At 43.7% G+C, this 57,671-nt stretch carries 54 protein-coding genes (1 of these 54 only partly in view); 21 read left to right on the forward strand and 33 right to left on the reverse strand.

The features are described from left to right. The 5 genes from FM019_RS00255 to FM019_RS00275 all read right to left on the reverse strand — a co-directional run. A protein-coding gene (locus FM019_RS00255) for a twin-arginine translocation signal domain-containing protein (protein WP_143833886.1) crosses the window boundary here: on the reverse strand, positions 1 to 960 show its 5' portion. Its footprint begins 126 nt before the window's first position; only the first 960 of its 1,086 coding nucleotides appear in the window; the start codon lies at positions 958 to 960; its stop codon lies off the left edge, out of view. Between the two features lie 100 nt (positions 961 to 1,060). Then, a complete protein-coding gene (locus FM019_RS00260; RefSeq protein WP_143833887.1) occupies positions 1,061 to 1,873 on the reverse strand; it encodes a LytTR family DNA-binding domain-containing protein in 813 nt (270 codons plus the stop codon). A 178-nt stretch (positions 1,874 to 2,051) separates the two neighbouring features. Further along, positions 2,052 to 3,779, reverse strand: a complete 1,728-nt coding sequence (locus FM019_RS00265; RefSeq protein ID WP_143833888.1) for a polysaccharide lyase family 7 protein — start codon at positions 3,777 to 3,779, stop codon at positions 2,052 to 2,054. A 697-nt stretch (positions 3,780 to 4,476) separates the two neighbouring features. Next, positions 4,477 to 4,755, reverse strand: a complete 279-nt coding sequence (locus FM019_RS00270) for a hypothetical protein (RefSeq protein WP_143833889.1) — start codon at positions 4,753 to 4,755, stop codon at positions 4,477 to 4,479. A gap of 50 nt (positions 4,756 to 4,805) precedes the next feature. Next, positions 4,806 to 7,670: a TonB-dependent receptor domain-containing protein gene (locus tag FM019_RS00275; protein WP_143833890.1), complete on the reverse strand. Its 2,865-nt coding sequence runs from the start codon at positions 7,668 to 7,670 to the stop codon at positions 4,806 to 4,808. Positions 7,671 to 8,176: 506 nt separating this feature from the next. On the opposite strand from FM019_RS00275, the gene FM019_RS00280 reads away from it, so the two are divergent. Next, on the forward strand, positions 8,177 to 9,133 hold the full coding sequence (locus FM019_RS00280) for a sensor histidine kinase (protein ID WP_185969125.1): 957 nt from the start codon (positions 8,177 to 8,179) through the stop codon (positions 9,131 to 9,133). Positions 9,134 to 9,135: 2 nt separating this feature from the next. Beyond that, positions 9,136 to 9,891, forward strand: coding sequence for a LytR/AlgR family response regulator transcription factor (locus FM019_RS00285; protein WP_143833892.1), 756 nt, complete (start codon positions 9,136 to 9,138; stop codon positions 9,889 to 9,891). 422 nt (positions 9,892 to 10,313) lie between these two features. Here the strand turns inward: FM019_RS00285 and FM019_RS00290 are convergent, their stop codons facing one another. From FM019_RS00290 to FM019_RS00315, 6 genes are all read right to left on the reverse strand, one after another. After that, positions 10,314 to 12,422: a TonB-dependent siderophore receptor gene (locus FM019_RS00290; protein WP_409553276.1), complete on the reverse strand. Its 2,109-nt coding sequence runs from the start codon at positions 12,420 to 12,422 to the stop codon at positions 10,314 to 10,316. A 24-nt stretch (positions 12,423 to 12,446) separates the two neighbouring features. Beyond that, the gene (locus FM019_RS00295; RefSeq protein ID WP_143833894.1) at positions 12,447 to 13,712 is read right to left on the reverse strand and encodes a DUF3526 domain-containing protein; all 1,266 of its coding nucleotides are present in this window, start codon (positions 13,710 to 13,712) and stop codon (positions 12,447 to 12,449) included. Then, the gene (locus FM019_RS00300) at positions 13,709 to 15,166 is read right to left on the reverse strand and encodes an ABC transporter permease (protein WP_143833895.1); all 1,458 of its coding nucleotides are present in this window, start codon (positions 15,164 to 15,166) and stop codon (positions 13,709 to 13,711) included. The genes FM019_RS00295 and FM019_RS00300 overlap by 4 nt, the downstream gene beginning before the upstream one ends. Next, positions 15,163 to 15,900, reverse strand: coding sequence for an ABC transporter ATP-binding protein (locus FM019_RS00305; RefSeq protein ID WP_143833896.1), 738 nt, complete (start codon positions 15,898 to 15,900; stop codon positions 15,163 to 15,165). Before FM019_RS00305 ends, FM019_RS00300 begins: the two co-directional genes overlap by 4 nt. A 213-nt stretch (positions 15,901 to 16,113) precedes the next feature. Continuing rightward, the gene (locus FM019_RS00310; protein WP_143833897.1) at positions 16,114 to 17,346 is read right to left on the reverse strand and encodes an ABC transporter permease; all 1,233 of its coding nucleotides are present in this window, start codon (positions 17,344 to 17,346) and stop codon (positions 16,114 to 16,116) included. Further along, on the reverse strand, positions 17,340 to 18,041 hold the full coding sequence (locus FM019_RS00315) for an ABC transporter ATP-binding protein (protein WP_143833898.1): 702 nt from the start codon (positions 18,039 to 18,041) through the stop codon (positions 17,340 to 17,342). The genes FM019_RS00310 and FM019_RS00315 overlap by 7 nt, the downstream gene beginning before the upstream one ends. Positions 18,042 to 18,139: 98 nt before the next feature. Here FM019_RS00315 and FM019_RS00320 point away from each other — a divergent pair, with 98 nt between their 5' ends. The 3 genes from FM019_RS00320 to FM019_RS00330 are packed head-to-tail and all read left to right on the forward strand — an operon-like array spanning position 18,140 to position 19,865. Beyond that, on the forward strand, positions 18,140 to 18,718 hold the full coding sequence (locus FM019_RS00320; protein WP_143833899.1) for a DUF3299 domain-containing protein: 579 nt from the start codon (positions 18,140 to 18,142) through the stop codon (positions 18,716 to 18,718). A gap of 10 nt (positions 18,719 to 18,728) precedes the next feature. Then, positions 18,729 to 19,175 carry a hypothetical protein gene (locus FM019_RS00325; protein WP_143833900.1) on the forward strand — a complete coding sequence of 149 codons (447 nt, stop codon included), beginning with the start codon at positions 18,729 to 18,731 and terminating at the stop codon, positions 19,173 to 19,175. A gap of 30 nt (positions 19,176 to 19,205) precedes the next feature. Beyond that, positions 19,206 to 19,865 (forward strand): DUF3299 domain-containing protein, encoded by a 660-nt coding sequence (locus FM019_RS00330; protein WP_143833901.1) that lies wholly within the window; start codon positions 19,206 to 19,208, stop codon positions 19,863 to 19,865. A gap of 82 nt (positions 19,866 to 19,947) precedes the next feature. On the opposite strand, the gene FM019_RS00335 is transcribed toward FM019_RS00330, so the two are convergent. The 3 genes from FM019_RS00335 to FM019_RS00345 are packed head-to-tail and all read right to left on the reverse strand — an operon-like array spanning position 19,948 to position 21,414. Next, positions 19,948 to 20,340, reverse strand: a complete 393-nt coding sequence (locus FM019_RS00335; RefSeq protein WP_143833902.1) for a MerC domain-containing protein — start codon at positions 20,338 to 20,340, stop codon at positions 19,948 to 19,950. Beyond that, positions 20,333 to 20,824 carry a Fur family transcriptional regulator gene (locus FM019_RS00340; protein WP_143833903.1) on the reverse strand — a complete coding sequence of 164 codons (492 nt, stop codon included), beginning with the start codon at positions 20,822 to 20,824 and terminating at the stop codon, positions 20,333 to 20,335. Before FM019_RS00340 ends, FM019_RS00335 begins: the two co-directional genes overlap by 8 nt. Further along, positions 20,824 to 21,414 (reverse strand): DUF2796 domain-containing protein, encoded by a 591-nt coding sequence (locus FM019_RS00345; RefSeq protein WP_185969126.1) that lies wholly within the window; start codon positions 21,412 to 21,414, stop codon positions 20,824 to 20,826. The genes FM019_RS00340 and FM019_RS00345 overlap by 1 nt, the downstream gene beginning before the upstream one ends. A gap of 110 nt (positions 21,415 to 21,524) precedes the next feature. Here FM019_RS00345 and FM019_RS00350 point away from each other — a divergent pair, with 110 nt between their 5' ends. Genes FM019_RS00350 through FM019_RS00365 form a run of 4 tightly spaced genes read left to right on the forward strand, consistent with a single transcriptional unit; the run spans position 21,525 to position 28,072 of the window. Beyond that, positions 21,525 to 24,020, forward strand: coding sequence for a TonB-dependent receptor (locus FM019_RS00350; RefSeq protein WP_143833905.1), 2,496 nt, complete (start codon positions 21,525 to 21,527; stop codon positions 24,018 to 24,020). 31 nt (positions 24,021 to 24,051) lie between these two features. After that, positions 24,052 to 25,710 carry an HAD family acid phosphatase gene (locus FM019_RS00355; protein ID WP_143833906.1) on the forward strand — a complete coding sequence of 553 codons (1,659 nt, stop codon included), beginning with the start codon at positions 24,052 to 24,054 and terminating at the stop codon, positions 25,708 to 25,710. A 24-nt stretch (positions 25,711 to 25,734) separates the two neighbouring features. Continuing rightward, positions 25,735 to 27,075: an alkaline phosphatase PhoX gene (locus tag FM019_RS00360; protein WP_143833907.1), complete on the forward strand. Its 1,341-nt coding sequence runs from the start codon at positions 25,735 to 25,737 to the stop codon at positions 27,073 to 27,075. Next, on the forward strand, positions 27,068 to 28,072 hold the full coding sequence (locus FM019_RS00365; RefSeq protein ID WP_143833908.1) for a CobW family GTP-binding protein: 1,005 nt from the start codon (positions 27,068 to 27,070) through the stop codon (positions 28,070 to 28,072). Before FM019_RS00360 ends, FM019_RS00365 begins: the two co-directional genes overlap by 8 nt. A gap of 604 nt (positions 28,073 to 28,676) precedes the next feature. Here FM019_RS00365 and FM019_RS00370 read toward each other — a convergent pair. From FM019_RS00370 to FM019_RS00375, 3 genes are all read right to left on the reverse strand, one after another. Then, the gene (locus FM019_RS00370) at positions 28,677 to 29,243 is read right to left on the reverse strand and encodes an exopolysaccharide biosynthesis protein (RefSeq protein ID WP_143833909.1); all 567 of its coding nucleotides are present in this window, start codon (positions 29,241 to 29,243) and stop codon (positions 28,677 to 28,679) included. Between the two features lie 75 nt (positions 29,244 to 29,318). Further along, complete coding sequence (locus tag FM019_RS20760) at positions 29,319 to 29,495, reverse strand: hypothetical protein (RefSeq protein WP_185969127.1); 177 nt, start codon at positions 29,493 to 29,495, stop codon at positions 29,319 to 29,321. Between the two features lie 335 nt (positions 29,496 to 29,830). After that, positions 29,831 to 31,087 carry a serine hydrolase domain-containing protein gene (locus tag FM019_RS00375; RefSeq protein ID WP_185969128.1) on the reverse strand — a complete coding sequence of 419 codons (1,257 nt, stop codon included), beginning with the start codon at positions 31,085 to 31,087 and terminating at the stop codon, positions 29,831 to 29,833. A gap of 232 nt (positions 31,088 to 31,319) precedes the next feature. Between FM019_RS00375 and FM019_RS00380 the strand changes: the two genes are divergently transcribed. Continuing rightward, positions 31,320 to 33,602 (forward strand): winged helix-turn-helix domain-containing protein, encoded by a 2,283-nt coding sequence (locus FM019_RS00380; RefSeq protein ID WP_143833911.1) that lies wholly within the window; start codon positions 31,320 to 31,322, stop codon positions 33,600 to 33,602. 514 nt (positions 33,603 to 34,116) lie between these two features. Here FM019_RS00380 and FM019_RS00385 read toward each other — a convergent pair. From FM019_RS00385 to FM019_RS00405, 5 genes are all read right to left on the reverse strand, one after another. Further along, positions 34,117 to 34,530, reverse strand: coding sequence for a hypothetical protein (locus tag FM019_RS00385; RefSeq protein WP_143833912.1), 414 nt, complete (start codon positions 34,528 to 34,530; stop codon positions 34,117 to 34,119). After that, positions 34,523 to 35,491 carry a diguanylate cyclase gene (locus FM019_RS00390; RefSeq protein WP_143833913.1) on the reverse strand — a complete coding sequence of 323 codons (969 nt, stop codon included), beginning with the start codon at positions 35,489 to 35,491 and terminating at the stop codon, positions 34,523 to 34,525. The genes FM019_RS00385 and FM019_RS00390 overlap by 8 nt, the downstream gene beginning before the upstream one ends. A 270-nt stretch (positions 35,492 to 35,761) precedes the next feature. Continuing rightward, the gene (locus FM019_RS00395; RefSeq protein ID WP_143833914.1) at positions 35,762 to 36,310 is read right to left on the reverse strand and encodes a BON domain-containing protein; all 549 of its coding nucleotides are present in this window, start codon (positions 36,308 to 36,310) and stop codon (positions 35,762 to 35,764) included. Between the two features lie 669 nt (positions 36,311 to 36,979). Continuing rightward, positions 36,980 to 37,642: a TVP38/TMEM64 family protein gene (locus FM019_RS00400; protein WP_143833915.1), complete on the reverse strand. Its 663-nt coding sequence runs from the start codon at positions 37,640 to 37,642 to the stop codon at positions 36,980 to 36,982. After that, a complete protein-coding gene (locus FM019_RS00405) occupies positions 37,626 to 38,399 on the reverse strand; it encodes a gamma-glutamyl-gamma-aminobutyrate hydrolase family protein (RefSeq protein ID WP_260681487.1) in 774 nt (257 codons plus the stop codon). The genes FM019_RS00400 and FM019_RS00405 overlap by 17 nt, the downstream gene beginning before the upstream one ends. A 473-nt stretch (positions 38,400 to 38,872) precedes the next feature. Between FM019_RS00405 and FM019_RS00410 the strand changes: the two genes are divergently transcribed. From FM019_RS00410 to FM019_RS00435, 6 genes are all read left to right on the forward strand, one after another. After that, positions 38,873 to 39,418 carry a GbsR/MarR family transcriptional regulator gene (locus FM019_RS00410; protein ID WP_143834248.1) on the forward strand — a complete coding sequence of 182 codons (546 nt, stop codon included), beginning with the start codon at positions 38,873 to 38,875 and terminating at the stop codon, positions 39,416 to 39,418. A gap of 123 nt (positions 39,419 to 39,541) precedes the next feature. Next, positions 39,542 to 40,903 (forward strand): cytochrome ubiquinol oxidase subunit I, encoded by a 1,362-nt coding sequence (locus FM019_RS00415; protein ID WP_143833916.1) that lies wholly within the window; start codon positions 39,542 to 39,544, stop codon positions 40,901 to 40,903. Continuing rightward, a complete protein-coding gene (gene cydB / locus FM019_RS00420; RefSeq protein WP_143833917.1) occupies positions 40,900 to 41,898 on the forward strand; it encodes a cytochrome d ubiquinol oxidase subunit II in 999 nt (332 codons plus the stop codon). The genes FM019_RS00415 and cydB overlap by 4 nt, the downstream gene beginning before the upstream one ends. 126 nt (positions 41,899 to 42,024) lie before the next feature. Next, entirely contained in the window at positions 42,025 to 42,996 is a 972-nt protein-coding gene (locus FM019_RS00425) for an aldo/keto reductase family oxidoreductase (RefSeq protein WP_185969130.1), read from the forward strand. A gap of 13 nt (positions 42,997 to 43,009) precedes the next feature. Continuing rightward, positions 43,010 to 45,115 (forward strand): alpha-amylase family glycosyl hydrolase, encoded by a 2,106-nt coding sequence (locus FM019_RS00430; protein WP_143834250.1) that lies wholly within the window; start codon positions 43,010 to 43,012, stop codon positions 45,113 to 45,115. 23 nt (positions 45,116 to 45,138) lie between these two features. Next, positions 45,139 to 45,528, forward strand: a complete 390-nt coding sequence (locus tag FM019_RS00435) for a VOC family protein (RefSeq protein ID WP_143833918.1) — start codon at positions 45,139 to 45,141, stop codon at positions 45,526 to 45,528. Between the two features lie 580 nt (positions 45,529 to 46,108). Here FM019_RS00435 and FM019_RS00440 read toward each other — a convergent pair. Beyond that, a complete protein-coding gene (locus FM019_RS00440; RefSeq protein ID WP_143833919.1) occupies positions 46,109 to 46,537 on the reverse strand; it encodes a VOC family protein in 429 nt (142 codons plus the stop codon). An 11-nt stretch (positions 46,538 to 46,548) separates the two neighbouring features. Then, positions 46,549 to 46,692, reverse strand: coding sequence for a hypothetical protein (locus tag FM019_RS20765; RefSeq protein ID WP_185969131.1), 144 nt, complete (start codon positions 46,690 to 46,692; stop codon positions 46,549 to 46,551). Positions 46,693 to 46,799: 107 nt separating this feature from the next. Between FM019_RS20765 and soxR the strand changes: the two genes are divergently transcribed. Next, a complete protein-coding gene (gene soxR / locus FM019_RS00445; protein WP_143833920.1) occupies positions 46,800 to 47,240 on the forward strand; it encodes a redox-sensitive transcriptional activator SoxR in 441 nt (146 codons plus the stop codon). 186 nt (positions 47,241 to 47,426) lie between these two features. Beyond that, the gene (locus FM019_RS00450; protein ID WP_143833921.1) at positions 47,427 to 48,719 is read left to right on the forward strand and encodes an NAD(P)/FAD-dependent oxidoreductase; all 1,293 of its coding nucleotides are present in this window, start codon (positions 47,427 to 47,429) and stop codon (positions 48,717 to 48,719) included. 17 nt (positions 48,720 to 48,736) lie between these two features. Here the strand turns inward: FM019_RS00450 and FM019_RS00455 are convergent, their stop codons facing one another. From FM019_RS00455 to FM019_RS00465, 3 genes are all read right to left on the reverse strand, one after another. Next, positions 48,737 to 49,717, reverse strand: a complete 981-nt coding sequence (locus FM019_RS00455; protein ID WP_260681489.1) for an MBL fold metallo-hydrolase — start codon at positions 49,715 to 49,717, stop codon at positions 48,737 to 48,739. Beyond that, positions 49,708 to 50,028 (reverse strand): hypothetical protein, encoded by a 321-nt coding sequence (locus FM019_RS00460; protein WP_143833922.1) that lies wholly within the window; start codon positions 50,026 to 50,028, stop codon positions 49,708 to 49,710. The genes FM019_RS00455 and FM019_RS00460 overlap by 10 nt, the downstream gene beginning before the upstream one ends. Positions 50,029 to 50,099: 71 nt before the next feature. After that, complete coding sequence (locus FM019_RS00465; RefSeq protein ID WP_143833923.1) at positions 50,100 to 50,759, reverse strand: LysE family translocator; 660 nt, start codon at positions 50,757 to 50,759, stop codon at positions 50,100 to 50,102. Between the two features lie 193 nt (positions 50,760 to 50,952). Here FM019_RS00465 and FM019_RS00470 point away from each other — a divergent pair, with 193 nt between their 5' ends. Beyond that, positions 50,953 to 51,141: a hypothetical protein gene (locus FM019_RS00470; RefSeq protein ID WP_143833924.1), complete on the forward strand. Its 189-nt coding sequence runs from the start codon at positions 50,953 to 50,955 to the stop codon at positions 51,139 to 51,141. 22 nt (positions 51,142 to 51,163) lie between these two features. Beyond that, complete coding sequence (locus FM019_RS00475) at positions 51,164 to 51,520, forward strand: hypothetical protein (RefSeq protein ID WP_143833925.1); 357 nt, start codon at positions 51,164 to 51,166, stop codon at positions 51,518 to 51,520. 26 nt (positions 51,521 to 51,546) lie between these two features. On the opposite strand, the gene FM019_RS00480 is transcribed toward FM019_RS00475, so the two are convergent. From FM019_RS00480 to folE, 3 genes are all read right to left on the reverse strand, one after another. Continuing rightward, the gene (locus FM019_RS00480) at positions 51,547 to 52,734 is read right to left on the reverse strand and encodes a hypothetical protein (RefSeq protein WP_143833926.1); all 1,188 of its coding nucleotides are present in this window, start codon (positions 52,732 to 52,734) and stop codon (positions 51,547 to 51,549) included. A gap of 94 nt (positions 52,735 to 52,828) precedes the next feature. Continuing rightward, complete coding sequence (locus FM019_RS00485) at positions 52,829 to 53,578, reverse strand: ferredoxin--NADP reductase (RefSeq protein ID WP_143833927.1); 750 nt, start codon at positions 53,576 to 53,578, stop codon at positions 52,829 to 52,831. Positions 53,579 to 53,648: 70 nt separating this feature from the next. Continuing rightward, complete coding sequence (gene folE, locus FM019_RS00490) at positions 53,649 to 54,326, reverse strand: GTP cyclohydrolase I FolE (protein ID WP_143833928.1); 678 nt, start codon at positions 54,324 to 54,326, stop codon at positions 53,649 to 53,651. A gap of 126 nt (positions 54,327 to 54,452) precedes the next feature. Between folE and folM the strand changes: the two genes are divergently transcribed. Continuing rightward, on the forward strand, positions 54,453 to 55,160 hold the full coding sequence (gene folM / locus FM019_RS00495) for a dihydromonapterin reductase (protein WP_143833929.1): 708 nt from the start codon (positions 54,453 to 54,455) through the stop codon (positions 55,158 to 55,160). Between the two features lie 2 nt (positions 55,161 to 55,162). Here the strand turns inward: folM and FM019_RS00500 are convergent, their stop codons facing one another. From FM019_RS00500 to FM019_RS00510, 3 genes are all read right to left on the reverse strand, one after another. Then, on the reverse strand, positions 55,163 to 55,762 hold the full coding sequence (locus tag FM019_RS00500; RefSeq protein ID WP_143833930.1) for a DUF3501 family protein: 600 nt from the start codon (positions 55,760 to 55,762) through the stop codon (positions 55,163 to 55,165). Between the two features lie 38 nt (positions 55,763 to 55,800). Further along, positions 55,801 to 57,144, reverse strand: coding sequence for a heterodisulfide reductase-related iron-sulfur binding cluster (locus FM019_RS00505; RefSeq protein ID WP_143833931.1), 1,344 nt, complete (start codon positions 57,142 to 57,144; stop codon positions 55,801 to 55,803). A 68-nt stretch (positions 57,145 to 57,212) separates the two neighbouring features. Beyond that, the gene (locus tag FM019_RS00510) at positions 57,213 to 57,632 is read right to left on the reverse strand and encodes a rubrerythrin family protein (protein WP_143833932.1); all 420 of its coding nucleotides are present in this window, start codon (positions 57,630 to 57,632) and stop codon (positions 57,213 to 57,215) included. Positions 57,633 to 57,671 lie beyond the last annotated feature (39 nt).

A 57,671-nucleotide genomic window follows, 5' to 3' on the forward strand; every position in this document is an offset into this window, starting at 1 on the left:
TTGATCGGCCAAAAGAACAGACTGTGAACGATTTGTCAGGCCCGACTGCATTGCTTTGTCGACTTTAAATCGATATCTTCCCGCAGGCCTTTCGCGCATCAATTTAACATCATTGGCAAGTAGAAAGGCTTGTGGGATCCAGTGTAATGTCACTTTGCTATTGGTTTGCTCAACAATGTTTTGGATGAAATCTCGAAACAAAATCGGCGGGTAACAGACATTAAACGGCCCCATAGTCTGGGTTTGTCCACAGGTGATCATAAAGCGCGCCAAGCTAACCATGTCTGTAATCTGATAATAATCTATATCACTTGGTAGCACTAGATCACCACCTCGCATCACCTTCACTTGCCAGTATGGCTCATGTCTGGGTGCAGTTGTGGGATAACCGCGCATGCCATGGGAACGGAAAAATGCACTGTTTTTTGGCAGTATCTCTTGCAATGCTTGTTCTGCAAAGGTTTTGCGTAGCGCATAGCGGTTTTCTGTAATAAGTGCTTCGACGTCAGCCGGAAGTGGGTTCAATGGTTCGGTTTCGGTTATCCCAATCTTGTCCCACTTGTCATAAACCGACACAGTTGAAACGTATTGATATTGAGCTGTGCGCTGGACTAATAAATGGGCTGTGTCTATCACGCACTTCGATGAGCCTTGCCAGGTGTCAACTACCCAGTCCCACTCCGTCTTTGATGCTTGGAGCGCTGACAACCCTCGGCCATCCAATGTCTCTCGATCACCTCTTATTTTGGTGAGCTCAGGAAACAAATGAGGATTGGTCTTTCCTCGATTGAAAAGCGTCACGTCGTACCCCTGCCGCAACAGCTCTTCAACCAGAACTGGACCAAAATATCGGGTTCCTCCCAGCACAAGTACTTTTCCCGGTTTCGGATGTGCAAAGCTCGGCACTGTGGCCATTGCCCCCAATACGCCACTGGTCTTTATAAATTGTCGTCTATCCATCGTGTTTCCACCGTTTACTTTTTTAACGACGATAGAAGGGAATACACTGAAGGGAAAAGTCGTTTGGGATAAACACTGTCAATTTTGGTACTAATACAGCTCACAAGATAAGTTGTTTTTTTATTGCCTGCCAATAAGTGCTTCCAATAGGAATAGTACTGCCGTTATTGAGGACGAGTTCCACCTTGCTCCTCGTCAACCTTTTGCTAGATGTAATGAAGCTTCGATTAACAATGTGTGACCGGCTGACCCTCAGAAATCCACGGGGGGCTAACTCTGAAAACACCGTTTTCAAGGCTCCCCGCGAAATAAGCTGCCCTTGCCTGGTGTGGTAACACAGATAATTACCCGCTGATTCAATGGAATAAATCTCATCGGTATTTACCCAGTAAGTCTTTTTACCATCGTTTATTTTCAGCTTGTCATTTGAACCAGCCGCTTTCACAGATTCATCTCTTGACGTGGATTTTAGGAAAAAGTGATTGAGCATCAACAACCAAAAAATGATAAAAATAAACAAATATTGCAACCAACGTTTACTGTAAAAATGTGCGAAGTCCTGCCAGAACGGTCTTGATGCTGTGCCCGCAATAAAATCTATACTAACAATCAATAAAGTTTGTAAAACACCGCTGCCTATTGCTATCAAAGCAACGACAACTAAACTTTTTGCTGAAAACTGCCTCAGCAATTTCTGCTTTCGAAAAAACATGTAAATGACGGCAAAAATCGCGAACCAAACCAGCCAATCACGAAAACTCCAGCGGACCGAATTCCACAATGACTGTTCAAAATAAAAATAGAAATGCACGGTTTGGCTCAAACTGAGAAGTAGCCAGCTCGTCAACACCAGAAAAAGTATTTTTCGAGATTCAGGTTGAATAGCAAGCCCATTAAAACGTTTAGTAATCAAAACAATTCGTCACAACGTGATGGATATAGTCAGCTTAAAATATAAATGCTCACTAAAAAATTGCTTTTCGATAGATTTAAAGGGTTTTGCGATGAGTGTATAAACAAAATAAGAGCTGCACGAGATCAAAATTCAAATGAATGACTTCGTGCAGCGATGTGGATATTACTCTGTAGAATTAATTACTGTGCGTCGCACTTAACTCAGTAAAGCGAACTTCAAAGTTGCCACCTGAATCTTTGTCAGCCTGAGCGTAATTCCCAGCTTTGAAGTAATAAACATGATTCAGCCAATCAGTGCTCATGCCGCCTTCGCCAAACCGAACAGAACGTGTTTCAGTCTGGTTGCCCAAGGTAACAGAGATGGTGACCGTATCATCCTCAAGTTCAATAATGTAGCTCCACTCATCCGTTCCAGGAATGAGCCCAAAATCTAAGCTGAAAGAGCCTCCACTGCTGGCGCTTTTATTGATGATCGCTCGCACGTCTTTGTTGGGGCCGTCCCACTGCAACTTCACTAGGGCATAAGAGGATTCTTTTGCATGGATCTGGCCCACCACAGTTTGCGGATCACTGGCTTCATAATCGGTCACTCTGAGGGTGCCCTTCAAAACGTGTTTCCCGCTTGGAGCCCAGTTTGCCATGCCATCTGATTCACAAGGACTCCAATTATAAAGCTCGCGTAGCTCGGAACGCACGTAGCTGGTGTTAGTTGTCACTGCACCACCAGTTAAAGGCGTTACAAACACCATTGCACCATCTGAGCCAGTATAAAAGTAATCGGAGTCTTCGAACCCCTCGTCTAGTCCATTGCCCGTATACAAGCTATTGGAGCATTGGTCCGGCTGAATTTCGGCTGCGGCTGAGCCGCCACTGCCAAAGTAGTCGTTTTTGCTGGTAGGTAAGGTGATTTTCCACTGGCTCAAATCGAAGTTGCCCGATGGCGGTAAGCTAGGGTCTAAGTTTCCGCCTCCAGCAGATTGGATATCAATCCAATTGATGTTTATTCTGCCGTCAACAACATAGAATCGTAATGTATGGCTCCCGGCACTCAAGTTCCCCAATGAAACAGTTTCGGTGTAATAGAGTTGCCAGTTTGTAGTGTTATCAACAGTGACATTTCCAGTCACATTATTGCCATCAACCAAGAGCGAAAAGCGTTTCCCTGAATCAGGTGTGGCTAAACGAACTTTAGCCTCGTAGTTACCTGCTGTCGCGACGTTGATGTCATATTCCAGCCATTCCCCTGCGGCGGTCCAGCCAACGTTGTAACCACAATTACTGTCTCCACACGGCTGAATATCAACGTCTTCGCTTGTTCTATAAACGCCTCCAACATTCCCGTTGCTTGTGTCGTAATAGCGGTCAAAGTCTTCGGCCTCTATGCGACCAGGAACTGCTACACCAGAGCTTCCGCCATAAATTTTCACTTCTGTAATGTTTGTCCATGAGGAACCCGCATCATTTTCGAATACCTTTATCCGCACTTGTTGCGCGTTGATGTCAGTGACATCATAGGTTTCGATATTATTGGTGTTTCCAGAACTCCAACCGCTGTAGATTTTGGTCCAGGTGCTATCAGTGCTATTTGGACGTGTCCGTATTTCAAATCGATGTGCCCTGCTGTCGCCAACTCCCCATGCAATACCAACCTCAGTAATAGCTTTAGCGCTACCTAGATCAGCAATCAAGTTCGAAGTACCATTGCTACTCAAACTATTGTTGGCCGCCCAACGCGACGACCAGGCTGTACTGCCATCAAAGGCTTTTGATGGTGGGAAACTGCTATGAGAATTCCCATAGTCACTCGAAGAAACAACATTGTACTCAATGGCATTGGCTGAAAACGCCGCCAGAAAACATGTACTGATACCGGCTAATGCGCTCCAATATTTGATATTTTTCATAAAATTCCTAACGTTCAATCTATGTGTGTGTGATTTCTATTTTTTGAATCGATACGCAAGTCAAAGACACTTTGAAACAACCTCACAGATCAAGAATTTTGGTTAACCAATTTAAACCCAAACATTTCCACCATTCGCTGATCCTTGAGTTACTCTCAAATCCAACACCTTTTTATGAGCGAAACAACTCAACTAAAGCCAATTATTTTTACCTAAATTAACAATCGGCTAAAACAATTTACACATTTTGGTAACATTTACAAATACTTTTTGGATTACCAAGCAAGTCAATTAGATTACTCGAACTTACTTTCTTGCAACCATTTTGGTTAACCAATTTAATGATTTGTAGGAGTAATGTGACGTGTGACGTGATTGGATTCACTTAAAATTTGAGATACTGTTGTAGCAGTTAGGTGGATATTTTTATTAACACATTACAAAAAAGAGAAGGTTTCTTCGATATGCACTTAAAGTTCAATCAGAATAAGTAAAATAATTTGTGAAAAGAGGCGAGCAAATTCTGTTATGCAAAAAATAGATATTGACTGCAGTGCTCGCACATTTGCCTTTTCGGTGAGGAGAGGAAAAATAAACTGCATGCAGGTCTAGTTGACAGAAACCAAGTCTGTGGCGTTCCATGATTAGCAGCTTCGTTTAGTACTTAAGAGGTATTTCCCGGAGGCAACCTGATGTTTTATTGCACTTCACGACCTTGTCCCTGCTGCTGCATTTTATCAACCATCTGCTTAGCAGCCTTTCGCGCCTCTTCTCGTTGGCTGGCTGTCGTGCATTGCTTAACGGGCAAACGCGATCCTGTCACGGTGATTGCTTTACACTGGTAGCCAGCACGTTTTTTCTCTTCATCTGACATACATTGCATTCCCTCACAAGAGTTTGATGCGGTGGTATCAGCATCTTGTGCAGCGCAACCTAAAAGCGTTGCACACAAGATCAGAATTAATTGAAGTTTCATCGTATTCTCTCAGGGTAATAGGAGCCACACGATGGTGGCTCCTGATTGTGTTAGAAGGAGAAGTTCACACCTGCAAAAATGTAGCGACCCATTGCATCATATGGCCCAGGGAAGGTATTACCGTTACCAATTCCAGAAGGCGTGTTAGGTACAATCGGAGGCTCTTTGTCCAACAGGTTATTGATACCAAACCGCATCCGTGTATTGTCAAACACTTGCCAAGAAGCGGTTAGATCCAGGTAACTCTGTGAAGACAATGTGGTTGGCCCATCGTTGAGCTCTTCTGCTTTTCCAAAGTAACGCCAAGTAGCAGTAACCTGTGCATCCCATGGCGTTTCCCAGGACAATCTGAGGTTTTGTCTGAGTTTGGGGGTCGGTGCGCCGCAGTTACTACGGTCCCAATAGCCCAGACAATCGATGATAGGCGCATCTGGCGTGCTTTTTTGGTCCCATTTGGTGAGGTAAGTACCAACAAGATTCACACTCAATGACCCAAACTCTTCCAGATTGAATTTATAGCTAGCATCAAAATCGACTCCAGAGGTCTCAAAAAAGCCTATGTTGATGTCTGTCGCCACAATGTTGTCGTTTCCAATCCACAGGGTTCCGCGGGTTGGGCTTCGATTAATCAGACTACAAAACTCTGCTGCACCAGTTTGCGCACATTGATCGAGGATAAAACGTTCTGGCACATTGGAGATGGCATCCTGCACGTCAATATTGAAGTAATCCAACGCCAAATCGAATCCTGGTAAGAATTCTGGTGCGAGAATAATACCAAAAGAGACCGTATCGGATTCCTCTGGACGCAAGTCAGGGTTACCCCCGGTAATGGAGTTATACTGACCGGCTGGGTTGTCGGCAATGTTTCCGTACTGGGCTTCTGTGACACCTGTGCGCGCACACTGCTCGAAAGTATAAAGTGGTGTGGCGCTGGCACAGGGATCTTCATTCATGTTAAACAAACCCAGCGATTGGGGTCTGAACAAATCGCGGATATTCCCCGCCCGTACTGCATGCTGGAAACTGGCCCGCATCCGCACCTGTTCATTGAGCATCCAGTCCGCTGCGTATTTATAAGTATTGGTTGTTTGCCCAGTCGAATAGTCAGAGTACCGGTAAGCCAATTCAAGATTAAGCTGTTCGGCAACACTTGAGCCCTCCAAAATAGGAATGCTCACTTCAGTAAATAGCTCATCAACATCGTATTCACCAAACACGGCAGCCGTAGGGCCACCTTGACCCGCGCCGTCGCCGGTTCTAAATGCCTGATCAGGATCAAACTCTAAGCGCTCTTCGCGATGCTCCAAACCCACGACCATACTTACACCAGTGCTGGTGCCTGGCATTATAATACCGGCAGAGGTTAAGTCGCCCGCCACATAGCCGGATATCTGTTTGGTTACTGTTTCCCCTTTAGATACCAGAGGTAAACTGATGTAGGACAAAGCTTGTTGCGTTACGCCACCGGTGGTGAAAATGTTGTAAGGTACACAATTTAAATCACTGCCATCCAATACTGATTGACACACAGGGTCGCCAGTATTGGGGTCGGTCACGACATTCAGCGCACGCGTAAGAGCGGTTGTCGATAGATCATTCTTAAACAGCTGATTAAAGGTAACCGAACCAAAATTGGCAAACACGTCAAACGACCAGTCATCATTGATGAAACCTTTTGCGCCAATCACGCCACGAAATGAGGTATGACGCAGGTCATCTTGACGATTGCCGCCCTCAACGTTCCGTTTCCCAACAAAAGCACTCACCGTATCGTCGATACCAAATCCACGTTGGGTACACAATGCATCTAGCTGTTGAGCAGATAGCAATGGGTTATTACAGTTCAATGTACTGGTGACAAAAAACGCGCCTGAAGGCGCAATACCCGAAACGCTGCGGTCATCCATAAAATTGACTTCAGCATAGACTTCAAGGTTGTCTGTTACATTGTAGTGTCCGATTGCCCCAAATGTTTTACGCTCGTCCGGGCGTTGATAATAACTTACCGCCCCAAAATTATAGGTTTCACCGTTTCGAGGTAAAAAATCCGTGCCCGAAACAATAAAGTCATAACTGGAGAAATCGGTCACCCGACCTTCGGCGATCGTACCTGAACCTGCACAGACATTGGGTACGTTGCGGATTGAACAGTGTGAATAGTCGCGATTTCCCTGAAGCACCTCGCCGATGTCACGAATCGTCGCATATAAGGTAATATTGCCTTTATTATCGGCACTATTGATCCCCATAAGTACGCTAAAATCATGGGATTTACCGTCTGTGGTAGACCCAGTTGGAGCGTTGAACCCTGCGTCTGTATTCAGTTGTTGCAACGCTGAGTTGTCATTGTCATGCTGATTAAACGAGTACTGATAGTCAAATTCTAAGCCTTCAAAATCGTCTTTTAGGATAAAGTTGACTACCCCAGCAATAGCGTCTGAACCATAGGTGGCCGATGCACCACCAGTTAGGATCTCCACTCGCTCAACTAGCGCTGCAGGAATTTGATTTACGTCTGCGCCAATTCCACCCGCTTGTGGCGAACCTGACGGTAGTCTGCGGCCATTCAATAACGTTAATGTGCGAGTTGACCCCAAATTGCGCAGATCAACAGTTGCCGTGCCGGTTGCGCCATTAGCTATTGCAGAGGTTTGCGCCGCAAATATTTGTGGCATATCGTTGAGTAGATCTTCTATGCGAGTCACCCCAGAGACGGCAATGTCTGCTGCGGTGATTTCGGTCACCGGACTACTACTCACCAGATTGGTCCGTTGAATTCGAGACCCAGTTACCGAAATTTTCTCCACGTCTTCTGCTGTTGCGGCGTCTTGGGCCGACACAACCCCGGCAAAGGGTGTTGTCAGCAGCGCAATACTGATCGCGCGACATAAACGAGTTTTGTTTTTAAACATGTATTTTCTCCGTAATCGAAATCCTCTTGGGATTTGCGGATTTTTTTATTGTGTTTGCGGGAAACTCCCTATTACGAAACTAAATCTGTCGCGGCCAACAAGCCATCTAGGATACGTGACGTGGCGGCCTAGCGGTGTTGATGGGAGAATTCAGGGATAAACTTGTGAGGCACAATGATAAGCAGTACAACCATGCTTATTTGTGACCAATTGGAGGCCAAAAGGGATGAATGGGCACTTGATATGATGACTGGGTAAATATGCGTGACAATTACGATTAAAAACGGCCCTCTTGGACCTGTCAACAAGGTGTGGTGAATTGATAAGACTTGGGGATTAACGCATAATCGTTTGACATAAACATGCCGTATTTATCTATGCAAAAGCTATCAAGAACGCTTCTCCCGAGTCCACGTAACATCGTTATTAGTCTAATAACTTTTACGGTGCTGTGCTCAATTTCTGCCTGGCAAAGTTACAATAAAGGCATCACAGCGGGCATAGACGTGAATTATTGGGACACGTGGCTCAGCTACATCCCTTGGTGGGGACATTGGATCTGGTTAGCACCTTTGCTGATTGCAAGAATACATAACTTGCCCTATTTGGGGTCAAAACGACTCGAGATGCTTTGGCAACACATCGTGATGTGCGTGGTGACTCTGGGGACATACTGGATCATGACCGTTGTGACGATTAGCCTCATTGAAGCCAATAATGTTAATTTCGGTACTTTGGTGTATGTCGCGGAGTTTATCGTTGGCGGCCCTTTTCATTTCGATGCAATGATTTATGTGTGCATCGTCTGCCTGGGTTTTGTGGGATTATTTGATAAATACGTGATGAGTGAACAGGCACGCAACAAGGCGCTATCAAATCAATTAGTCCAAACACAATTAGAAGCCTTACGTGCGCAACTCAACCCGCATTTCCTGTTTAACACCTTGAACAGCATATGTAGCCTGATTCGCCAACATGACGAACAAAGCTCGTTAAAAGCATTAAGTGAGCTGAGCATGATGCTTAGAAAGGTTTTGGAAAATCGTAGTAAGCACTTAGTCACCGTCGAGCAAGAACTTGCGTTTACCCACAGTTATCTGAATATCCAGAAAATGCGCTTTGGTGACAAACTCGACGAGAAAATTACCGTGTCGGAGGGATGCCATGATATGGAGATCCCATTCATGCTGTTGCAGCCACTGCTCGAAAATGCAGTCCAGCATAGCTCTCAACTTTCCACTTACAACAACCCCATCCATGTGACCATCAAATTTGAGGAGCCTTTTTTGGTCATCACTTTGGTGAATCGCCCGGCTAACGATAATAATCATCAAGGATTTGGTATTGGTATCGACAATTGCAGGCAGCGTTTGAAGCGCATTTATGGGAATGATTTTGTATTAAGCCTTGAACATCAGGGTGATGTGTTTATCACAATAATAAAGGTGCCCGCAGGAGACTAACCATGATGAAAGCCCTAGTTGTAGATGATGAAAAACTTGCCCGCCAAAACCTCACTATTTTGCTTTCTAAACGCGAAGATGTGCACCAAGTATTTGAAGCAAAGGACGGACTCGAGGCTATTGAGATGGCAAAACGTTATCAGCCCGATTTGATCTACCTAGATATCGAAATGCCGATTAAAAATGGTATAGAGGTAGCCGAGGAGCTCATGGGTCTTGCGGCTATCATATTTGTCACTGCTTATGATAATTATGCAATACAAGCGTTTCAGCTAAATGCTATTGATTATTTGTTGAAGCCCTATGACGATGAGAGGTTCACTAAAGCTACTGACAAGGCCGTCAGGCATATTGGTCGGCCTAACCATTCTGATATCGGTGCGCTGACAGAATTACTGAAAACGATGAAAGATGAACGACTTTCCCGATATAAATCAAGACTAGTTGTAAAAGATCCAGGGAAAATTCGCTTGTTGCCGGTGAATGATGTGGAATATGTAATGGGATCAGGTAATTACGTTGAAATACACATGCAAGATGGCACACATTTTTTGCATCGGGAAACCATGTTTAGCATCGAAAATCAGCTTGATCCTATGGTATTTATTCGCGTCCATCGCTCATCCATCGTGAACGTATCATTCATTAGTGAGCTATTGCACAATGAACGGGGTGACTATCGGGTAAAAATGAAAAGTGGAAAAGAAATTCCAGTATCGCGGGCCAACAAGAATCGTTTGCTGCAATTTACTGATTAAACGGTATGTTTGTAAAAATACGAAGGTAGTATCATAAAAAAATGATGAGAATGCTTAAAAAAGGCGTTCATTTCCATTTAATAGCACTTATATCTGTAGCGTACTGAAAATTTGTTTTGCATGATCAATATATCCGGTGTGATTCCAAAGGTGTTTCAAATAATGGTCATGAGCGCTCCGACTATTTTATTTTGGGCTACAACTCGATGGACAAGCGCTATGAAATGATTGGTTTAACGAGCAGTTACCCGCGACAAAACTTATACATTATTGAACCCTCTAAGGATGTTTACAGGCTTGAACTGTCCAATCACTGCCAAAGCATTGCAGTAGTAGAAAACAGCCCTGAGTGTAAAAGAAAATAGATGCCTCCAAACGCTCAATACAACAAAGCGTATTGAGCATTGGAACATTGCCTAGCCCTAAAAATTATAGGTTGCCGAGATTCTAAAATTACGAGGGGTCCCAGGCTGGATCCATACATCTGCGAATGAATTTACGTAATAGGTCTCGTCAAAGAGGTTATCTATTTCAGCTCTAATTGATATTGAATCATTAATTTCGTAGTTTACGAATGCACGGGCAATTGTGTAACTAGGCAACTCAAAGTCGGTCCCGAAAAATCCATTTCTTTCACTCACATATAGCACACCGCCACCATATTCGAGCAAGTTGCCAGAGACTTCGGCTGATTTTACCAACTGTAGATTCAATTGGTGCTCAGGTATATTTAGAAGCGCGCTTCCAGCTTCTACAGTAAACCCAAAGTTAGCGTCAAAGAAGGCGTTTTCGGTTTGAGCATCTACGTAAGTGTAAGATGCCCAAAGCTCAAATCCATCGGCTAGTTCACCGGCAAGGTCAAACTCAATTCCTTGACTCTTGGCTTCACCAATAGCAGCACTGGTAAAGGCTTCAGGATCGTCTACAACAAGAATATTTTCTTGCTCTACTCTGAAAACAGCGATGGTCCCGAATAACCCTCCATCATTAAGAGTAAACTTGACGCCTGCCTCCATGGAAGTGGATTGGTTAGGTTCAAAGCCATTACCATCGGCATCACTTCCTGACAAAGGGCGGAAGTTTTCGCCATACGCAGCGTAGAGCGATAGGCGTTCTGATGTCTCGTACACAATACCAAACTGAGGGCTCACTCTGCTTTCTGTTTGCGTAGCAACGGTATCTGAACGGCGATTATTAAGTTCTTGATCGTAGTCGTCGTATCTGGCTCCAATGCGTATATCTAGTTTATCGGTCAAACTGATTTGGTCTTGGATAAAGATCCCAACTGATTCTTGTGTTTCTACGCGATCAGTATTTGGACCCGGCTCAGGTAGTGGATAGGCACCATAAACAGGATCGAAGACGTTGATAAATTGTTCCCCACGAACTCGCAAAAAGACCTGATCATTTTCAAATTTGTCGGAATCCATGCCAATAATTATCCGATGTTCGAGCCCCGACAGTTCAAAATCACCGGTAAGCTCTGCACGAAAAACATGGTAGGTAGCATCATAATCTCTTGTTCTACGAAAGCGGTTTATCTCGCCATCAACAACATCACCAAATCCCGTTTCAGTGGCAGCACTTTCCAAAGAGGTGTCGCGATAGTTGAAACCTACCAAGGCACTCCAATCTTGGTTAAAGTCGTGTTGAAATTCTAATTGATGACCCAAAACATCGGCTTCCATTGGCCCATCACCGGGTTCACCCAAAAAGCGACTTTCGGGGATCAAACCCAGCACACCATCGATGGCAATTACACCGCGATCAAACGGCACTTCCTGTGCGCTATATTCCAGTTCATAAACAAACTGGCTTTGCTCGCTGATTTGCCAGGCAATTGAAGGATTCATACCTTGTCGCTTAGTTTCAATTGTGTCTCTGAAACTTTCAGCATCTTCATAGTACCCAACAAAACGCACTGCTACTGAGTCTGACAACGTGGTGGTATAATCCAAATCTGCACGATAGGTATCAAAACTACCCACTGAAAAGCGCACCTGCCCTTCAGTCTCAAACGTTGGTCGCTTGGTCACTAAGTTGATAGTTCCGCCAGGTTCACCTCGACCAAACAGGGCAGCTCTGGGTCCTTTAAGTACTTCAACTGATTCTATACCTGATAAATCCCTTGAGCCGCCAAAACCTCGACCTGCGTTAAAGCCATTGACCAAATAATTGCTCGGTAGATTTTCGTCACCAACAAAACCGCGCACAGCGAAACTATTCCAAAGCCCACCAAAATTGTTTTGTCTGGCAACTGAGGTTGATAAATCTAACGCTTGTGAAAGGTCTAACGCACCAGCATTTGTTAATACATTTGCATTAATATCCAACTCCGATTGTGGGGTTTCAAGAGGCGAAAAATCTCCCCGATATGCTTGTATTGACCCAATAACTTCCACGCGGTCTATGTTGCGCGAGTCTGCAGCGTCTGGCGTTTGCTCGGAGGTATCAGCCATTGCGGAATTCGTGACCACGGTAGCGATAAATGCAGCCAGATAAGATAATTTGAATCCCTGATTTTCTTTCATCATTGTGAACCTTGTTTAGTGTTTTTAGTTTTTGCTATTTATTAGCGTCTGTTCGAATTGCGGCATGAGATTGAGTTGTGATTTATCAAACTCATCGTGTCTAAAGAGCCATGGGTAATAGAACAAGCGAAGCGATTTGTGGAAATCTCTAATATTTTGCTCGTACTCAAATGCTGCTACAGCATCTGTCTGGGCGATCTCAGCCATTTTTCGCTGGATCAGCATTGGCGGAGCGAAAAAAGAAACATAGCCAGCTAGGTCATGTTTTTTATGTGCTGCAGCGCGATATTCCTTTGAGATAGGAGCGGCAACTTGGTCACCGACTTGCTGAAAAGCGTAATACCATTTCCATTCAAAACCACCTTCAACGTTAGTGTCATTTTTGTATTCAGGATGTTTGGCTACAAAAGCCTCCATGGTGGTTTCAACAGGCAGATCCCAGGCATCATTCACAGCTTCCCGTTGCGTCAACAGAATGTCACTGCCTTTGGGAGCTTGAATACTTTGCTCGATTGTTAAATCGCCCAAGATCGGAATAACAAACGCAAAAAGCGCCCATAAACCTATCAGCGCCGATGCAATTCGAGGTGCACTGTTAGCATTCCTCCCGAGATAAATGCTCAGAGCTGTCCAAAATGCAAAATACAAAAAGCACCACAGGGTTATTTGCAACACAGCACCAAGCGCGGCGTCACTTATTGCAGCCCCAATGTAAAAAGGCAGTAGTACACATAAAAAGATTGCTCCAAAGCGAACAGCAGCGCGTGCTCCCCAGAGTGCGTAAACCGATTTGGCGGTGGTCACAAGCAGATTATGTCTACCGCTTGCCCGTTCACTTGCTATAAGGTCATGAAACAAAAGGATAAGAAAAAATGGCGAGAGCACACTGATCACAAACGCAAAGTCGATTTTGCCAGCTTGTGCAAGTTCAGCATTTTGTGCGTCGCTTTCATAAATTTGCCCTTCTAAAGCGAGCATCCTAATGCGGTGTTTCCACGGATAAACATCTCTTTCCCCCAACGCTGCAAACGCTAAATTTGATGGTTCAGAATAAACCAGATGGAAACTGTAATAGGCAAGGGAGCCTGCATCATCATACTTAGCCTGAGCTTTCGTTCGGTCTATGATGTCAGCTTGCTTTAAACGCTCGATAGTTTGTCGTTGCGCATTAACTTCGCTTAACCCCGTTGTGACAGAAAAAGTCGATACCAGAAAACTGCACAGTAAAATTACCATGACATAGCGTTGTCGGAGCATGAACCGCCACTCCCGATTAATCTGACGCATCATATTTCACGCCTCCCTGCCAACCTGATCAAAACAACAAGAATGGTCGCCCAAGTAAATAGTTGGGCAAACGCGCCAACACTGCGGGAAAATCGTGTCGAGGCGCTGTCTGCAGAAAACGAAAAACCTTCTATCATTTTCCAGTTTTGTGCACTGACTCTGGCCCGCTGCCAAGCCTCTTCACCGTTATTGCGGTTGATATCATCGATATAACTGAGCTTTTCGGTATGCGCTTTGTTCAGCGACTGGACAAAGTCGAGCCTCAACGCTTCTGTTTCTCGTAAAAAACGATGGTGAGTTTCAATACTTGAACCCGCAGTGATCATCGACAACGAACGAATTGCTACATTGGGCGACAACCATCCAAATCGGCGAGCGATTTGCGTTTGCTCGAGTTCGGTGTCCATTCGCTGCTCGGCAAATTGGTTTAGAACTTTGCTTAGCTCTGCTTCAGAGGCGCTGGCCACTGCGCCTCTAAAGTTAATCGGTAACTCTTCAACCGTTTCAACATCGTATTGCTTTAACAAAGAGTCTTTTAATTTCGTAAAAGCCGGGTCATTGGCATTATGCCCATCACCCAGTTTGCGCAGTGCAGCGATGACAGCAAAATCCGTTTCCAGCTTTCCCGCCGACGGTGAAGATACCGATGCGGTCGTACTTGCTACTCTCGGCATCGCAATGCATAACAATATCCATACAAATACGAGCGCGGTGAAGCTTTCATTGTTTTTAGATACCAACGTTGAAAGGAATACAACAATCAACACCCAAACAAGCAGATAAAAAACGTATCCGAACAGAAAGCCCAACACTATGAATAGACTTTCACCTTGAAAAATAGCCAACATCCCCGAAAGAGCCAGCGGTAATGTAATAAGACACACAACAAGAAATAGGGCCAAAATTTTACCCATAATGAGGGTATATATAGATGTACCTTGGGCGACTAAAAAAGCGAGAGTTTGGGACTCTCTTTCTCGACTCATGGTGCTGTAGCCGATCAAGATAATTAATAAAGGCGCGAGCACTTGCACGATAAATGCAGGAGACAGGTTGCCGAGTTTGGTTAGGCCCGTTCCCTGTTTTTGATCTGCGAACATCGCGCTGTTCTGCCTATGTCCTTCCAAGAAAATAGAATTACCGGTGTACGCGTCTATGCCCGGATCTAATATACTTAGTGGCGAAGGAGTCCTAAACGCGTAGTGACCATAGTGGACCATTCGATGAGGATGTCTGTCTGGTTGCTCCATAAAAGTCTCTTCAGACAGATTTTGCATTGCATTTCGGTCGTGACTCAGCCCGTGCATCGTAAATGCAGTTTTGATAACTGACGACAAAGTCAGTACCAGGCCAATGGCGAGCACAAATATGGCGACTTTTGAGCGAAGCCAATATCGCCACTCGTCTTTCGCGACATACCAGACTGACGACATGACGGTATTCAACTGCGCACTCATGAAGATTGCCTTTGTGCGAATGCAGCATGCACTTGCTCAGTATCTATGCGATGGTTATCTTGTGCTTCAAACTCGCCAACTAATTCCCCTGCCCGCAGTAAGCCAATTCGATTAGCAACTTGACAGGCGCCGTAGACATCATGGGTCACCATCAAGATAGTTGAACCAGATGACGCCAACTCTTTTACCAGAAAATTAAACTCGTCAATCGCGACGGGATCCAAACCAGACGTTGGCTCATCCAATAGAAATATTGGTGCTTCACGCAATATTGCTAATGAGATAGCCGTTTTTTGGCGCATACCTTTCGAGTAGGTTTGCAATTGTCGCTCCCACGCGTCCTTTTGCAGGGCAACTCGTTCAAAAGCCGCTTCGATATCTTCCAATGATTTGTTGATATCTGCTAATGATAAAAAATATTCGACGTTTTCTTTTGCCGTAAGGTGAGGATAAAGTGTGGCGTTTTCGGGTAAATAGGCTGTTTTACTTCTCGCCATATCCAAAGATTGGCTAACATCTCGTCCATCTATAATTGCGCGACCACTTGTTGGCGTATTGAACCCTAAAAACGTTTTGAGCGTTGAAGATTTACCTGCTCCATTGCCGCCCAAAAGCGCATAGATTTCGCCCTTTGCTACCTTAAAATTCAAGTCACTTAAAATTGTTGAATTTTGAATTTTGACCGTGATGGATTGAGACTCTATCACCACCTCATTCTGATTAACGTTAGTCATGGATGCCTTTACTGTTATATTATAACATTACTATTTTTATGTTATAACGTAACAACAATCAGCATCAATAGTTATTTCAATGAGATATTCAAAAATAAGGCGAATAGACGTGGGTAAACTGACGGACTGACGTCAACAAGCACAAATAAGGTGCAAAGAAGTGAGTGGGCGTTTCGAATTCACACAACGCCCACCAGCAAACTGACTTAAATTTCAGCCCGAAAGCTGAGTTTGCAATGCACGGCGATAAGCGTCGATTGCTGGCGCTAAGGCCGCGACTATAACGGCCACAAAAATGAGCGCCGCCAAAATTAAAATCTCACTTGAGAAAATGTTTGCACTTAAGAACAAGCCATAGCTTTGGGAAAGCCAATCTGATAAAACCACCAGCGCAGCTGAGACCAAAGCATAAGAGGCAGCAAAGGCCAGTATCGCGACCAATAGAGCCTCATAGACAATCAACTGAAATAGAGTTAATGGCGAAGCGCCTAAAGTACGCAAAACCGCAATTTCTGTGCTGCGCTCGTTCATCGAAGCAAGTAGCATAGTGGCCAAACCAAACAAAGAAGACAGCAACACCAAAGCAGCAATTACTCGCAAGATGTTCTCAACGTTGCCCATCAGTTGCCATAGTTGGGTCATGGCAACACCCGGTAAAACTGCCATTAAACGGTCATTAGGGTAATTATTAAGTTGCCGCTGCAAAGCGAAGGTCGCAAACTTGTTATCAAGCCCTACCAATACCGCAGTGATAGTCGAAGGCTCTAATACATCAAATTGTTGTTGCTCAACAATTTGAGTCAATTGAGAAGGCGCCAAATGAATAGCTTCAATTGCAGCCAAACTCACGTGAACCGTCTTGTCTACAGGCGTACCTGTAGGTTCAAGTATGCCTTTTATGGTAAAAGGCGCGTTATCGTGATTGTGAAAGCTGGTTGCGCCTAAGCCATGGGAAATCACAATTTCATCGCCTAGTTCGTAGCTTAAAGATTTAGCAACTTCTGCTCCCAATACCACATCAAATAGCAGACTGAACGGCTCACCATTTGCAAAAGATAATGTGCGATTTTGCGCATATTTGAAATGCGTAAAGTAGTCACCAGAAGTACCAAGCACGCGAAAACCTCGGTGGGAATCCCCTAACGAAATTGGGATAGTCCAGGCGACACTTTTTTGCTCGCCGAGCATCTCAAAGCTGGCATAACTGATGTTGTTAGTTGGGTTACCCATTCTAAACACAGCATAAAGTAGCAGATTTAGTTCTCCACTGGGTGCTCCAACAATCAGATCGGTCCCTGAAATAGAGCGATTGAAACTATCTTTAGCCTGGGCTCTCAAATGCTCAACCGTTAGTAACACACTCATGCTGACCAACAGCGATAGAAAGGTCAAGATGACCGTTTTTTTCCGACTTCGTAAACTTCGCCATGCAACAACTCTTAACATGCATCCCCCTGCGTGTCTTTGCTCCAATGGCATATATTGTCAATGGCTACCTGTTGGTCAAAGTAACCTCTTAGTGCTTGATCATGGCTTACAAATATCATTGATGTTTGCTGTGTTTCTTCCATCGACATCAACATTTGCATAAAGCCATCTCGTGCGTTTGCATCCAGAGCAGAGGTGGGTTCGTCGATCAATAACAATTCCGGAGAATTGATCAGTGCACGCATTATCGCAACGCGCTGTTTTTGACCAACACTAAGTTGGGAAACTTGTTTTTCAAGCAGATCACTCGACAACTTCAAATTTTCTAACATGGGCGTGAGTCGACTTGCTGACACCTCAGATGATTGTGCAAAATGCGCTGCCAACTGAACATTTTGCAAGACGCTCAAGTAGGGAATGAGATTAAATTGTTGGAACACTACCCCAATGTTATTGGCCCGATATTGATCAAGTTGAGCTGATGGAAGATCGTTTAAACATGTGTTGCCAAGGCAAATAGTTCCGCTACTAGGTTGAGTGATCCCTGATAACAAACTAAGTAATGTTGACTTGCCGCTACCGGAGTCGCCATACAGAAATACTCGTTCGCCTTTTGGTAGCGACCAATTTTCACAGTGCAAAACCGAAGGCGATGAGGGATATCTGAACACAAGATTGCTCATGCTTACCGCGTTTTGTGATTTTTCTGGCATAAGTTAACTCTGCCTATTTGGTTAGTTGATGAGTCGTCAATTGATTACATCACGTTCGTTATGTTATAACATAAAGTGTATTTAGGATCAGAATTGTAATGAAAAAATCTTTGTCTAAGTATCGTTTTGTTATTGGATTCATATTACCTGTAGCACTGCTACTTAGCAGTGCTTTTGCTCGTGCATCCAATGTCGAATTTAAAGAAATTGAATGGATCGAGCTGATGCCAGAGGAAGATTTGGCCGTGTTGCTTGATCCACCTGATTTTTTACTCAACATCGAAGATGGTAGTGAAGACGACAACTTAGATACACTCGCACAAAAAAGTGAAATGGACGCAAAAGCAAAACGCTTTAACGAAGTTTTGAAATCCGAGCGAGTTATCGCAGAGTTTGATGGCCGCAAAGTTCGAATTCCTGGTTTTATTGTGCCGCTGTCAACTAATGAAAAGCGCGAAGTGGTTGAGTTTTTTATTGTTCCATATTTTGGCGCCTGTTTGCATCTTCCGCCACCTCCACCCAACCAAATAATTTTTGGCAAATGGTCCAAAGGTATTGAAGTGCGAGATCTTTCTAACCCAATGTGGTTCGAAGGCGAAATATATATAGAGACAGTCTCGACTGATTTAGGCACCTCTGCATATGGCCTCAGATTAGCCAATGTAGAGCCATATTAGGTATAAGCTTATGATTAAAAAATGCGTTCTTGCTTCACTCGTCATACTGTCGCATTCGGTTTCAGTCAACGCCTGCGAATGGCATGGTGCTGACAATTTCGGCATTTTTGGTCACATGAACATGCAAGCTCGAACTCAGAACATGAGTAAAGCGGTTCAATCGCTCAGCGTGGACCACAAAGAAGAAATCAACGTTGGTGCGGGAACTCCGTCAAGCATTGAAATCGAATACAAGGCGCCGCTTCGCTATCAGCGAATCAAGCTTGAATTCATCCCAAGTGAACAAGTCACACTTTTAAGTGAAGAAACTATGAATATTACTCAACTGCGTGGCGATATTGAATTGCAATTTCAAGCAAAGAGTAAGGGGCAACATGTGATAATGGTCAATGTATCAGCCTCTGACAATGGCAAACCACATTTTAACCAACAACGGATAGTCGTGAATGCGAGCTAAGGTTAAAGGCCACCATATTCTTCCTATCTCATGAGCGTAAAGGCTGCTTTTGCAACACTGCTGATGCTGGTTATTGCAGCATTTTTGGGGTTCTTTACGGCAAAGCATTCCAATGATATCGTCGCGACATTTAAACCTACTACCGTTGTCTACACTGCAAAGCCTCACGGGTCGAGTGAAACGATGGAATATAGCTCAAAGCGCTGGGAAGAATTGATCCCCGAGCAAGAGCGAGAGGTTTTGTCAAAATATCAGGCCAAAGATGCAGTCAAAGTAACCGACATGGTCGCACAGATTCTCAACTCCATTGAGTCTGCGAATGATGAAAAATACAAACAGGCGATGATTTCAAGCAACACGGTGAGCATATTGGAAGGGCAATCTGTTTCTCTGCCTGGTTTTATTGTCCCCGTTGATTTTTATCCAAACAGGCAACCAAAAAATATTTTCTTAGTGCCATATTTTGGCGCCTGCATCCACTTCCCCCCCCCTCCTCCAAACCAAATCATCTTCATTCGACTTGAGCCTGGGTTTAGCAACTTTGATCTCAACCAAGCTTACACAATAAAGGGAAAATTAAAGATTGAGTTATTTGAGGACCTCATGGGTACCTCTGCGTACTCAATGGACGTTGCACAGATAAAAGAATTTAACGGTGAGCCAGATACCTTTAGAAAACACACGCGTTAGTGTGGTGACACTGGTCAGTGTGTAAATACACTGGGATTTTTATTCAAGCAGTTTGACCATTATTTAGAAATATTCGGTACACCTACATCAACAGGTTCTTTCGGAGTTGAATGTTTTTAATATGCCCGTACACGACGAACAATGACCCAACAACCGTAATCATCACTTCATAGGTATGCCCCAACAAGTCATGGCCAACTGTTGCAGCAACAATAATCATACTTAACCCAACCAACGCCAAGGTTAAAATAACGGAGTTTCGATGCTGGTAATACCCCCAGCCAATAGCAAACGCACTAATGGGTACAATAAAAATCATAGTCCACAAATGAAACGCTTCATCAGTCAAAAAAGCAAGGCCCGCTAAATAAGGGACTATCAGCGACAACAATATAGGTAGCAGGCAATGAACAATGCATAAGCCAGAAAGTATAATTGCGGATTTGTCGGCAATATCGGCGGGGCGATCATGCATGTTTTGAGTCTCCTGTTTTTTGCTTATCAATGCACTGCTGGCATACGCCCATCAGTTCAACATGGGGTGAAATATTGGAATATTGGGATCCAGATATCTGTTCTTGTAGCTCTCTTTGCAAGTGTTCCGGTGCATGGTTTTCTATGGTTATTTGACACGTCTTACAAATGATGAAAATGGAAAAGGCGGGTTGTCTAATACACTGCTCATTGTGGCAAGCCACATACTTGTGCACTGAATTGAGTCGGTGTGCGAAATGCTCTTCTACCAGCCAATCCAAGATTCTGTAGACGGACATGGCAATAATATGTTCGTGATAGATTTCATTATAAATGTCTGTGATTTCATAAGCGGAAAGAGGCTTTTGAGCTTCTATCAACAATGCCATCACCTTAGTTCGTTTTTTTGTGAGTTTTTTACCACGTATTGTTGCTAGCGCTGTTGCCTGCGCTATCGTCGTTGAGCCATGAATCATTGTACTCATCAAAGTGCTACTGTCGGGCTTGTGGCTGACACTTCAAGCTTGCCCTGTCCTGAATTAGTTGCCCAAAGCGCTTCGAGGGTTTTGAGGCTGGAAAATGAGTTAAAAATGGTGAGTTCAATTTGGGTAAGTGCCTTTGCACAATCAAATGTACTGACAATTTCAACATCAGTATGGTCGTGCTCTTTCTCATGGCCGTGGTCGTCGTGTTTATTATGGCCATGGTGATTGTGTTTGTCAGCTTTATGATGATTATGCTCATTAATGCCTGTAACGTTAAATTCATCAGGGATTTCGACTTGATGATCAACAAGTCGGCACGTTTTTGAGAATGAAATTAGGTTTTCGACGTTTTTTAACTTTGCCGTTCTTTGAACAACCTCCGCCTTTTGCTCTTCAGTTTCAGGCCTATGTTCAAAACCGAAGATGTCTGATGCAGGTAACGTGAACTGCAACTGCCAAAGACTATTATCCTGCGCAATAAATAGCGTGCCCTTGCCGTGTACATGAGGTTGTGCTTTCGACTCAAGCGACCCAAACATAATCAAAGGCGCAAGAGCAACTGTCATAGCTATTCGTTTTAAATTTCTCATTTCAATACCCATCACACTCTAAAAATCATTGCCGCAGCAATTGTTATAATATAACATCTCATTTGATTATAAAAGTTACAATATAACATAACATAATATTTGGGAGTATGATGAAAAAATTCACAATATTAGCCACGCTTGTTAACTTGAGTCTCGCACCCTCTGTTGCAGCTCAAACGCTGGTAGGAAAAGTGACCAGTGCCGATGGTGCTCCCATAGCGAAAGCTAAAATTGAATTAGAAGGCACAGATATACAAGTTTTTACTAACGAAACGGGTGAGTTTGAGATAATTGATATGAGGCAGGGTATCAATGAATTGCATATCAGTGCCGCGGGGTATTCTCACCTGCATGAAGATGTCACATTGACACAGAGCCAAACTAGCCGTTTAACTTTTACACTTTCACGCAGCCCGATTGACGTTATCGACGTCGTTGCAAGTCCTATTCATTTATCTTCGATGGAATCAGCAATTCCAGTTAAAGTGCTCGGTGGAGACGCTCTACGACGTCAAACTGCAGCGACGCTAGGCGATACGCTCGAGAATGTACCTGGCGTACACACAAATTTTCACGCAAAAGTGGCCAGTACACCAATCATTCGTGGTTTAAGCGGACCAAGAGTGCTGATTGCACAAAACGGCCTAGACGTCAGTGACGTTTCCCGTGTTGGGCCTGATCACGCTGTAACATCCGAAGCCTCAACGGCGGAGCAAATTGAAGTGCTTCGAGGGCCCGCGACCCTGTTTTATGGAAGTGGCGCTATTGGTGGCGTGGTGAATATCGTAGATAAGCGTATTCCAAAGGACAATGAGCTATCCGGAGACTGGTTGTTGCAACACAGTTCGGTGGACGACCAGAACCTGGGATCTTTTAACCTCACAACAGGCACAGGAAACCTGGCCTTTTATGCTGACGGATTCTTCCGAAAGTCCAACGACTATGACATACCTGTGACGGCAGTAAGTGAACATGAACATGAGGAGGAGGAACACAAAGAAGAGGAGCACGAGGAGACATTTTCAGTTGCCAATAGCTCTGAGGATTCTTCGGGCTTTACCCTGGGCACGAGTTATTTGATGTCCAACGGCTTTGTTGGTATTGCAGTGGAACAGTTTGATCGCGAGTACGGCATTCCCGGCCACAGTCATGGCGATGAAGGGCATCACGAAGAACATGAAGAAGGAGACCATGGAGAGAAAGAACACAGTGAAGAAGAGGTTTTCGCTGACTTAGAGCAAACCAAAATTCATTTAGTCAGTGAATTGAATCTTAAAGATGCGCTGTTCAACAGCATTAATTTTCGTGCGGGTTACACCGATTACAAACACTCTGAAATTGAAGATGGGTCAGCTGGCACAACCTTTAAAAATGAAACCTACGAGTTGCGCTTAGACGCGTTGCACAAAACCGTTGCGCATTTTAACGGTGGGGTAAGCTTCCACTATAAACTTAGCGAGGTGGAAGCCCAGGGAAGCGAAGCCTTTACACCGGCATCTGAAACTGAAATGTTTGCACTTTCTATAATGGAAGAAAGACATTTTGGAGACGTTTTGCTGCAACTAGGCGCAAGGGTTGAACGTGTTTCTATAACGGCTAATGAAGTTGTATTGCCCGTCACCGATGTCCATTCCCATGACGTTGAACGTGGCGACGAACATGAGGATGAACATGGCGGAGAAGGCGAGGCACAAGTCTTTGCTGAAGATCGGAGCTATACGCCGATAAGCCTTTCAGCAGGTTTCGTTTGGGACGTTAAACAAGGTTATAACCTCGGTGTGGCAGTCTCCAGAGCACAACGGGCACCTTCGGCGTCGGAACTGTTCTCTTTTGGTCCACATATAGGAACTCGTACCTACGAAGTGGGAGCTTTATTTGCACTAGAAGATCACGAAGGGCATGCAGAATTTGGATTGTCGGGAGCGTCCATCGATATGGAAACGTCTAACAATATTGACTTAACCTTAAGAAAAACCCAGGGCGATGTAGGGTTTATTTTTAATCTCTTTTACAATCAAGTAGACAATTATTATTATCAAATAGATACAGGTCTGTTCGCTGAGGCTGGGCATGATCATGGTGATGAGGAACATGAAGAAGAGCACGAAGATGAGCATGGCGAAGAAGAACATGGTCATGACGAGCATTCTGATGAGTTACCAATTTTCTTGTTTCAAACGAATGACGTTGTGTTAAATGGTTTTGAAGCACAAGTAGCGTGGCAGATTAATGATAATTTTAACGCCTCTGTTTTTTCAGACTTTGTCCGTGCAAGATTGAAAGATGGCGAAAATCTGCCGCGTACACCGCCGCTGAGATTTGGTACGCATTTGAGTTACGAAAACGAATCTCTTAGCGCGCACCTGGAAATTACCCGTTATCAGTCTCAAAATAGAATAGCTCAATTTGAAACAACCACTGATGGCTACACATTGGTCGATGTTCACGTTAGTTACGATTTACCTATATTCAACCAATCTATGGCTGTATATTTTCGAGGTGAAAACCTAACGGATCAGCCAGCACGTGTACACACTTCGTTTATCAAAGACGATGCCCCTCGTCCTGGTCGCAATCTTGCGGTTGGGATTAAAGGCTATTTTTAATCACTACAAACGATTTAATTGAGGATTCAACATGACTCGGTACAACGGATTCAGCTTCATCGGTGCGACATTAATGAGCGCAATGTTGTTGGGATGCAATACAACACCCTACTCTACGCCAGAAAAGGCAGAAGAAACCTTTGTACCGACCATTCCAAATGAAACTGCATTACGTATTGCAACCTGGAATGTGGAACACCTTGCCTATCCGATCGACCAGGGATGTAGACCAAGGACTGAAGAGGAGTTGGCGGCTTTACAAGCATACGCGCGCAATTTAAAAGCAGATATTGTGGGCTTGCAAGAAGTAGCGTCTTACGAAGCCGTGGACTTGCTATTCCCTGCAAGCGAATGGCACATCATAGTGTCAGAACGTCCCGACAGCGAGTCATACGAATGTCGAGGGTCAGGGTTTTCTTCAACCCAACAAAAAGTAGCCTTCGCGGTGAGAAAGAGCTTTGATGTTAAAAAGGTCCAACAGCTAAGTGAGTTCGGATTGGATTCTCGTGGATTACGCTATGGACTGGAGATTGACGTACAAACTAGTACAATTAAAAATTCAGCAGCATCGACTATTTCAGTGTTGAATCTGCATATGAAAAGCGGCTGCTTTGTTGATAATTACTCTCGCAAAGATTCGGACGCATGCCAGACATTCTCGCGCCAGGCTCCGATATTAGAAACTTGGGTCGATCAAAAAGAACAACAAGGTGCTCCGTACTTTATCGTCGGCGATTTTAATCACCGATTATCGGCGCCCTACAATCATCTAACGCAGGCTCTACTTACCGACAAAAATGGCAACCGCAACAGCTTAATCAATACGGGTGCTCAGCTTATAGGCTGCCATCCCTACTATCCTGCTCCCATTGATCATATTTTCGCTGGCAACCTCAACTCTGCAGATTGGCAATTCAAGACTCAATCAGTCTCATTTGACAACATGCAAGTCGATGCCATGCTAAGTGACCACTGCGCCATTGTCTCTGAGGTGACACAAAACAGTTTGGATCTCACCAACTCAGTTAAGTGGCTCACCACATCCAAAGAGTATCAGGCGCTAACCCGCACCGTTTATCAGCAAGCTAGACAATCGTTGAAGCAAATTGTTAAACCTGGTACGCCTTGGGTTGTCGTAATGGATATCGACGAAACCGTGTTAGACAACAGCGCTTATCAGGTTAGGTTAGATAAGACAGGCAAAAGCTACACTCCGACGTCGTGGGCACAGTGGGTAAAATCCGAGCAAGCTACACTCACTCCTGGCGCAGCTGAGTTCATGAAAGACGTCGTTGCGCAAGGCGGGAAACTGGCACTGGTAACCAACAGAGAAGCAAGATTGGATGCGCACACATGGCGCAATTTACTGGCATTAGAATTACCGCTGACTTTCCAAAATACCTGTTTGATGGGACGTTCTCAAATCGATATAGATTCGATAGATGGGCAAAACTTTGTCAATGACAAAGATTTACGCCGTTCAAATATTAGCAGGGGTAAGCCAACGTGCTTTAACCCCGAACACATGTCGACGAATTGGCAAACCAGTCATTCAATCATTATGCAAATAGGTGACAATATTGAAGATTTTTCTCAAGTGACCCAAGAGCATGCAGATATCGATGCGCTGCTTTTAGAATTGAACAAGACCTTTTTCTTATTGCCTAACCCAATGTATGGCTCATGGTAAATTCATCGAGTGAAGTGAAATCTTATGTTAACGCGCAGACAATTTAATAAAGGCATTTTATCTACCGCTTTAGGCGGGTTGGCTTTGCAATTACATCATCCTTTTGCCATCGCTGGCTCAAAAAGCACAGGATTTGGTGAGCTGCTAAAAGACCCCGAAGGGGTTCTGGATTTGCCTGCAGGATTTTCGTATCGAGTCATTTCAAAATTGGCTGACGCAATGACCGATGGACTTTCCGTGCCGGACCGCGCGGATGGGATGGGTTGTATAGGACTGGACCAGGATCGCGTTGCGCTGATTCGAAACCATGAGCTTCAACCCAAACATAACAAGGAATGGCCGGTCACGTTTAATGACAAACAGATAAGTCATGCTTACGATGTCGATGCACAGGGGCGCCCCCTCGCAGGCGGCACATCCACCATCATTTATAATATTAAAAGCGGAAAAGTCGAACAGCAGTTTATGTCGCTGTTGGGCACAATCCGAAACTGTGCAGGAGGAATTACACCTTGGGGAAGCTGGCTTACCTGCGAAGAATCAGTAGACAGAGCTTCAGATAAGATCGGCCAAGATCATGGTTATGTGTTTGAAGTCCCTGCGACAGCCACAGGCTTAGTAGATCCCAACCCAATAAAAGCGATGGGCAGGTTTAATCATGAAGCCGCCTGTGTTGACCCGGCTACTGGGATCGTTTACTTAACAGAAGATCGCAACGACAGTTTGTTCTACCGATTTATTCCTGACAAGCCCCGGTTATTGCATGAAGGTGGGAAGTTACAAGCATTAGTGATAAAGCAAAAACCGCAATTTGATAGTCGCAATTGGCACGATTCGCAAATGTCCAAAGGCATAGATTATTCCTGCGACTGGGTAGATCTCGATGATGTCGAGAGCCCCCTGGATGATTTGCGTCAACGAGGTTATCAAAAAGGTGCGGCACTGTTTGCCCGAGGCGAGGGGATCATTTTCGGCGAAGGTGAACTGTATTTCTGTTGCACAAGTGGTGGCGCGAAAAAGTTGGGACAAATCATGCGGTATTCGCTCAAAGGTGACACACCAACACTGAGCCTTTTCTTAGAGAGCGAGCACCCTTCAAGCTTTAATTTTGGTGACAATTTATGCATCGCACCCAATGGTCATTTGGTCGTCTGTGAAGATCAATATTCAGATCCGGTTGATAATCATCTTAAGGGTATCACGCCCTCGGGAAAAACCTATGATATTGCCAAGATCCGCTGGCAAACTGAACCTGCTGGTGCTTGCTTTTCTCCCGATGGTTCAACAATGTTTGTTAACCTTTATTCACCTACGATGACGCTCGCGATTACCGGACCATGGGACAGGGTAAAATCAGTTGGTTAAACATGTACCCACCAACATTATCACTGGCGCATTGGGCGTAGGGAAAACCACGGTTATTCGCTCGCTGTTAAAAAACAAACCTAAAAATGAACGTTGGGCGGTACTGGTCAATGAGTTCGGTGAAGTAGGCATTGACGGCGCGTTTTTGTCAGGTGAGACGTCGGAAGATGGGATATTTATCAAAGAAGTGCCAGGCGGATGCATGTGTTGTACTTCGGGTTTGCCCATGCAGATAGCGATGAACCTGCTACTTTCCAAGGCAAAACCGCAACGTTTATTGATTGAACCAACAGGTTTAGGCCACCCAAAAGAAGTCCTGCAAACTCTCACTCAAGAGCACTACAAAGATGTATTAAATGTGCAAGGCACTTTGACGCTCATCGATGTGAGAAAACTCGAAAATGAGAAATGGAAAAATCACCTTACGTTTCGCGAACAAATGCAGATTGCTGACACTGTGGTAGTCACCAAATCGGATTTGTATACAAGCGACTACAAACCTGCATTGCGGGCATACATGGATGAACTGGATATTGCATCAACGCCAGTTGTGGAATCTAACCGAGGAAGCATTGATGACAATTTGTTAGCACAGCCGAGTAAATTCGATATTAATGAGAACGAGGCCCATCATCATACGAGCACTAAGTCTTCCCCTTCAGAGTTGGTAGCGCCAGAAAACGGGACAATCAGAGTCAATAACAGTGGTGAAGGTTATTATTCACGGGGCTGGTTGTGCGCGGCCAATCAAATCTTTGATTACAAAATATGCCAGCAAGTATTCCAAGCCGTAAATGTGGAACGACTCAAAGCAGTTGTGATAACAGACAAAGGCTTAGTGGAATTCAACGTAGTCGACGGAACATATGAAGAGAGTCAGCTAAGCAGTGCCGAAGATTCAAGAATAGAAATTATCTCAAGAAACAAACTAACCGCCGATACTTTTGCACAAAAAATCGAAAATGATTTGGGGTTGCGGTTAGTCGTCTCGGAGTAATCATACAGATAATCATTAAAGCTCTCCTTTGTTATAAAATTGACTATCCCAAAAAGAACGGATAGGCACGGAAGATATCTAGTGTTAACTCGAAACCTGATTGGCCTACTACTTTTTCTAATGGTCGAATGCCACAACAACCAATTGCAAGGCTTCCAAGGTTTTTCTCCCGATCTAACGATTGTGCCTACCTGCTCTAATTAACCCCAATTCTGGATAAGAAATGTCGGAAGAGCTTAGTTTTAAAGCTTTATCAATGACATAGAAGCTATCGTCATTTTGATATTGGTTTTTAATAGGTAAGTGCCGTGATTTTTTCCCTTATCAAGGCGAGAATTATGTTGTCTAGTCGCACTAAACGCATAATGAACAACGAAGATAGGGGGATAAATAGCGGTGCTTACAGGCGTTGCTTATCCGGGATTTGGGTTAATTAAGAACTTGAAAGACTTTTAGTGCAAGGGAAAGTCACATTTAGAAATAATCTAGGATTGATGAACTTGGTGTCTCCAGCAAGGAACTCAAAACTTTCCCATCAAGAGTAGGGTGATTTAACGTCCTAACTTCGTGAACGATCAAAGGTGATGTTGGAGCAATGACTCGTTTACAAAAGTTGGGTATATATGACGTATCCACTGATAATTGAGATAAACATGCCAACTATCGACATTAGTCCGTCTTCAGTGCTTAATCCGACGCCTAGAAAGATAACCGCTGCACCGGGTAAGGCCGCAGCAAAAGGTACAAGTTCAAGAGGTATCATCATTAGTGCCGTAAGACCGGCTATAACTGAAACAACTCGGCGACCTACTGAATTTGTGACAAACGTAAGTCGCGGTTTAAATAACTTGTCTACCCTTCTAGTGTAAGGTTTGAATCTTTCGACACTGTCCTTCAGCTTCTCTCTACTTACTTCCAGTTTACTTAGTTTATTCGGCAACCACGGATGTTTTTTACCGGCGACTATCTGAATCACAATTGAGGCTATTGTTATCGCACACAGACTAGGGACCGTTGGTATGGCGCCTGTGGGTAACACAGCTACCAATGCTGGTGCGACAAGGAGCGGTCCAAAACCCCGGCTTTCAAATTGAGCAACAACATCGTTTATTGTTGTGCTATCACCTGAAGTATCGTTGGCAACTTTCTCTAGAATATCGGTTAAATTCAATTTAACACCCTATTGCAAATAAGCATGCTTGATTTAGCTCGTACAACTTATAATCCTTTAACAATCATAGTCAAATTATCCTTCGAGTAAGTTGACATTGATCGTTGCAAGCATGGCAAAAATGACTTTTTTCATTTTGTCATTAGCGATAAGTGAAATATCGTTTGGACTTATCCCTTTAAATTCAAGAACGCTGATAGCTGACGTTGCGTCGGATGCGTTGTTAAATAAACCTGTTATGATATTGCTCATCATTTTTCCTATGTTTTCGCTTCAAATGGATGTGTAGCGAGTTTTCAGATTTGTAAGCTGTTTTAAGTAGCTGAACCTATCTAGTGCAAGATGCCCGCCAATAAAAGCATGAAATTAAAACATTGTAATTTAAGACTTTTTTATTTTATTGAAAGGCAAAGAGAATGAAGATGAGACATTTTTACCGACAAGGAATGTAAAACTGTCTCAGCTCCTTAGATACAGATTGAAGGTTTGAACGAAACATAGCCCGAAGCGCTACGAAGCGGAACATTCAGTAGATTTTTTATATTGACGTTTTATATCGGTATTTAACTTACTGAATTTTCTCGATTTCAAGTAATAAACGCTGGCAACACCTTTTCAGCAATCATTTGTAAATAAGCCTGCCTAGCATGGGCGGTTACTACCACAAGTAGATCAAGTTCTTTGACAAAAAGAATTGTAACGCCTCCACCACCTTGTGCCGAAACAGATTGATATTGCTTGTCACCCACTCGCAAATCCGTCTGCCACCATAAATAGCCGTATCCTGAGTTTGAAAGGTTTTCGCCCGAATAAAAATCCTGAACTTGCTCTACACTGAGTTGAACATTTTTGCTTGTTGATTGCTCAATAAAGCTCTTTGGAATCAGCTGTTCGCCATTCCACTTGCCTTTATTCATCACCAAGGTTCCCAATTTAAGCATGTCACGAGACGTCATGCTTGAACCGCCACCTGCTGCAAGCATCCCACTTTGATCAGCGCGCCAGTCATAGTTAACAATTCCCATTTTGTGAAAAAGCTCTTTTTCAACAAAATCGGCTGCTGAACCTGGCACTGCGGCTTCAACAACATACATGAGCATATCCGGATTGAGACCTTGATAGACAAAACTTTGGGATGCGTCGGTTATTTCTGCACTGTCTTCTAAAAACGCCTGTATTTGTTTAATCCCAACAAAATTATCAAGATTTTTTCGATACTCTTCGATTTGTTCAGGGCTGATTTGAAGCCCTGATTGCATTGCCATGGCATTACGCAGCGTTATTTTGTCGACGCCTTTGGAAAACTTTGACGGGTCTAATCCTTTCAAAAAACTAACAAGAGGTTTGTCCAAATCCGCCATTGACAAATACCCTAGTTGAATTGCCCTTCCAATGGCTAGGCCCGTATAAGATTTTGTAGTGGATGATTGTGGATGAGGCAAATCGATGCGGCCACGTGAAAAATAAGATTCGAATACCAGTTTGCCTTGATGGGCGATAAGCAAACTGTCTACTTCTGCATGCTGTTTGTCAGCTATCTCCTCTGCCAAAGCGATAATTTTCTTTTCATCAACGCTTTTATCAGCGAAATCGCCGACAAGGATCCCGTCATCATAGTCGGTTGGCGAGATATCAAAAAACGCATTTTCTAACTCAGGAATGTCCCAGAAGTTGCGTTCAATTTCAGGCACATTCCAATGTTTTATTCTGGCTTCTTCGGCTGTCGCTTTTGGTGCCTGACTATGTTTTTCTTGCGCACCAAATGCCACAAAGCTCGAATTTAAGTAAAGCGCCAACAAAGCGGTTACTTTGATTAGATTCCTAGGGTTAAAACTGAAGATCATTAGCATTCCTTGGTTTTTTGCACGTTTAATGTGAATACAACATATGCTTAAACACGCTACTGTCGAGTCAAAGTAAAGCAACTTAAAAGTTCCAAAATCTTCCAAAATACGGTCGCTTAAGAAGATAAACAGGCTCAAATAACCGTTCAGCAAGTTGAAAATATTTATTGCTCTGTGCAAAGGGGTATAATCGTTCTAAATCAATCACTACATTTGGAATTCGGAAGGATTCTTGGAACAACGTCAGCAGTATCAATTAGGTCCATGGAAGATTTGCCTCAGGACCAACACCATCTCGGATAATGTTGGTTCCCATGCCATCGACAACAAAAGCATGCAGCTGTTGCAGTTTTTGATCGAACATCAAGGGCAGACGGTTACAAAAGAGCAGATTTTTAAACACATCTGGAAAGATAAGTTTGTCACTGACGATATTTTGTCTGTCACCGTAAGTAAAATTCGCAAAGCGCTGGGCGATAATGCCCGCAGTCCCACGTTTATCAAAACCCTACCTGGTGTAGGCTATGTGCTAATAGCTAATGCCAAAAAAGTGGGGGAGCCTGAAGAGACTAACATCAATCGCTCAAGCATCCCGTACTTATATACTGCATTGCTGGTTTTACTGGCAGCAGGGTTACTGCTTTTTTTCACAAATTCTGATGAACCGGAACCTTCAAATCCTCTGAGTATAAATTCTATCGCAGTGCTGCCGTTTGATGATTTGAGTGAGGGCAAAGACAATCAATACTTTGCCGATGGAGTGTCTGATGCCATCATTAACCAACTGTCTCAAATCAAATCTCTAAAAGTGATATCCCGTTACTCCTCATTCACTTATCGAGGAGAATATAATGCCACTCAAATCGGTCAGGCATTGCAAGTTGATACACTGCTCGACGGCAGCTTGCAAAAATCTGGGGATCAATTAAGAATCAATGTAAGAATTTTCAACACCAAAAACGGCCAGCAGCTATGGTCAAAAACCTTTGATGGTGAAAGTCATGGAATGTTTGAACTTCAGGATGTTATCAGCGGCAATATCCAGTCTATTATTCAACCTGGAATTCGAAATGTCTCATCACCGACCAGATCAATTAATGCGCAAGCATTCGAATGGTATTTAATGGGTCAGTATCATTGGCGGCAACGAAATCCAGAATCCTTGGCTAAAGCTGTCACCTATTTCAAAAGGAGTCTGGAAGTTGAACCCAACTTTGCTGATGCCCATGTTGGCTTAGGTATCACTTATGAGCTTCTGCATATCTATGGAAATTGGGATGAAAAAAGGTCTGTCGACGCGGCGCTACCTCACTTAAATAAGGCTCTGACACTTCAGCCTGATTCGCCTACAGCATTGGCAGCAAAAGGTTTAGTGCTGACCGAAAAGGCTGTTTACATGAGCAACTCGGGTCAGGAAGATCTCTCGTTATACCAACAAGCACAAAACGCTTTTTTGCGATCTTTGGAGTTGGATGACAATGCCACGACGCATCAATGGTATAGCGGGTTGTTAAGGCGAATTGGTAGTGAAAGTGAAGTGATTTACCACCTCAACAAAGCGATAGAACTTAACCCCCTTTCTGCATCTTTAAAGCGCTCGTTCGCATTTGAGCTTCTCTCAATGGGCAATTTCGATTCCGCACAAAAAATGTTTCACAGTGGGTTAACGCTGGAACCTGACTATTTTTCCAAGAATGTGGAATCTTCGCGAATAAATCGTTACAGCAGAAAATCTATCTTATCGATGTCTGCATGGCATAAACAAAATACGGAACTGTTCGAAACCTGTGCTAGTGACGAATACTGCGAGCACTTAGTATTTAATTACTTAAGTATTGGTGCAAAAGATTTGGCCAACAGTATTCTGGCAAACATGGGTCCAAAGCATTTCCACTTTCGAACTTCGTTAAACGCCATATCAGCAGTTCAAAGTGGTGATGAACAATCCGCTTTGCGGATCATCGAACGTTTCGCGTTGTGGCAAACAGGCAACCGAAGAGCCCGGTTTGACTGCGCTATCGCACAATATCGAGCAGGTAAATTTGAGCAGGCTCAAGCTACCCTATTGTATTTGTACCCCAACTGGGGAAATAGCCACTCAATCACCCACATGGATATTTCCCCTAACAATTATCGGCAAATGTTGTTATACGCCGCGACGTTATCATCACTTCAACAACAAGATATCGCAGAAAGACTATTTGAAGATCTACTGTTTTTTCTCAATAGAGAAGAAATTTTTGATAAAACAGAGGCCGAATTCACACGTTCAGAAATCCATGCTCAGATGGGTAACAAACAACAAGCGCTCACGCACCTGGCTTCCGCATTAAAAATGGGATGGATGGAGACCTACAGCAAAGAGTGGTGGTCATTAGCAAACAATCACCTTTTACAGCCGCTTTATGACGAAGTTGAATTTCAACAGTTACTCACCCAGCATCAGGTAAAACGCAAGGCCTTGCGCGGAGTTGTAATCCGCAATTTTAATACAGAATCAAAGGGGGTTGATTAAACACGTCAAGAGCTAAAGAGTTGGACCTTTTAAAGTAGCATCGATATCTGGGTCATTTTTGCAGCCCACAAGGCAAACTACCAGTAGACTTAAACTCCATTTAACTATTCGAGTACTAATATTTCTCATATCCCGCTCCAAAAGGTCCAAATTATTGCGCTGTTAATTAGTTAAGCGTGTAAACGGGCTAAACCCCTCAAAATAAATGAATTATTTTTGATATTTTTTGGATTGTTTATTTTGCTAGCAATGGCGAATCGCGGAATCGGATTAAGTATTTCCTTGGGGCAGCGGAAGCGTTTGCAGGGAATTAGACTGCACTTTTGGCCCGTTTCTTAAACAAAAACCAGAGAAACCACCGTGCGATCTCTTGAAGACTGGAATATTGGTTGTCGGTTTTAGTGGGTTATTTCATCAAAAGAGAAAAATTCGTATGCGCGAAAATCTCTTATTCATTGTAAAAGGGAAAATCAATGGAAGGTATAATAGGCATATTCCTATTTTCACAAGCACATTAAGTTTTCTGAGGGTTGTGCTTTTTGATATGAAATTTATCTACTGCAATGGCGCGTGCCACAATGGTTTGTATGTTACACGCGATCACCCCTGATGTTTGTTGCTCCATGGTGTTTCCCGGATCAGAAAGGTCATCATAGCGACAATGTTTAACGGCAATTCTTGGTTCAGCTATTACGCTGTCAAGAAATGCCTTTATTTCGATATTATCTCTTTTTGCGCTTGCTCCAAGACAAAGCGCAGATGTGACCAGCGGGACATTTTCTTTGCGCGATTCAGGGATAAGCTTATTGGATTTAATTGCCATTTTTGCCATCAGTTTGTACTCGTGACAACAAGCAGCGGTGGACTGTGTTTTGGTCGTTCCAGTGGAAATCGATTGATAAAGAATACCGTTCCAACCTTTAAACACATCGGTTTCTTCCTCGGTCTTTGGCGAGATATAAATTCATATCTGCACGGGCCAACAAGTCCTGCGCAGAGAAGCTTTCTGTTTCAGTGTAAGAGGGGTTGCACGAAGCAACTCCCGCGCTGACAGTCACAATAGAGATTGCCGAATCTTCACTATGAGAGATATTCAGGTTTCTGACGTTATCCAAAATTTTGTTTGCGACCTTGCACGCACCTTCTTGATCAGTAAAGGGAAGCAACATAACAAATTCTTCACCTCCGAACCGCGCAGTGAGATCTTCTTCACGACGTTTTGAAGAATCTATGGCGTTAGCCACTTTAATCAGACAATTATCACCCTCAAGGTGGCCAAAACGATCGTTAAAAAGTTTGAAGTTGTCAATATCAACCATCACGATAGCAATGGGATACTCCCCTCGCATGGCACTGTGCCATTCTTTGTTTAAAACAGTGTTAAATTGCATTTTGTTGGTCAAACCGGTCAGCCCGTCTACGCAACACCTAACTTCCAATTTCTTTTTCTCAGCGACAAGCGCCAAATGATCAGAGATTCTGCTATGAATGGCTTTAGGTGAGATTTTGTGTAGAAAGCAATTGATCGCGCCAGCCATCAAGGCCGCATCGTGGTCGATACGCGACGCTTTTTGAGAGGTAATCACAACATCAGTATTAGATGAGAGCTGACTCTTTTTAATCTGCCTGCAAATATAGATAGCTGACATATCTGTGAGACTTGTGTCGATCAATGCCAAATCAACTTGGTCTCTTAAGATTATTCCAAGCGTTTGTTCACCTGAGATTGAACGCACTACGTTGAAGTCCTTAGAAAAAACATTTAAAAGACGAGTGGCATGACTGTCGTTTAAACTGGCAATCAGAACTGTCAACCGTTTCACCCCTACCTTATTTGAATCAGAGTTTACTGGAAATTGAATAACGTGCTTCAAAGCAGGTTCAGACATTCCGGTCAACCCCTCAATGGTCGAGTAATTGGCGAATTAGATTGCCTAGGCAAATTAGGCATTTCGTCACACTTGTCACTGTAGTGTTTGTCCTGAGTAGATCGCGTAAACCAATTGAAATGGTTAACGTCATTAAATTCATTGGTTTTTGTTCTTCTTAGTATGCGAAGCGTACGAAACACTTTTCCCTCCTGATTTTGGCATATTGCGAGCCCCCCGCTAGAGGGACTCAATAAATTTAATACTGCACATAATTAAAGAGATTGTTTTTTAGCTATTCCGGATTTTTAATTTACTGACGACATCTTCAACGTCATTAGTATTTTTGGCCAATGTGACAGCTAAGTCTCTGGCTGCGTCAGATTCCACACTTCCACTGAGTGTGACGACACCTTTATCAACTTCTACTTCGATGTCTAATCCCCGTACTTCTGACTCCCACAAAAGCTTGGTCTTAACAACTGTTTCAATTTTAGAATCTTGAAGCGACTGTGAGACACTTTCATCCGCGTCTTTGCTGGCCTCTTCCACAACGCTAAGCATATTTTCGACGTCTTTTACTCCGTCAAGGTTTAAGACCAATTCTTCAGCAAGCGCTTTGTCTACTTCTCGATCAACTTTGCCTGTCAGGGTGACAGTGCCGTTTTTAACGTCAGTGTTGATGTCAAAAGAGTTAAGATTTCCATTTAAAAGTAAAGTCGCTTCAGCTTTACCATCGATCCATGCATCTTTAGCTGAATCTTCCCAACTGTTACTTGCAATGGCTGAAGAGCTTAAAAGAGCGGCGGCTACAAAAAGCGAGCTAATTGAACGTTTCATATTGGTTATCCTTATTAAGAGAAGTTAAACACCATTAGCCTTTGCTATATTGGTGCCAATATCTAACTCATTGTTTTAAATAAAATTAATTTCCATGGAGGCATTTCTTCCTTCGACTTGAGAGAGGTTTTTACAATTCGACATGTAATTTTTTCTTTCGATTGACAGATTTGTAATTTTGATTCAAAAATCAAATTTGGATAGTGTTTTAAGGATTGTGTGTGTTCCATTATCCTTCATGAAATTTCTCATTGGATGAGGACCAAATTGTGATGAGACAAGCGCCCAACTCATACTCCTCTCGTGATAAAGCCTTTCAGATTGGCAGTCTCCCTTATTGATTAGTTTAGAGTTGTTTTCCACGTTGTGATGTCGTTACGAGTACTCTGAGGTTACTACATCCATGGATGTTACTTTCAACGCTGCTTTCAACGTGATGGACTAATAAATATTTTAGTTTTCTAGAGAGGTCAAAATTGGTGAAAAAACACTAGCGATGCACGATTTGTATATGTGGGATTTCGGTTCGATGCAGAAAAATCGTTCAAAGAATTTGGCGAGGATAACCAAAGTGACCAGCTATTAAGAAAATATTCAGTTGGCTGGTCACTTTTGTCTTTGAGTAACCCATGGACTAATCTGCAGGCTAACAAAAGCTCTCGATTGAAGCTAACTAGAAGAGCGCTTTTTTTGTTTAATCACGAAAAACATTACAAGAAAAATCACCGCCGCAACAAGTGTGGAAACCGCGATACCCGATGGGTTTTGCATCATTTCCATTGCGCCTCTTCCGAAGAAAATCGCGCTAAGCCCTAATGGCATGATCCCTAACACAGACCCAAGTGCATACTTTGCCGGATGGATCTTTAGAATACCGCTTATGACACTTGTTACTGTGAAAGGTGGCGTAGGGGCGACTCGTAAGGCAAGGACTGCCCACGCTCCTTTGTCTTCTACTTTTTCACTTACCGTATCAATGTGGCCTTGGACTCGATCTCCAAATGTGTCGTCATCAATTAGCCTTCCGATGATGTAGCCGCTGGAACATGCTAGTAGAAAGCCCGGAATAGCGAGTAGAACGCTTATCCACGTCGAGAAAATTAAACTCAGCGCAAATGCCATGAGCGGAATAGGCACCAATAACGCGCCGCCGACGAAAAATATAAGCAAGAATAAGCCTGCAGTTAACGGACTTTCGGGGATGTCCTTGGTCACCTCGATCACCTTTTCAATGGAAAGGTACTCACCTAATGGAGTGAAAATGTAGGCCGCTGCAACGCTGGCGATGAGTATAATACACGCGCTTATTTTAAGTTTATTTGAGGTTTTCATTTCTAGCCTCCTCGACTAACCAGCGAAAAATGTTTCTATGCGTTTTCATGTAAACAAGATATTCGGGGTGCCATTGAACGCCCAGCACCTTATCACTATTCGCGCTTTCCAAGACCTGATTTAACCCCGCTTTTTCTTTCGCAGTGATCTCCAGCTCATCAGCGGGCTCAGCGACAGCCTGGGAGTGGATTGCATTGACGTGAATAGGGTCATCTCCAGCGATCTCTGCAATCAAAGAATCGTCTTTAACGTAAATGACGTCTTTGCGAGGAAAAGGTGACCTTATGCGAGGTTTGTCTTTTAAAAGAGGAAGTGTGGATGTATACATGCTTCCTCCGAGCGCTGCATTGAGAAGTTGGTGTCCTCTGCAGATACCAAGAATGGGTTTGTCATTCTCAATAGCGTAGTCGATGAAGGCAATTTCCATGTCATCTCTGGCTTTGTCAAAATTTCCTTTTGTGAAGCGGCTTAAGAATTCCATTGGGTACATGAGTGACTCTTTGATTTTAAGCCAAATCGAGCGATTAACCTTAGGAAGGGGCGACTGGGTCCTATTTTCAGGATGTATATCCGAACCGCCGCCAATAACGTAGCCATCGTACTCAAGAGAGTGATCAAATTTACTCGGTGTCACTCTAACTGGAACTCCACCAGCTAGTCGTATACTCAGTGAAGTAAAAAGCCATGCTGTCGTGCCCGACGAATCTGGACCTGTTACCACTATTTGCGGCTTTTCGTTTGTATTCATTTTGCTCATGTTGATGTTCTTTATAAATCGGTATGTGCAAGCTAATGCAAGTTAAGAACCGATCTTGATATGATCAAATTGTTATATTTTTCAATTACATATAAATGAGGGGCGGAATAGGAAAACATCAGTTGGAAGATTTTACACAGTAAAGTGAAGTAAATTCATGATCTAAGTCCCAAAATCGACAAAAAAGCGCGAAGCAAGCATATTGAAAACGGCCGAGTTGTTTCGGGGCGGTGGCGTTTGTATTGCGATGCTTGCTGTATTGCCAGCAAAATTGATTTTTTCAGGTAAATTTTCACTTTTATTTCACCACCATGAGACGGGCATTACACAATAAGAGATCTCATTTCATCGAATAAGAGATCCCACAACCACAAAACCAAACCGATTTATATTGATCTATCTCAATTAATGTTTATAATTTTCAGAAATTACTGAAACTTCAGAAAAATAAATTCTGACATAGAGAGCTGATGATGAAAATGACTCCAATGCTTGAGACTTTTGTAATGCACTTTGGCGAAATGGGCAGCCGTTGGGGGTTTAACCGCACGGTTGGACAAATGTATGCGTTGCTCGTGATCAGTGAAGCGCCACTAAGCGCCAATGAAATTGCTGATGCACTAAATATTTCTCGTGGCAATGTGAGTATGGGCCTTAAAGAATTACAGTCGTGGCGATTGGTGCAAATGCATCATGTTCAAGGTGATCGCAAAGATTATTTCAAGGCTTTAGGCAGTATTTGGGATATGGCGAATAAGGTATTTGAAGAACGTCGCAAACGGGAAATGGACCCTACCCTTAGCTTACTTAGAGACATTTTGTTAGACGCTCCCGCCAATGAGCAGGAGAAGTATGCGCAAGAGCGGCTTCAGGAAATTCACGACTTGCTGGAAAACATCACCAAATGGAGTGAAGAGCTCCAGCGATTAAGTCCAGAAAAGCTTGAGACGTTGATGAAGCTGGGTTCAGGTGTCGGCAAAGTATTAGACATGAAGGACAAATTTTTAAAAAGCAGCTAGTTCACTTTGGCAGTTCAAAGACTGCTTACCTTTCATTTTCATGAGCGCGTTAACCGCATCATTCTGGTGAAAATATCCAGCTGAATATGAAAGGTAAACAAGCTTAAATTTTCGAGGTGCAACATGGCAGACGTAATGCTACTTTCGCGCATTCAATTTGCAGCGAACATTAGTTTTCACATACTTTTTCCCACCATAACCATCGCCCTATGTTGGTTCTTGGTGTATTTCAAAGTCCGGTTTCATATTTCTAAACATCCGGTTTGGATGCGGGTCTATCGGTTTTGGGTCAAAGTCTTCGCATTGACTTTCGCATTGGGGGTGGTGAGCGGTATCACTATGTCTTTCCAATTTGGTACTAACTGGCCTGGCTTTATGGAAAAAGTGGGCAATATTGCCGGTCCCTTATTGGCTTATGAAGTAATGACTGCTTTTTTTCTCGAAGCCACCTTTCTTGGCATCATGTTGTTTGGCATAAATCGCGTACCTTCATGGGTGCACACGGGCGCAACACTACTGGTCGCCTTTGGCACCAGCATGTCAGCGTTTTGGATTTTGTCTCTGAATTCTTGGATGCATACTCCTACAGGGTTTGAGATGCGCGACGGTGTGGCGCACGCAGTCGATTGGTTCGCGATTATTTTTAATCCATCTTTTCCCTATCGATTAGGACACATGTTGTTGGCTTCTGGACTGACAGTTTGTTTTTTAATAGCCGGTATTTCTGCCTATCGAGTTTTGCGCGGCGATAACAAAAAAGCGCCTAACATTGCCCTGCGTACTGCCGTATATGTGGCGGCTATCATCGCGCCTTTACAAATATTGATGGGTGACATGCATGGGCTCAACACATTTGAGCATCAACCACAAAAAGTCGCTGCAATGGAAGGTGTTTGGGATACAACAAAAGGTGCTCCCCTATTACTTTTTGCGATTCCCGATGAGGAACAGCGCACAAACCACATGGAAATCGCTATCCCAAAACTCGCAAGTATTATTCTCACACATGATCCCGAGGGTGAAATACCTGGCTTGAACGAATTTGAAGGTAAGCATCCACCCGTCAAACCTGTGTTTTTTGGATTCAGGATCATGGTGGGACTGGGTATGTTAATGCTACTCAGTGCCTGGGTAGCAAGTTTCTTATTGTGGCGCAAAAAGACCTTATCTAAGGGGTTTCTGATGTTTTTTGTCGGCATGACATTTTCTGGCTGGGTTGCCACGTTAGCAGGCTGGTACGTAACCGAAATCGGCAGGCAACCTTATCTAGTTAATGGCGTCCTCACGACCGCGGAAGCGGTAACTGACATCCCCTCTGGAAATGTCGCCTTTAGCCTGGCCCTTTACTTGATTGTTTACGCATTTTTACTGGTTGCTTATATCAAAACTCTATTCTTGATGGCTCGCAAGTCTGTCGAGATAGAGGAATACTCGCTCTCAGAACTTGCTAGCAAACCGCAACCAATGAAGGAGGTTACCGCATGATTTTAGATAGCCAATTACCTACGATATTCGCGGTCTTAATGGCATTTTCAGTATTGCTTTATGCCATGTTAGACGGTTACGACTTGGGCGTAGGATTGCTCTTGCCAATGGAAAATGAAGGCCAAAGAGACAAAATGATTGCCTCTATCGGACCATTTTGGGACGCCAACGAGACCTGGCTAGTGCTTGCTGTAGGCTTATTGTTGGTAGCATTCCCGAGTGCTCACAATGTCATTTTACGTGAGCTCTATTTACCTACAGCTTTTCTATTGATTGGCCTGATTTTGCGCGGTGTGTCTTTCGATTTTCGCGCCAAAGTGATCGCCGAGCATAAAGCCCGCTGGGACAGATTATTTAAACTTGGTTCATTAGTCGCCACGGCGTCTCAAGGCTATATGCTGGGGTTGTTTGTTATGGGCTTCGAGCATTCTTTTACCGCTGTGTTGTTTGGGTTACTGAGTGCAATTGGCGTCACTATGGCCTATGCATTAATCGGCGCTTGTTGGTTAATCATGAAAGCTGAAGGCGAATTGCAATTGCGTGCGATTAAATGGGCAAGGATCACAGGTGTTGTAAGTTTTGTCGGCATATTAGCTGTGTGTATTACCAACCCGATAATCAACGTTTTTGTATTGGAAAGATGGACCAACCCGCCTTTGGCCTACATATTTGCTACGGTCCCGGCGTTGTGCTTTGCGTTTTTTGTTATTGGCCATGCAACATTGAAACGATTGCCGCTCAAGGATGATGCCGGCTGTTGGTTACCCTTTGTCTTGTGCGTCTGCATTTTTACCACCAGTTTTATTGGTTTGGCGCTAAGTTTTTACCCATGGGTAGTACCGCAACAACTGACAATCTTTGAGGCCGCTAGCGCGCCCGAGTCATTGAGAATTATGCTCTATGGCGCTTTAGTAGTCATCCCCATTATCTTCGCGTATACCTTGTTCGCCTATCGGGTATTTTGGGGCAAAGTGGGGGACTTAAGATATTACTAAGCGAGAGCAACACTTAAAGGATTCATCATTAGAAAGGTGAATTTAGAGGAGTACATACGTATTCAGTGTATTCTTGTTATAAAGTCACTAAAATGGTTTTTTACGTTGACTTAACAAGAAACCAACATGCCTAAACTCCCTTTAAATCAAACTTTCCCTGGTGCCAGACCCATTGCATACGGTTGCATGGGTCTGGGCGGTTCGTGGGGCCATGAGCCCTACAAAGTAGAGCACGTCAAACAAGCCCATGAGGTGGTAGACGCGGTGCTCGACGCAGGTATTAACTTCTTTGACCATGCTGATATATACACCATGGGCAAAGCGGAACAAGTTTTTGGAGAAGTGCTTAAAGAGCGCCCTTCACTAAGGGAACAAATTCTAATCCAGTCCAAATGCGGGATCATTTTTGAAGATGACAAAGGTCCTAAGCGATTTGATTTTTCGAAAGAGTATATTCTCAATTCCGTTGACGGGATATTGTCTCGACTGAACACTGATTATATCGATATTTTCTTGTTACACCGTCCAGATCCTTTGATGGAGCCTGATGAAGTAGCAGACGCATTCTCTATCCTCAAACAAGCGGGTAAGGTTAAACATTTTGGTGTTTCAAATCAGAACCTTCATCAAATGAGTTTGCTGCAAAACTCACTAGACATGCCACTGATTGCCAACCAAATAGAATTGCATTTAATGCACCTCGATTTTCTCGATGACGTTGTGTTGTCTAACAATGTTCAAGGGAAAGATCTGAGTTTCACGTCAGGTACATTCGAGTACTGCCGGATGAACAACATTCAAATCCAAGCCTGGGGCAGTTTATGCCAAGGTATGTTGTCGGGCAGAGATGTATCCTCTCAGCCAGAGCATATTCAACGCACTGCTGAGTTGGTGGGCAAACTTGCGGCGGAGTATCAATCCTCTAAAGAGGCTATTTTGTTGGCATTCTTGATGCGCCATCCCGCGGGGATCCAACCTATTATTGGCTCTACTAATCCGGCTCGCATTGCCGCGAGTGCTCAAGCCACAAATGTTACGTTAACGCGAGAACACTGGTACGCACTTTATGTGACTGCTCGTGGTCAAGAATTGCCTTAGGAACTATAAAATGATGACAATTAAACACCTATTGGGAACCGTAGCAGTAGCAAGTGCCGCCTTATTAGTGTCGGCCTGTTCAGAACAAAAAGCACCAGAAAGTCTGGCTCAAGCGCCGCAGCAAGAAGTTAAATCCCTGTCGTTCCCAGACATTTACAACGATTATCTCAATCGCGATGTTCGAGACGACATTTTTTACTTTGTTATGCCCGATCGCTTCTACAATGCCAACCCCAACAACGACAATGGGTCGACTGTTCATGAAATATCCCAAGGTGGATATGTGATTGACAGCAAATGGGGGTTTCACGGCGGAGACATGCAAGGCATTGAAGAAAAGCTCGATTACCTCAAAGGACTAGGTGTCAGTGCAATTTGGATGACACCCATATTGCGCAACGATGCAGTGCAGTGGGGTGGTTACGCTCACCATGGGTACTGGATTGTAGATTTCACTGAAATCGATCCACACTTTGGCAGCAATGACGACCTAAAAAACCTTATTGAAGCCGCCCATGATAAAGGCATTAAAATTTTCTTTGATATCATCACCAACCATACTGCTGACATTATCCGTTACGAAGAATGTCACAAACCTGACGGAAGTTTTAGGGACGAAGAAACCTGCCCTTACAAAACGCTGGAACAACTGGCCAACGGTGACAAATACACACCGTTTTTACCCGCCGGAACAGAAAACGTCAAAGTGCCTAAATGGCTAAATGATCCCAAGTACTACAACAATCAAGGCGATAGCTTTTGGCAAGGCGAAAGCGCGATCAACGGCGATTTTGTTGGCTTGGATGATTTAAATACTCGTCACCCTGATGTGATCGCGGGCATGATTGATATCTACAAAAATATCATCACAGAGTTTAAGCCCGATGGATTCCGTGTTGATACGGTGAAGCATGTAGACATGATTTTTTGGTCGCAATTTAGTCCAGCAATCATGAATCATGCAAAAGAAATGGGCATCCCCAATTTCCACATTTTTGGGGAAGTTTATAGTGCAGATCCGATTGAGCTGAGCAGCTATACCACAGAAGGAAAAATGCCTTCAGTATTAGACTTTGGTTTTCAACAAGCTGCTGCTGATGTTTTTTACCGAGACAACAGCCCAGTTTCAATTGCTCAACTGTTTGAGAACGATGACTACTACAACGACCATGATAGCCAAGCTGACCTGTTGATGAACTTCTTAGGTAACCACGATATGGGGCGTGCAGGATTTTTCATCGAGGATGGCATGGGCGATATTTCTGAACAGGAGAAGCTACAACGCAGTATTCTGTCTCATGCCTTCATGTACCTGTCCAGAGGGATCCCCGTTATTTATTACGGTGATGAACAAGGATTTACTGGTGATGGTGGTGATGTAGGTGCCAGAGAAAATATGTTCTCCTCTCAGGTCGAAGAGTATAATGACAACAATTTGTTGGGCACAAACGCGACAACCGCCGATAACAATTTTGATCCCATTCACCCAATCTATCAGGCACTTCAGGAATTTGCTCAGTTAAGAATGGATCATGTGGCACTGCGTCGTGGTGTGAATATCAATCGTTACTTTGATGAACGGCGCAAGGCTTTCGCCATTGCCCGTGTCGATACACAAGAGCAGATTGAACATCTGGTAGCATTTAATGCTGATACGGAACAACAAAAGCTCACACTCAATGCCAGCAGCGCTGGCTACAAGTGGCTAGCTGGAAACAATGAATTCCGTTTGGATAAAGGGAAAATTGAAATAACCTTGCCTCCACTTAGCTACACTTTGCTAAAAGCTGAAACACCAGTACAACAAATTGCCTTGTTAGAATTTGATTTTGGAGGTGTCGAAGAGCAAGCTGGACGGGTGCGCCTCGACTATTTGGTTCCACAAGCGAAAGACCTGGCAATGCCTTTGTTTAACTTCACTACGGAATTTAAAAATGCCGAAGGTCAGTTTGAAGTTGTTGCCCAGGACAATACCGCACCTTATAGTGCGATAATTACCCAAAGCGTGTTTGAAGAATACAATCCCACTGAAGTGCGAGTGACTATGGCAGACTGGCAAGGCAATAAAAAGTCGCAAACCTTTAGTTTGGCGGACCAAACGGTGCAAACCAATCAGTAGAGACTGATTAGAGGGAATCAAGGATGTCGAGATTAAAAGGCTTTCACCATGTGGCGATTATTTGCAGTGATTATCCCCGCTCAAAGTCCTTTTATACTGACATACTTGGTTTCTCGATATTGGCCGAAAATTATCGAGAACGAAGACAATCTTATAAGCTCGATTTGGCGTTACCTGATGGCAGTCAAATTGAGCTTTTTTCTTTTCCAAACGCCCCTCTCCGACCGTCGCGTCCTGAAGCACGAGGGTTAAGACATCTAGCCTTTAAAGTTGATTCTGTTGAAAAATATTGTAGATATCTGAACGCCAAAAATGTGCTCACAGAGCCCATTAGAATTGATGAATACACTGGGCGAGCCTTCACCTTTTTCTCAGATCCTGACGGCTTACCGCTAGAGATATACGAAATCTAAGTCAGCTGTCCTATGACTTTTTCATAAAAAAACGTACCTTTAAAAACCATTCCTATTCGAAAACACCTGTTTCATCGTCGAAAACAAAACAAACCTCAACTCCGAATCTAAAATTCACGTCTTCTCCGAGTGCTCTTATCGGAGACCTCTTTTGGCCAAACAGATCCCCGCCCAAGAGACCGCGGGGACGACGCGGAAATAAAGAGACTGCGTGGACGACGTGGCTGGGCATTCGGAATTCGAAGATAAAGGTTGCTACCGAGTGCTAAAACATCCGTCATTCCACAGTCCAAAAAATACGCATTCCACGAGCCCAAAACAAACGTCTTCTCCGAGTTCAAAACACACGTCTTCTCCGAGTGCTCTTATCGGAGACCTCTTTTGGCCAAACAGATCCCCGCCCAAGAGACCGCGGGGACGACGCGGGAATAAAGAGACCGCGGGGACGACGTGGGAATAATGAGCCTACAGGGACGACTTGGGAATAAAGAGACTGCGGGGACGACGTGGGAATAATGAGCCTACAGGGACGACGCGGGTAATTTTTTTGAATGCGGGACGTTTTAAAAAGGTTCTCGCTTCATACTTCATCATTGTTGTTATTTCGCTCTTTTGGAATGTCTGACAAGTACTCCACAAATTCTACTTCGAAACCACTAGGATCAATAAAGTATACATTTTTGCGAAAGGCGTTCATCGCTCCATTGTTAGCAATGGCGTATCCTGCATCTAACATTCTTTGTTTGATTGCATCAAGGTTACTGACTTCAAAAGCAAAATGCGCCAACCCCAAGGTATCACTTTGCAGATTTCGGTTTTCTCCGGTGCCCTTGTCATTGAAAGTCAAATAATTGTATTCGTCGCCGAAGTGAAGCCATTGTCTGTTTGTGCCGTACCAAATAGCTTCACCTCGTTCTCTGACTTTCCAGTGTGGGAATGCCGTTGAATAGAAAGCCAAAGTTTCTTGCATATTAGTCACGACTAAATTGAGATGTTCTAATCGAACCATATTCTGCCTCCTTACTTCATGGTCATTGTATTGTTGATTAGCCTAAAATAGGTCTTGGCCCATTCTGATGATCTGGTTTGCTGTTTAGTTTTCGTTTCAGTGTCGCGAGTCGATTGTTCTTTTTTCAAGCTAAATGAATTGAAGGTGTTTTCCATGATGGCTCTCCTGTTTTTAAATTTCATAAGCACTTTAATTCCTCAAGTTAACTTGAGGTAAAGCGTTTTTTGCGATATTTTTTAAATTCTTTTTGAGGAGCAAAAAAATGAATGATTTGTCTGTTGGCTTTGTTGCAAAACGATGTGGAGTGAATGTATCTGCTTTGCATTTTTACGAACAAAAAGGATTAATCAAAAGTTGGCGTAATCAGGGCAACCAACGTCGCTACTCCAAGGATGTTTTACGTCGGGTTTCAGTAATCAAAGCAGCCCAGCAGCTAGGCATGAGTTTAGAAAGTATCAAAAACGCGTTTGAATCTCTGCCCAACAGCAGAACGCCAGACAAAGACGATTGGGAACAGCTTTCTAAAGCTTGGCAACAGGATCTCGATGAACGAATTGCCTACATGCAACGTTTGAGAGACTCGCTTACTGGTTGCATCGGTTGTGGCTGCTTGTCGATGAAAAGCTGTCCAATTTATAATCCTGATGATGAGTTGGCAGCCCAAGGTCCAGGGCCTGTGATTTTGAATCGTAAAAAGACATAATCTAGCATCCAAAGGTCTTGGACTTAACGCTTGATAACTGGCAAAATTCAATTATCGCTCGATCAAGGATATTGTCAGCCACTGCCATGTTTTTACCGGTCAATTTTCTGCTGAATTCTCTCTATCATTTCCATTATTTGATCCCTGATCTCGCCCACGATTTTAAAATTAGCGTTAGGAAATATCATGTTAAAAATCGTTGTAGTTGGCGGAGGCGCGGGTGGACTTGAACTCGTAAGTAAATTAAGTAAAAAACTTGGAAAAAAAGGGCTGGCCGAAATCACGCTAGTCGACAAAAACCGAACCCATGTTTGGAAGCCATTGCTGCATGAAGTTGCGGCAGGTGTGATCGATAAGAATTCAGATGGTGTTGACTATCGTATCCATGCCGCACGGTTTGGCTACCAGTTTCAGCTAGGCACCATGATCGACATCAATCACCAGCATAAATCCATTACCTTGGACCCAATTTACGATGATGAAGGGGACCTGCTGCTCGACAAGCGCGAGATCGAATACGATTACCTTGTACTAGCAATCGGCAGCGTCAGTAACGATTTTGGGACGCCCGGAGTCGCGCAGCACAGTATTTTTCTCGACTCATTGCAACAGGCGGAGCGTTTTCATAAGGCGCTGCTAAATCAGCTACTGAAAATCAATCAACAACATTATCCGCAAACCAAACTCAAAGTTGCCATAGTAGGTGGTGGAGCAACAGGAACCGAGCTTGCTGCTGAGCTACACCACGTCGCGAACCTGGCTAAGCATTATGGAATGCCGCAAATGTCCGCCGATCGCCTCGAAGTTTCGATTATTGAAGCAGGGCAGCGGATCTTACCCGCACTACCAGAACGTATTGCCAATTCAGCACGGTCCGCGTTGGCAAAACTTGGCGTCAACGTTATGGAAAACACGCGAGTCGCCAGTGCCGAAAAAGGCGCATTTATTACGGCTCAAGAGCAAAAAATCGAAGCCGACTTGATGGTTTGGGCAGCAGGTGTGAAAGCACCTGATTTTATTCAAGAACTCGAGATATTTGAAACTAATAAGGCACAACAAATTCTAGTGAAACCAACGCTTCAATCCACAGCGTGTGATGATATTTTTGTGATAGGCGATTGTTGCGGGTTCAAACAAGAAGATGGAAGTTGGGTGCCACCTCGTGCCCAATCAGCACACCAAATGGCAGACTTAGCCGCGACAAATTTGATCAATATTGTCGCTGACAAACCACTTAAAACGTATCGATACATTGATTATGGATCCTTAGTCCATTTGAGTCGATACAGCACCATTGGCAGTCTAATGGGCAGCTTAACCAGCAGCAGTATGTTTATTGAAGGAAGGCTGGCACGTTTAGTCTACATTTCTTTATACAACTTGCATCAATTTGCCATTCATGGCTGGTTTAAAGGTATTTTGGTATTGCTAAGTCGCAAAGTCAGCAATCTAGTGGGTTCAAAATTAAAGCTACACTAGACCGCTAATAAGAAGGATTAAAGTTTTAGCTCCAGTCCTTCAAATGCGATGTTGTAACCCTTTTGCTGCACATGTTTATATTCTCGACTGTTTTTGTGCAGCAAAGGGTTGGTGTGATTCATGTGAATAAACCAGACTTTGGTTTTCTGCGATTTTGGCAACTCATCAAGAATTGCCATAGATTCGGATACAAAAGGATGGGGTATAACAGACATATCCCGGCCAGGTAATTCTCCGTCGGCATAAAACGCCGCATCCAAAAAAGCGTAATCGACAGACTTAACAAGGTCTACCAACGACTCTTCCCACTGCTGCCATTTATTGATGTCAGGAATAAATACCAAACTTTTTTCGGGACCTTGAATTCGATACCCAACAGTTTCAGAAAATTCATCGCGATGAGGGACTAAAAAGGGTGTAATTTGAAAAGCTTCTCGGTTTACCGTTTTATTGTTCGCCAAATCCTGCAAACTAATATTGCGGTAGTTTACTAGCTGGCTCCATGGCCCATTTTGCTGTAAAAACTGCTTCATTCTTGGCATAACAAATACAGGAACGTTTTTTGCTCCCATCGCTTCATGGCCGAAGAACATTAACCCACTGTAGTGGCCAATATGAGCATGAGTTAAAAACACGCCGTTCAACGAATATTGCTCTGCGCCGGCGTATTTCTCCAGTCGATAGAGTTGCTCTGGCAACTGAGGCGTCGCCTCAAACAAAAAACGCGTTTTTGTGACATGATCAATTAGTGCTAAGGATGTCGGCGTTATGCGTTTTGTCTTATCTTGCCAGCCCGGCATACAATGCTCTTCGAAGCAGCCCGCCTGAGGGTAACCCGCATCTTGTGCAACCCCCAATACCACTACCCTGGCATCAGGTTGATTCGCCCAAACAGTCGACCCATTTGTGTAATTCAGGCCGATGATGAGTAGCCAAACACAATTGAAAAGGGTTTTCATAAGATTAGATACTGAAACAAGCTGTCGATTCAACGCCATTGCTCTCCAAGGTCTTGGATTATCTCTTCAAAAGGTACGTTCGCCTTAATTTGTGATAAGACCGTAACGGGTAATTCAAATTCTTTGCCTTCGCCGGACAAAGAGTAAACTTGGCCTGTGCGCGTGTGCACTAAGTTTCCTGGCGAGCGTAGAACAGGATCAGAACATATATACTCTCCTGGCTGGAGAATCTGCTTCCCGTCCAACACGACTTCACCTATTACAACACGCCCCCACCGCTGATGCATTTGGGAACCATCGGGCAAGCCAAACAAATATATCATTGACCAATTTTTTAATACGGTGACCAAGAAAACGTCCTTACGATTTTAGAAAATTGCTGTTTTGCAAAAGACAGAGGTTGCATGCTGTTTCTTTCACGCTACTCGCCACTTCCCAGCATCTTAAAGTCTGTGAGTTCTTCTAATGCAATGTAACCACCAAGTCCAATTAAAATACTACCAGAAATACGGTCCTGCCATTTTATGAACAAAGGGTGATGTGCTAACCATTTTCCGATTTGGCCCGACATGAACGCCACAAATAGATCGCTACAAAAAGCAATAAGTGCATACACCAAGCCCAATATGACTAATTGTAATGCCACTGAACCTACCTCTGGATTGACAAATTGAGGCAAAAAAGCCAGGAAAAACAAAGCTGTCTTCGGATTAGTTAATTCAACGAGAATACTTTGTTTAAAAACCTTGTCGTTGGTCATCACTTTTACTTTTGGCGAATCAATATTTGCATTACGACTTGCCAATATTGCATGAATACCAAGATAAATTAAGTACCCAGCCCCAGCAAGTTTAAGTAACGTGTAGGCAGTCGGCGAATATTTAAATATCGCGGCCAAGCCCAGTGCCGTAGCTAAAACGTAAATCACAGATCCAACAGCCATGCCTCCTGCCGCGGCGACCCCAGATTTATGGCCGCTAGCCATCGTTCTAGCCATAATGTACAAATTAGAAGGCCCAGGGGAAATACTAAGTAAAGCTGCGGCCAAGGAGAACGCTAACAATGTATCAATAGAAGGCATCAAATCATCCAAAATCGACTTAAATATATTAAATAGCTTAACACTAGCTCTGTCGTTTGTGCTCTGATCATTCAGGCCGGGTAATTTATTATCCGCTTTTTTATTAAAAATCCTTGCAACCTAGCCGTAATGGCAGATAATGAGCACCTGTACGGGGATCGTACAATTTGTCAGCACTACTCAAGGAAGAACAATGAAAGTCGCAGAAAAACCGCTAGAATGTTTGTGTCCTCACTGCTTAAAACCCAACCAAATCTCATACGGCCACGCAAAGAAGCTCAATACAACCTCTTCAATGTATTGCAAAATCTGTTTCGAATCCTTTGAATTTGTGATTGCAAATGGTGTTGAAAATGCCAAAAATGTGATTGTATTAGGGTAACTCCTCCTGATTGGGAACACACATGATCATCGTCTATCACGCGTCGGCATCGCTATTGGACAAATTGTCTCTGGTTGCGAATGAGCGAGAACTGGTTCGATTAGTCCTCACAAACCTGAGTGACTACCAGCTAGGAACGCGCGTGAAACATTCAGAACTGGATATTGCCTTTGCAGCATCGGGAGGACCGACTAAGTGGGTCAACGTCGACAACATGGCAGTCGCATTTTCTCCTCAACCCGAGCGCGGTTCAGTTTATGGCGATGTATTAGTGGAGCATGGCAATGGCTACGTAAACCTTTCAACTCCGGCAGGATTTATTCCGCTGGTAGATGTCATCGAAAGAGATGGTAGTCTATGTATCAAACAACTCAGTTAAATTAAACCCAAAAAGCTTGCTAAGCATCAGTGATCATTAGCTGTCAGCACTTTTAGCTTAGCTTGATATACGAACTCATCATTTGGGGTAAACGCTAGCTCTGCAGCCTTTTCCATTGCCGCTACGGCTTGCTCTTTAAGGCCAATTTGATGATAGGTCTTAGCTAGCCCAAAATACCCTTCGTGCAAATACGGCGCAACATCAATTGAACGTTTAAAATATTTGAGGGCGATGCCGTATTTTTGTTTCGAAAATTGACGATTGGCGATGTCATACCATCGATAGGGATTATCATCATTAACATCCGCCATCTGTAATTCCAATGCAAGTAACTCTTCCTCGCGTTCCTGTTCTTCCAGTAACAGCGCATAGTTGCTTAATACATTGACTGAGCCGGTCGTATATGCCATGGCATACTTATATAAGTACTCTGTTTTTTGCAGATTTTTTAATCCCTTGTGTAACACCGCAAGCGTATTAAGCGTCTCTGGATTTTTTCCATCCACCTCCATAGCTTTGGCCAATAAGGAATAGGCTAAAGCGAAATCTTTCTGTACCAGCGCATCTCCGGCTAAGTTTTGATAGAACATTGATATAAAGTCTTCGTACTCGACAAAGTCACCACTAACGTTATTGCTATCCGGAAAATAATCAATGACCAACTTTGCTCGAATCAACACTATGCTATTTCTTGTCTTTTTCGTTTCTGGTGCATACACGTGAGTACGAACGTGAGAGGAAAGCGTCATAACGTTGTGAAAACGTTGATAAATGGGCGCGGTATTTACCCTTTGATATTTTACATCGATATTTACCAGCTTAGCCAAAGCGGTCGTCACAATGGCTAAGGACAAGCAATTGCCGCGATGTTCTTGCAACGCCTCGCTGGCGCCGAAAGTATCCCCACGGTAGTCAAAGCCATCAAGGATGCTTTCCAGATAATTGTAGAGTCTGCGGTGCCCTTCTACGTCTTGGTTTTCTGGCGAATGATAATAGGCAAGAAATTCCTGCTTTTGATCCTCAGTTAACCTAAAAATGTCGTTTACGCTTGGCACAGGCAATAGAGGAAAATCGTTAATCTGCCAATTGATTACATGCTGGTTAGAGGTTTCTTCGACGACTGCAACCGAATCTGCAGGTGATGTTTGGCATCCGCCAGCGCCCAGCAAAAAAACACTGATTAGAATCAATTTGACTGCTTGTTTCCCTATCATTTAACAACTCCTAAAACGACTTAAGCACGATATCAAAGTAAAGTAGCATTGCTCAACACCCTATCGAACTTTTTGGGGAAAGCGCAGCAACTAGCTACCAATACCTTTCTAAACTAATTTGCCCTGGCGAGCGACGCAAGTGTTTTTTAAGACCGTGCTTTTCCAGTACAACCAACGCATCTTGGATCATTTCAGGGTTTCCACATAACATCACTTGGCAAGATCCCGGTTCGAATGCTTTACCACAAGCTTCTTGGATCTGCCCATCAGCAATTAGCTGAGGTATTCGGCCTTGCAAACACCCTTGAGCAACTTCGCGACTCACGACAGGAACGAAACCAAACTGGTTGGGATATTGAGTTAACCACTGATTTATTTTTTGTCGATAAGCGAGATCCGCTGACCACCTTGCCCCATACACGAGGACGATATGCTTGTATGACTGCCAAGCCTGTTGTGTTTCTAAAATTGATAAAAAGGGGCCGACCCCGGTTCCAGTCGCTATCAAAAACAAAGTATCGCTAACAGGCACTTCATCTAGTACTAAGAACCCAGTGGCAGGTGACATAATTTTAAGCGCATCGCAAACCTGGGATTGATGCAATTTAGGCGATAGGCTGCCTTCTTGAACCGGTACGGCAATGATTTCAAGTGTGTCCGAATCAGGGGAATTTACCAAAGAGTAAGGACGAGAAAGGATTTTTCCGTCGCTTTGTTCAATACCTACTTTGGTGAATTGTCCGGCTTTCATTTTTGGAAAGCCGGGGCAGGCGAATTTTATCGAGAATAGATGATCATTCCATTCAATTCGTTCTACGACTTCTGCGTCATGCCACTGTGCCATAAATATACCTTTGCTCGAAGAGACAATTCATACACTAGCATGGCTGCTTTGAAACTGAAAAGGTGCAGCCTTAGTCTTTGGCAAAAAATTCGGCGCGCATGTTAGGGTCATTTTGGAAGACTCCACCTAGCGCACTGGTTTTGGTGTAAGAAGTGTTGTCTCGGACCCCTCTTGCTTTGACGCAATAGTGCGTAGCGTTGATGGTTATCGCCACATCCTCTGTTCCAACAATGGTCTGAATGGCGAGCAAAACCTGCTGAGTAAGCCGTTCCTGGACCTGAGGACGTTGAGAAAAGAAATCAACTAATCGATTAATTTTTGACAACCCAAGTACTTTGTCTTTGGGTATGTACGCAACATTGGCCGTACCATCGATGGTCACAAAATGATGCTCACAAGTGCTGGTTAGGCTAATATCGCTAACCTTGACCATTTCTTGTGTGTTCATTTTGTTTTCAATAGCGGTAATTTTAGGGAAGCGGCGATAGTCCAGCCCTGAGAATATTTCGTCCACATACATTTTGGCTATGCGACTTGGCGTGTCACACAAGCTATCATCGTTTAAGTCAAGACCGAGGGTTCGCATGATATCGCCCATTGCGGCCTGAATTTTTGCTCGTTTTTCTGCATCACTGAGCCCCGTTTCTCGCATCGGTGTTTCTAAACCCTGTTCGGTTAATGCGTTGCGAACGGCAATAGCTTGGTCAGAGAGCGCTTCTCTGACGGAAACAACTTGAGTATTTAACATAGCATATTCCTTATTCTGTCATCTCTATACGTTGCTAAGTACTGGTAAGGATTAACTTTTGTCTGATTTTTTTGATCACGTTAGAATCTCTTACGTAATCGTTACATAACCTACTGGAGAGTCCCTTTGAAAAGCCCAATTATTATTACCGGCGGCGGACAACGCCTTGGACTAGCGATTGCAAACAACCTAGCTGATAACAATTTTGATGTCGTGGTGTCGTATCGCACCCAGCGTCCTTCTTTAAAATCCCTAAGGGACAAAGGCGTGATCACTGTTATGGCTGATTTTGCCAGTCAGTCAGGAGTTAATGAATTCATTCAAACTGTGGGGCAACGATTCCCTAAAATTCGCGGCATCATTCACAATGCATCAGACTGGGCCGCGGAGCAGCCTAACACGGATTTAGCAGAGCTGTTTAATCGCATGATGCAAATTCATGCCAGTACTCCCTACCAAATAAACCTTGGTCTGAGAGACAACCTTGAAGCCTTCGATGGCGTTTCAGATATCATTCACATGACCGACTATGTTCAAGACAAAGGCAGCAAAAAGCACATCGCCTATGCAGCAAGTAAAGCCGCTCTAGAAAACCTGACCTTGTCATTCTCGGCATTGTTGGCACCCAAGGTAAAAGTCAATGCCATTGCCCCTGCGTTGGTGATGTTCAACCAAGACGATAGCGAAGAATATAAGCAAAAGGCCCTGAAAAAATCTTTGCTTGAGATATGTCCTGGTGCACAAGAGGCCGTCAAAGCAGTAGATTACTTGCTAAGTAGTGACTACATGACTGGCAGAACCTTGCATCTAGATGGGGGCAGACACCTAAAGTAGTATTAGTGCGTTGTAGTGTGGGCAAAATCTGCCGCTAATGCTTGATGCACATTAGCTGCTAATGTGTCTGGGCCTGATTGGTAATGCGCATGCTCGACACCAACAGTCACTTTTTCTCCCCGCGTCCAAGCTGCAACCATATCATTAGAAAATTCGAATCGAAGAAAGTGCACTGAGGAGGTTTTTTCATCCGTCTCTCTTTCCAGATCTTCATTGGTGATCGGGTGTACCTTATCAAATCCTTCAACTTGCAGATAAACCACTTTCTCCACACCAATCAACTCAGCTAAACGTGCTTTACGTTCAGCAGGATTGTCATATTCGATGAGCATTGTTGCTTTGAGATTGTGTCCATCTGGGATGAGAGGGTTGTAGGCATCTAGTTCTTCTTCAATCCCCGATTTTTCGAAGATTCGTTCAATTCTGAGCATTTCTTGAATCTGATATTGGATCGTCTTGGCATCCTCGAACAACAAACGAATAGCATCACCCAGCGCAACACTGCGATTTTTTTTGTGAGCAATAACCTCAGCTCTAAACGCCGGACGCTGCTCAGCATATTCTTCTAATGACATCAGGTTTTCCCGTGATAATTTATTCATGATTCAACCTCACTATTTTAAAAAATTATTGCCAACAATTAAGACAAACCATAAGCCATTCTAAGCAATGTCATTGGATGGCTAGGCTGAGCATCAGTTTCAGACAAATTGGTTAAATGGGTGGTTGCCATCGGGCAATCACTAGCAAGATACTTTGCTTCAAGTTGGTTGATTTTACGCACTACGGGTCTAGCGATTTTAATGGATTTGTCTCGTGTCTCTTTTTTAACCGCATAGGTACCGTCATGGCCCGAGCAGCGTTCTTGAGGGTGAATAACGGTGTTAGGGATCAAAGACAAAATGTCTCGAGTTTTGAGACCGATATTTTGTACCCTCAAATGACATGCAACGTGATAGGCCACATCACCCAAGTCTTGCGCAAAATCAGTGTTAAATCCGCCCTCTTTGTGACGCAAGAACAGATATTCAAAGGGATCAAAAAAGGCCTTTTTCACTGCTAGTACCTGTTCGTCATCCGGATACATCAAGGGTAGCTCTTGTTTGAACATCAACACGCAGCTAGGTACCGGCGCAATCAAATCAAATCCTTGCTGCACCATTTCATAAAGTACCGGAATGTTGTTGCGTTTTGCCTGGTGAACCGCATCTAAATCACCCAGCTCTAATTTGGGCATGCCACAACAGACTTCCGTTTTGACTAATTCCATGTGAATTTTGTTGTGCTGAAAAACCTTTATAAAGTCTTCACCTAATTTCGGACTGTTATAATTGCCGTAACAGGTCGCAAAAAGAGCCGTTTTCCCTGTAGTCCGCCCCATTGATTGCGCTTCAATCGACTTGACCATCGGTGCAACTCGTTTGCGAAGAGTATTACTGTGATACTCAGGCACAGGTGCTTGATGATGCACCCCAAGGTTCGACTCCAACATGTTTCGAAATGTCGGGTTTTTATTCAGCTTGTTCACCGTTACATCGACAAAAGGAATACTGGCAAGTTTGCCTACCATGTCAGTATTGGTCAGTATACTGTCCCGTTTTGACGCTCCATGCTCACGAAAATGAACTGCTTTGGCGCGCAACATCAGATGAGGAAAATCCACATTCCATTCATGAGGAGGAACATACGGACATTTTGCCATATAGCACATGTCACACAGATAACATTGCTCAACAACTTTGTGATAATCGGCTTTGTCGACACCATCAACTTCCATCGTTTCAGATTCATCGATCAAATCAAAAAGAGTGGGAAATGAGTCACATAGACTGACACAGCGGCGACAACCATGGCAGATGTCGTAAACTCTCTCGAGCTCTTTATTAAGCGAGTCTTTGTCCCAAAAATCGTTGCTTTGCCAATCAATAGGATGACGAGTAGGTGCCTCGAGACTTCCTTCTCTTGTGATTTTACCTGAACCCATTAGAAACCACCTAAAAAAGGAGCAAGTAACCTTGCTCCAACCAGGGAAAGATGGAAAGTCAGAAAAGACTATCCGTCAAGATTATCGAGTGCCTTTTGAAAACGATTAGCATGGCTACGCTCTGCTTTGGCAAGGGTTTCAAACCAATCGGCGATTTCGTCAAAGCCTTCTTCGCGAGCGGTCTTAGTCATACCTGGATACATGTCGGTATATTCGTGGGTTTCGCCTGCTATGGCTGTTTTCAGGTTTGCTTCTGTTGATCCAAAGGGCAACCCAGTTGCTGGATCGCCGGTTTCTTCTAGATATTCTAGATGACCGTGAGCGTGACCAGTTTCACCCTCTGCAGTGGAACGAAATACCGTGGCAACATCATTGTATCCTTCGACATCGGCTTTTGATGCAAAATAAAGATAGCGTCGGTTGGCCTGAGACTCACCGGCAAATGCGTCCTTCAAATTTTGTTCTGTTTGAGTACCTTTTAACGACATGACTTTCTCCACGTTGAATTGATATTTCACTCTTCTCAA

Origin of the sequence: Aliiglaciecola sp. M165, from assembly GCF_007197995.1 — a bacterium.
Lineage (GTDB): Bacteria > Pseudomonadota > Gammaproteobacteria > Enterobacterales > Alteromonadaceae > Aliiglaciecola.

Coding starts and splice junctions, on each gene's coding strand:
- FM019_RS00265 (WP_143833888.1), bottom strand. CDS start 3,779: ATGAAAAATATCAAATATTGGAGCGCATTAGCCGGTATCAGTACATGT.
- FM019_RS00270 (WP_143833889.1), bottom strand. CDS start 4,755: ATGAAACTTCAATTAATTCTGATCTTGTGTGCAACGCTTTTAGGTTGC.
- FM019_RS00275 (WP_143833890.1), bottom strand. CDS start 7,670: ATGTTTAAAAACAAAACTCGTTTATGTCGCGCGATCAGTATTGCGCTG.
- FM019_RS00285 (WP_143833892.1), top strand. CDS start 9,136: ATGATGAAAGCCCTAGTTGTAGATGATGAAAAACTTGCCCGCCAAAAC.
- FM019_RS00290 (WP_409553276.1), bottom strand. CDS start 12,422: ATGAAAGAAAATCAGGGATTCAAATTATCTTATCTGGCTGCATTTATC.
- FM019_RS00295 (WP_143833894.1), bottom strand. CDS start 13,712: ATGATGCGTCAGATTAATCGGGAGTGGCGGTTCATGCTCCGACAACGC.
- FM019_RS00300 (WP_143833895.1), bottom strand. CDS start 15,166: ATGAGTGCGCAGTTGAATACCGTCATGTCGTCAGTCTGGTATGTCGCG.
- FM019_RS00305 (WP_143833896.1), bottom strand. CDS start 15,900: ATGACTAACGTTAATCAGAATGAGGTGGTGATAGAGTCTCAATCCATC.
- FM019_RS00310 (WP_143833897.1), bottom strand. CDS start 17,346: ATGTTAAGAGTTGTTGCATGGCGAAGTTTACGAAGTCGGAAAAAAACG.
- FM019_RS00315 (WP_143833898.1), bottom strand. CDS start 18,041: ATGCCAGAAAAATCACAAAACGCGGTAAGCATGAGCAATCTTGTGTTC.
- FM019_RS00320 (WP_143833899.1), top strand. CDS start 18,140: ATGAAAAAATCTTTGTCTAAGTATCGTTTTGTTATTGGATTCATATTA.
- FM019_RS00325 (WP_143833900.1), top strand. CDS start 18,729: ATGATTAAAAAATGCGTTCTTGCTTCACTCGTCATACTGTCGCATTCG.
- FM019_RS00330 (WP_143833901.1), top strand. CDS start 19,206: ATGAGCGTAAAGGCTGCTTTTGCAACACTGCTGATGCTGGTTATTGCA.
- FM019_RS00335 (WP_143833902.1), bottom strand. CDS start 20,340: ATGCATGATCGCCCCGCCGATATTGCCGACAAATCCGCAATTATACTT.
- FM019_RS00340 (WP_143833903.1), bottom strand. CDS start 20,824: ATGAGTACAATGATTCATGGCTCAACGACGATAGCGCAGGCAACAGCG.
- FM019_RS00345 (WP_185969126.1), bottom strand. CDS start 21,414: ATGAGAAATTTAAAACGAATAGCTATGACAGTTGCTCTTGCGCCTTTG.
- FM019_RS00350 (WP_143833905.1), top strand. CDS start 21,525: ATGAAAAAATTCACAATATTAGCCACGCTTGTTAACTTGAGTCTCGCA.
- FM019_RS00355 (WP_143833906.1), top strand. CDS start 24,052: ATGACTCGGTACAACGGATTCAGCTTCATCGGTGCGACATTAATGAGC.
- FM019_RS00360 (WP_143833907.1), top strand. CDS start 25,735: ATGTTAACGCGCAGACAATTTAATAAAGGCATTTTATCTACCGCTTTA.
- FM019_RS20760 (WP_185969127.1), bottom strand. CDS start 29,495: ATGAGCAATATCATAACAGGTTTATTTAACAACGCATCCGACGCAACG.
- FM019_RS00375 (WP_185969128.1), bottom strand. CDS start 31,087: ATGATCTTCAGTTTTAACCCTAGGAATCTAATCAAAGTAACCGCTTTG.
- FM019_RS00390 (WP_143833913.1), bottom strand. CDS start 35,491: ATGTCTGAACCTGCTTTGAAGCACGTTATTCAATTTCCAGTAAACTCT.
- FM019_RS00395 (WP_143833914.1), bottom strand. CDS start 36,310: ATGAAACGTTCAATTAGCTCGCTTTTTGTAGCCGCCGCTCTTTTAAGC.
- FM019_RS00400 (WP_143833915.1), bottom strand. CDS start 37,642: ATGAAAACCTCAAATAAACTTAAAATAAGCGCGTGTATTATACTCATC.
- FM019_RS00405 (WP_260681487.1), bottom strand. CDS start 38,399: ATGAGCAAAATGAATACAAACGAAAAGCCGCAAATAGTGGTAACAGGT.
- FM019_RS00410 (WP_143834248.1), top strand. CDS start 38,873: ATGAAAATGACTCCAATGCTTGAGACTTTTGTAATGCACTTTGGCGAA.
- FM019_RS00415 (WP_143833916.1), top strand. CDS start 39,542: ATGGCAGACGTAATGCTACTTTCGCGCATTCAATTTGCAGCGAACATT.
- cydB (WP_143833917.1), top strand. CDS start 40,900: ATGATTTTAGATAGCCAATTACCTACGATATTCGCGGTCTTAATGGCA.
- FM019_RS00425 (WP_185969130.1), top strand. CDS start 42,025: ATGCCTAAACTCCCTTTAAATCAAACTTTCCCTGGTGCCAGACCCATT.
- FM019_RS00430 (WP_143834250.1), top strand. CDS start 43,010: ATGACAATTAAACACCTATTGGGAACCGTAGCAGTAGCAAGTGCCGCC.
- FM019_RS00435 (WP_143833918.1), top strand. CDS start 45,139: ATGTCGAGATTAAAAGGCTTTCACCATGTGGCGATTATTTGCAGTGAT.
- FM019_RS00440 (WP_143833919.1), bottom strand. CDS start 46,537: ATGGTTCGATTAGAACATCTCAATTTAGTCGTGACTAATATGCAAGAA.
- FM019_RS20765 (WP_185969131.1), bottom strand. CDS start 46,692: ATGGAAAACACCTTCAATTCATTTAGCTTGAAAAAAGAACAATCGACT.
- soxR (WP_143833920.1), top strand. CDS start 46,800: ATGAATGATTTGTCTGTTGGCTTTGTTGCAAAACGATGTGGAGTGAAT.
- FM019_RS00450 (WP_143833921.1), top strand. CDS start 47,427: ATGTTAAAAATCGTTGTAGTTGGCGGAGGCGCGGGTGGACTTGAACTC.
- FM019_RS00455 (WP_260681489.1), bottom strand. CDS start 49,717: ATGGCGTTGAATCGACAGCTTGTTTCAGTATCTAATCTTATGAAAACC.
- FM019_RS00465 (WP_143833923.1), bottom strand. CDS start 50,759: ATGCCTTCTATTGATACATTGTTAGCGTTCTCCTTGGCCGCAGCTTTA.
- FM019_RS00470 (WP_143833924.1), top strand. CDS start 50,953: ATGAAAGTCGCAGAAAAACCGCTAGAATGTTTGTGTCCTCACTGCTTA.
- FM019_RS00475 (WP_143833925.1), top strand. CDS start 51,164: ATGATCATCGTCTATCACGCGTCGGCATCGCTATTGGACAAATTGTCT.
- FM019_RS00480 (WP_143833926.1), bottom strand. CDS start 52,734: ATGATAGGGAAACAAGCAGTCAAATTGATTCTAATCAGTGTTTTTTTG.
- FM019_RS00485 (WP_143833927.1), bottom strand. CDS start 53,578: ATGGCACAGTGGCATGACGCAGAAGTCGTAGAACGAATTGAATGGAAT.
- folE (WP_143833928.1), bottom strand. CDS start 54,326: ATGTTAAATACTCAAGTTGTTTCCGTCAGAGAAGCGCTCTCTGACCAA.
- FM019_RS00500 (WP_143833930.1), bottom strand. CDS start 55,762: ATGAATAAATTATCACGGGAAAACCTGATGTCATTAGAAGAATATGCT.
- FM019_RS00505 (WP_143833931.1), bottom strand. CDS start 57,144: ATGGGTTCAGGTAAAATCACAAGAGAAGGAAGTCTCGAGGCACCTACT.
- FM019_RS00510 (WP_143833932.1), bottom strand. CDS start 57,632: ATGTCGTTAAAAGGTACTCAAACAGAACAAAATTTGAAGGACGCATTT.